Here is a 57,671-nt window from a genome sequence, read left to right as displayed (position 1 = left end):
GCAGTGTAAGTTTGCATTTATCTTGGTTTAAAATGATAAGTATTATCATTACTATTCAAGAAATCATTCTTCCTAGGTATCATTGTGAAAAATAAGCTGAAATTCCTCACACTTTGCGCAACTACTTTTTGGTCATTTAGCTCTTTTGCCGCAACGTATCCAGTTACAGTAACCGATGTTGCCGGGCGCACTATTACGTTTGACCACCAGCCTCAAAATATTGCGTTATCAACGAGCCGTATTTTTCCTTTACTTGAAATTATTTATCAACAAGATGCTGCAAAACACCTTGTTGCTGCACGCGATGATATGCAATTTTCCGCACCCAGCATGTATGCCAACTATGTAAAAGAATACCCTTCGCTCCAACATGTACCCAAAATTGGACTGATAAAATCAGGCGAATTTGATGCTGAACGGTTCATTAATTTAAAACAGAAACCTGATTTATTTATCGTTGATTTATCTAATATTAAATTAGCGCAAGATAACGGTTTATTAAAAAAATTAAACGCAGCAGGCATTAAAGTGATCGCGGTTGATTTTCGTGAAAACCCAATTAAGAACACTGTAAAATCGGTTGAAACGGTGGCTAAAGCCGTCGGTCGAGAAGCTCAAGGACAAGCATTTGCTAACTATTACCTTGATCATATTGCCGATCTTAAACAAACCCTTGCCCAATACCCTAACTTGAAGCCCAAGCGGGTCTTTATTGAACGAGCAGCAGGTTACAGTGATTCATGTTGTCGTACATTTGCTGGCGGTAATATGGGGGCTTATATTCCGTTCTTAAAAGCAATTAATATTGCAGATAAACCATTAAAAGGTGCAGTAACTGGACAAATGTCACCAGAAACCGTAATCACGGCTCGACCTGATGTTTATATTATGCAAACAACAGGTTGGGTTAATGATAAGGGTCAGCCAACACATGGTATACCATTAGGTTATAATCCTAATCCTGCCGCAATCAAAACAGCAACATCAGCATTAATGGATCGTGATTGGCTACAAGCTGTCAGTGCTTATCAAACCAAAGATATCTATTCAATTTATATGCCGTTTTATAATTCACCGTATAACTTAGTCGCAATGGAATACTTTGCTAAATGGATTCATCCCAACGTATTTAAAAATCTACATCCAGAGAAAACCTTTGAAGAAATGAATAAGCAATTTGGTCATCGCACAATCAGTGGCGATTTTGGCCAGAATAACTTTAAGGCTATGCAGTAATGACCTCAATCTTACTTGAGTTAAACACACATAACATTCGTAATCGTAACAAGAAAGTGGCCTTAGCGGCTTTCTTTATACTCAGTATTATTTGTGTTATTGCCGATATTTTCATTGGCTCACAAGGGCTAACTTTTACTCAAGTGATCCACGCACTGATTCATCCTCAAACCAGCGATATTGCCAGTAAAATTATTGTCTGGGATATTCGTATGCCAATGGCATTAATGGCACCATTGATAGGTGGCGCCTTGGCATTGGCGGGCGCACAAATGCAAACCACATTAAATAATCCCCTTGCAGATCCTTATACTTTTGGCGTCTCAGCTGCAGCAGGATTTGGTGCTTCACTGGTAATCACGAACGCTATTGCGATCCCCTTTATTCCACCACAATATCAAATAGCGTTAATGGCATTTATTATGTGCTTATTAACCACCTTTTTAATTGCGGCGATTTCATCAGTAAAGCGGATTTCAATTGAAGGCGTAATGCTATTTGGTATTGCGTTAATGTTTGCTTACGACAGTTTACTGACCATGATGCAATACGTTGCCAGTGAAACCCAATTACAAACATTAGTATTTTGGCAAATGGGATCACTTGATCGCGGCAGTTGGGCCAAAATTACGGTACTTGCGATTGTATTACCGATTGTATTATTAATAATGATGAAAGATGCTTGGCAGTTATCCACCCTTAAAATCGGTCACGAACGTGCTCAAGCAATGGGAGTAAACGTTAAGCGACTGCGCATTAAGACTCTATTATTGGTATCAGTGATCACATCGCTAGCGGTTTCATTTGTAGGGGCAGTTGGTTTTGTCGGACTCGTTGCTCCTCATATTGCACGTATGGTGTTAGGTGAAGATCAACGTTACTTCCTACCCGCATCATTCCTTGTCGGCGCAGTGTTACTAGAACTGGCTTCTATTGCCAGTAAAAGTATTATGCCAGGCATTATTTTACCGCTAACGGTGGTGATGTCGATTATTGGTATTCCTTTCTTTGTTTATTTAATCATTAAAAAAGGGGGGCGTTTTTAATGGCACTCACAATTAGTGATATTTCAGTCGCATTTGACGATAAAACAATTTTAGATAACTTATCGCTACCTACCATTGCGTTAGGCGAAATGGTAGCGATTATTGGTAAAAATGGTGCAGGAAAATCAACCTTACTCCGTCATATTACGCAAAATTTACGCCACCATTCACAGCAAATTTTATTACATGGTAAACCATTAACCTTAGAAAACATTGGTTATTTACCTCAAGATCATCGTATTTCAGCCACCATTACAGTGGTTGAATTATTGATCACCACGTTGAATATGGGATCACATTCTTTATTTGCTAAAGCGAACAGTGCAGAAAAAAGTTTACAATTATTAAAACAAATGGGAATTTTACATTTAGCCAATAAAGTGTGTACTGAATTATCTGGCGGTGAAAGCCAAATGGTGGGGCTTGCGCAAGCCGTTATTAACCAACCGAAAGTGCTAATACTTGATGAACCAACGTCGGCGCTTGATATGCATAACCAAATGAAGCTTCTTGATTTTGTGAAAAAATACAGTCAAGAAAGCCAAGCTTGTGTATTAATGGTGATCCATGATCTTAATTTAGCCATTCAATATTCAACCAAAGTGGCCGCGTTGCACCAAGGCAAATTATTTGCTTATGGCGATCCAATAACGACGATTACACCCCCTTTAATTTGGTCGGTATTTGATGTTGATTCACACGTTGCTATTATCGATGAGCGGCCGATTGTCGTTGTTAAATCATCAAATAGATCACAATGAACCATTTTATTACGCCTCAGTATTCTGAGGCGTAATCGTATGTTAGATCATACATCGACCAAATTAAAAGTTAGCTACTACTTTATAACCATCTTCCATTACAGCCATAATCGTACGTACTGATTGACTATCACCCAAACAAATTAACCCTTGGTTTCCATCACAATCTTCTTCGCCAAAGACATCGCTAAATTATTATCATAATAAGCGGCTTCATTGATAAAATGAGGATAAGCCTCGTAATCACCTTGCCAATGCACTTCTGTGCCATCAAACAAAGTAAAGATTAGATCACCATTACGTAGCGGTTTAAAATCATTATCTTGCACTGAGCGATGTACCATGCCGATACGCTGTCCTTGCTCATCTTCTGGCAATGACAGTGTTTCATGGTAGCGGAATGCTTCATAGCTTGGAATTAAAGGAATAAGTTCATTGGTATTATGCAGATGAACAAAATCAAGAATATGGGTTGTCATCTCATCCATCCAATCAAGAATATCTTGGCGGATCACCGATTGTGGCTGCGGTCCAACTTCAACAATAACGCCCTGTGGTGCAATAGAACTAAGAAAATGGTTTTGTTCAACGGGTGTATGATCTTCAAATACCACCACCGCATCAGGCATCTGCATTTTAACGTATGCCCCCATCTGACGATTAAAGCTATCAGATTGCAATAGAATTAAACAAGGCCCCATATTACTGGTGGTATTGTGTAAATCGATAATAAAATCAACGCGGGCATCGCCTTTAGGACCAATCTGTTGATTAATCACTTTAGCGCGACTCTGCTCATAACTTGCCAAGTCATTATTGGCTAAGTCAATTAAACTAAATTGGCGGTTTAAATCATGGTCAACATAACGTTTATTGTCATCGTGAGCTTTAGGGTTAGCAAAGACAGTTTCAATACTAAAACTATCTCGCACTACTGCTGTTGGTTGCTGCCATTTACGTAATAAGTAAATACCACTAAATTCATTACCATGAGTACCACCTACAACCGCGACTGTTTTTATTTTACTCATCCTTGTGCCTTAATATATACAGTGATTAGTTTCAGTGTACTGACTTTACTCTCTTTGGGAAGTCTGTTTATTAGATGAAAAAGTGATTATATATCACTAAATTGGACGGGTTTGCGCCAATTTCAAATAGGAATGAAGTCGATCATTTTTATATTCGATAGCAGAATGAATATTAACGTAGCGATTAGCATATACGGCACAACGATAACAATTATCACCCTTGATAATTTCAAGCTCGATAACACCATCGACTAATTGCCAATGTCCTTGCGTGTGTAGACGATTAAATAAAGTATATTCATCTAAAGTGCCATCAGCATGTAAACGCAGTTCAGTAATATAACCAGCACTACAGGTCTTAATCCAGTATTGTTGATATATTTCATCACGTTGAAAATTACGCTTAGTCTCTAACCATTGGTTCATCATCGGTTGTAGTTCAACACCTAAAACGGGTAATTGATCAATATCGAGTAAGCGCACACGTTCAGTTTCACGATAAAATAATTGTAGCGTCTTTTTTTCAAACATCCTTGTTCACCAACTTATTAGCCTATGTAATGCTGTTAGTAACGTATATTTTACCAACCGTATAATATTGTAAGATATTAATAGATAGTGACAACAACTACTAACAACAAACGAGATTATGCAGTTAACGTCACATAAAATATGCGGTGTTACGTATAGCAACAATTCAGCCTTACATTTATATTTACATATCGACTTTGCCACGCAATTGTTTGGTTTTACCCCGTTGATTTTTCTTATCCATCCGCCGTACTTTAGACCCTTTAGTTGGCTTCGTCGCTCGACGTGCTTTTTGGATCACCATCGCGCCTAGAATCAATTGCTTTAAACGTGATAACGCTTCTTCGCGGTTCATTTCTTGAGTTCGGTGCTGCTGAGATTTTAAAACAATCACACCATCTTTAGTTATACGGCTATCTGATAATTTCAATAATCGTTCTTTGTAAAATTCAGGCAGAGATGAGCGATTAATATCAAACCGTAAATGAATAGCACTCGAAACTTTATTAACATTTTGTCCACCTGCACCTTGAGCTCGAATAGCAATTAATTCAATCTCCCAATCCGCTAAACTCACAGCATTAGAAATCACTAGCATTGATATTTACCTCTTTTAATGCTGTTTTATATTTACTTAATACTACCACACTCAATACCGTAATCAGCATCAACCAAAACAAACAACGACTTATAATATTATGACTACTTTTTATCTTGTACTCACCAAAATATAGATATAAAAATGCCTGATCTATTTTATAATAGATCAGGCAATTATTATCTTAATAAAACCTAAATATTATGCGTATCAATAGCAATTAGTATTGTGAGTTAACAACAACCTCTTCACCGTAGATACCATTTTTAGCAATCGGACGGTTAGTTGAGTTAGCAGGACGCATAATACGAATACCCACAGCGCCCGCATCACGTGCAGCGGTAATATCACCATCAGAATCACCGTAATATACTTTAATATTTTCAGCTTTTATGTACGGTGTTTTTGTATTGGTTGTTTTACTAGAACCAGCAAAAATAACTTTATTCATATGCTTAATGTTAAACACATCTTTTAAATATTGCGTGGTGATCTCACATTTTGAAGAATCGCGACCAGTAATAAAGTAAATATCATCGCCACGCTTTTGGTGCATAGCAATTAACTCTTTACCAATTTGTTTTGGAATACTGAATTTTTCCCACTCACAATTTATTTTATCCCAGAATTTCTGATCTTTTAAATAGCTAAAATTGTTTGGAGAAAAGACTTGTTTGCCACGATAAAAACCTGGAGAGCTAAATAATACAGTATCATCAACATCAAAACCTACCGCCATCGGTGGTTTGCCTTTTAGTTGTTGAGCAATTTGATCTACAGTTACCCAATCAACACTTTTAGGTTGTCCCATTTGTGTTAATTGAATTGTGCTATATCCTGTTTCAGTACCTGGTACTTTTGGCGTAGCCATTACAGAACTAGAAACAAGACTCAAAGCAAGCAAAGAAGAAATAGTAATCGCAGTAAATGTCTTTTTCATTTTAGAATAAATCATCAAAAAAAGTGAATGGATAATCTAACGATTCACATTTATATATAAAGTGATAGTTATCACATTATATTGCTATTTTATATGAAATATAAGATCCATGATAAATAGACGTAAAAAATAACAGCTATTTATCAAAAACCAATTGGCTATAATATTTATTATTATATTCTAATTATTAAAAACTAACATTGTACTGAAATACTTTGAACTAATTTACTTTATTATTACTCTAATATTATTAACCCCTAATTATTTATAGTGATTGATCACACGATGAAAAAAATACTTCTACCTATTATGCTAGGCGCATTACTTACCGGCTGTAATGAAACAACAGCTAACAGCAATGGGGATTTTACGGCTCAACAAAAAGCAAAAATTGAACAAATTGCGAGCCAATATATTATTAATCATCCCGATGTATTAGTAAAAGCCTCTCAAACATTACAACAACAGCAAATGCAAGCTCAACAAGTTGAAGCTAAAAAAGTCGTCATTGCGAATGCGGCTCAACTTATAAATGACAAAACTACACCATTCATTGGTCCTAAAGACGCAAAAGTGAATGTGATTGAATTCTTTGATTATCAATGCATGTATTGTTCTAAAATTGCCGACACTGTTAAGCAATTAGAAGCAAAAAATCCAGATGTAAAATTCATCTTTAAAGAAACACCTATTTTCGCATCACGCTGGGAAGCATCAAAATATGCGGCTGATATGGGTAATTGGATCTACCAACAAAAAGGCAGTGCAACATACGCTAAATATCATAATGCCGTATTCGCAACAGGTAAAGATGAAGGTAAGTTAACTAAAAAAGATATTAATACTATTGCGACCAGTATTGGTATTGATGTATCTAAATTTAATGTAAATAATACTTTTATGAATAATTTTGAGTTATTTAGTAAATTAGGTTTCCAAGGCACACCTGCATTAATTGTAATGCCAACAAATAACATTACTACAGACAACATTACTATTATTAATGGCTATAATCCTGAAGCACTTAAAAAAGCAATCAGCGATCTACAAGCAAGTACTAAATAATAGTTACATTAAAATAACAAGATAAAACACAACAAGAGTTAATATTATATCTTGTTGTGTTGTTATTTAAATATAACGCTTAGTAATACTGAAACATCTTTTGTACATCTTTATAGTTCTTTGTTTGTGTTAACGATAGCATTAATAATATACGGGCTTTTTGTGGATTAAGTGTACCGGCAGCAACAAAACCATATTTAGCATCATCAATTTCAGCCGCTAATGTCGTAGAGCCTGTCGGAACTCGTGAACTACGCACAACCATCGTTCCTTCTTTACTTGCTTTAGCTAATTCATCAAAAATAGCTTTATACATATTGCCGTTACCCACACCCGCACTGACAATACCATCAAATTTAGCATTCACTAACGCAGTTACAGGTAACGCTGACGCATTAGAGTAATTATAAACAATGCCTACTTTTGGTAAGGTGGTTAGCTTCGATACATCAAAATGTGTTGCTGTTGTATGATGACGCTCAGGCGCACGTTGATAAATAACATCACTATTATGGATATAGCCTAATGAACCAAAGTTAGGTGAACGGAAAGTGTCAACCGCGGTAGTATTGGTTTTTGTTACATCACGCGCATCTAACACGGTATCGTTCATTGCGACCAATACTCCGCGCCCTTTTGAATCTTTATCAACAGCCGTCACAACAGCGTTATATAAATTAACAGGACCATCAGCACTCATCGCCGTTGATGGTCGCATCGAGCCAACAAGGACTACAGGTTTATCACTTTTAATCGTAAGATCAAGGAAATAAGCCGTTTCTTCCATGGTGTCAGTACCATGAGTGACAACAACACCATCAACATCATCTTGGGCTAATAACTCATTAATACGTTTAGATAAAGTAAGCCACACTTGATCATTCATATCTTGCGAGCCAATATTAACCACTTGCTCACCACTGACATCCGCAATTTTTGTCATTGACGGCACAGCTTTAATTAATGATTCAATACCTACTTGACCTGAGGTGTAAGCAGACTCCGTTGCTGACTGGCCCGCCCCTGCAATGGTTCCTCCTGTTGCTAAAATTTTGATATTCGGTAAATCGTCAGCCGCGACAGCTAACGAACTCATACACAAACCAGCAACAAGCATAGCAATACAGACAGGATTTTTATTCATCAGTCACACCATAAGTTAGAATGTTAATATTTATTTATGGTATTAATAATATTATTAATAGAATATTATTTTGCGCTGAGTATCACTATTTATACATAACATTAGTGACCATTGTCACACACATAGACCTCGAACCAGCGAACCAACATGTTATAACTGATTTATTAATAACAAATTTATGCTATAGCTGTCATAGGATCCACACCGTAGCACTCCGTTATGCACTCACTCCCTACTGCTGTATGAATATATTGTTGTACTAATTCTATATTTTTAGCTTCCCAAAAACATTGAAAATAACTGTCTTCTACATAAATAAATGTTGAATGCAGTACCATTTCATTAGGTAATTCAGGACTAAAAAAGGCAATATCATTGATATTTTGTTGTTGGTCAATAAGTTGATGTTGGCTTACATAAAACATAAAACATCCCCTAATAAAAACGATTATTCATTAAGTGTAGACATAAAACATTCAAGTTTTCCATCTAGATCAAATATAGCTATCACATTAGAAACCGATAAATTGATCCAAAAATAAGCTCTTTTTTTATATGATTAATTACTTTATAGCGATTTTTTTAAACAAAATAATCATTTATATGTTAGATATTATTAATAATGGTTTTTAAATTTACAATTTTGGGTTGTTATTTGAGCAATAGTTATTATTATGAACAAATTAACCTCACAAGGATATTGAGAGCTACATTTTATAAAGGGTTAACAAGCATTTTACTGTATCCTAGGGGTCTTTTACGCGCTTGCCGCAATAATGCGACCAGCTGAACAAATGCTCCTTACTTAGATATTTTTATGCATTTCAATCAAAATATACCCGTACGTTTCCCTAAAGGGATTTTTGCAATGTGGAGCGTTTACAGTTTCACAGGCGCCGCTATTCTTGCTTCAATCGTGTTTTCACTGTTGTTGTTTTTATCTATTGATGATGACCCCTTGATGAAATTTCTCTTTGGCGGCTTAGCTGTCATTTTTGAATTGGGAAAATTCTTTGCATGGTACGAAGTTGGGGAACGTAAAGCACGACGTAACTACAGTGGCACATTTACAGCCTTTACGTTTTATGCAGTATTAGCCGCAATTTCGATTGGAGGCTCTGTTGGTGGTATTAATAGCGCAACCAATAAAGCGTACAGTGAAGCTAATGTACAGCAGAGTAAAATCAATGCGTTTAATATGCAAATTCAAGCTATTGAAAAACAAATTGATCTTAATAATGTTGCCGCTAAAAAATACATCCAGATGGAACGAATTGCTTCTGGTGTCACTCGCATTCAAAAAGCAAATGAAAAATTACGCAAGCAACAACAACAAATAGCAATAGAACGCGATACCACACCAATTGTCGGTCAAGGATCTGTACTTGGGCTAATTGATAGCCTTGCAACAACATTTAATGTCAGCAATCAAGCGGCTCAGTTGGGATTAGTTATTTTCCTATCAGTATTGCTCGATTTCTTTGCAGCATTTTTTGTGGGTTTAATTGGTGAAGAAAATCGCTTCCGTTATCAGTTTAAGCGTCAACAATTATTATCAGTTAATGGCTATAGCATCCAAGATCAACCACAGTTATTAACCCATTTTGATCCATCAGCTGTTGGAACATCATCTATTACCGACATCAGTGATGACGAAATTATTGTTGAAGATATTGAGCCAGAGCCGCCAAAAACAGCGTATGAACAAGCTATCGAAGCGCTCACTAAAAATCAAGTTAACTGTAGTAAACGTGCAGTAAGCCAATTACTCAAGCTCACAACAGATGAAGTTGATGCTATTTTTCATCAGCTACTTGATCAAGGTATTGTGAGTAAAAAACCCAATAACCATTATCAATGGCGTGGTGTTAATACAGTAGCAAGTTAAGCGTTCAATTTAGCCTCTTACTAAGCTCAAAATAGTGCTGCTATTTTGGGCTTTTTTACACCCAAAAAGTGTCAACAATGACATCTAGCTGATTAATTTTAATCCATTGGTACGCCTTATGATTAAAATTAATTATTCACTTATTTATCTCAAGCATAAATTTATAAATACAGGTAGAATCGCCACACTTTTTTCAGAAACATGTTTTCTAATGATTACTTTTAGTCGTCTCAAGCAACTCTGCACCCACTCATTTATCGCCGTAAGTACCTTGACGCTGATTGGTTGTGCACAACCGTTATCAACAGTAAAAACAGCAACATATAGCAATGTTGATAACTTCAATACCACTTTGTATCAAAAGGTATTACCGTATACTCAAGCTAATCCTAATAAGACCGCTTTTTACCCTTTAGGTGATGGTCAAGCTGCACTACTTGCACGCTTAGCTATTATTGAAAGCGCCCAAAAAACGGTCGACGTGCAATATTATATCTACCGTGATGACGCAACCAGTAATTTACTGACTTGGTATTTATATCAAGCAGCAGAACGGGGCGTTCGAGTTCGTCTACTGTTAGATGACATGCAAAATCGTGATGATCAAGCATTAGCAGACTTATCCGCACATCCTAACGTAGAAGTCCGTTTATTTAATACTTTTGGTAATCGTAGTTTTAAACCATTTAGTTTTTTAACTGATTTTGATCGTTTAAATCGTCGTATGCACAATAAGTCGATCATTGCTGATGGTGTCTTTGCTATTACTGGTGGCCGCAATATTGGTGATGAATATTTTTCTGCCAATAATAACGTTGAATTTGGTGACTTTGATTTATTAATGATGGGAAAAATCGTTCCTCAGGTTTCACGTCAATTTGACGAATATTGGAACAGTAAACCTGCCATACCGATTGAAATGTTAGTTACTGATGCTCATTTGCCAACTGCCGATCAATTACAGCAATGGAAAAAAGCACAAAAACAGTATTTAACATCAGATTATGCACGTTCACTAAAACAGCATCCATTAGCAAAAAAATTATCCAATCAAACATTACCATTTTATTGGGCTGATGCTGAGCTTATTTATGATACGCCTTATAAAGTAAAAAATAGCAAAGATGATTTATTGCTGCATCATTTATCCGCCATGATCAGCCAAGCTAAAACGGATTTTTTATTAATTTCACCGTATTTTGTACCAACAGAAGTCGGTGTTAAAGAACTCGTAAAAGCAGCTAAACGCGGCTTAAATATTACAATAGTCACCAATTCACTTGCTTCTAATGATGTGTTTGCCGTACATGGATGGTATGCAAAACACCGCAAAGAAATGCTAGAGAATGGGATCAAGCTATATGAAATCAAAACCGATCCTAAAATAAAGAAAAGGCATTCATGGTTAGGTAATTCTCGTTCAAGCTTACATGCTAAAACGTTTATTATTGATCACAGAAAAGTATTTGTAGGCTCTTTTAATTTCGACCCACGCTCAGCCTACCTCAATACTGAATTGGGTGTCATTGTTGATTCGAAACCCTTTTCTGATATTTTTTATGCTGATTTAGATCGTCTTCTAGAAAAAAGCGCTTATCGTTTATCATTAGATAACAATAATGACATTGTTTGGACTGATGATATCAATGGTAAGCAATTTGATTCTGAGCCTGATAGCAGTACGATGCTAAAAATGGGCGCATGGCTTGCAGGTGCGTTACCGATAGAAAAGCACCTATAGAAAATCACTTATAAAAAAAGCCCTTCATGAATATCACCATGAAGGGCTCTATAATACAAAGAACAGTACTTACTTAGCCTTTGCTACGTAGTGCTGTTTTTTTAGATGCGTGCTTTTCAATGTATTCGATAATCATACCGGCAATATCTTTACCCGTTGCTTTCTCGATACCTTCAAGACCTGGTGATGAGTTAACTTCCATCACTAGTGGACCACGCTCTGAACGCAGTAAATCAACACCAGCAACACTTAATCCCATGATTTTCGCAGCAGCAACAGCTGTCTTACGCTCTTCAGGAGTGATCTTAACCAATGCTGCACTGCCGCCGCGGTGGAGATTAGAACGGAATTCACCTTCTGCACCTTGACGTTTCATTGCTGCGATCACTTTATCACCAATCACAAAACAACGAATATCTGCACCACCGGCTTCTTTAATGTATTCCTGCACCATGATATTTGCTTTTAAGCCCATGAATGCTTCAATAACACTTTCAGCAGCTTTGCGAGTTTCAGCAAGAACGACACCAATACCTTGTGTGCCTTCTAATAGCTTAATCACTACTGGTGCGCCACCTACCATATCAAGTAGATCTTTAACATCATCAGGTTTGCTAGCAAAACCAGTCACTGGCATACCGATACATTTACGTGATAACAACTGCATTGAGCGCAATTTATCACGCGAGCGACTAATCGCAACAGATTCGTTAACTGTATAAACACCCATCATTTCAAATTGGCGTAATACTGCTGTGCCGTAAAACGTTACTGATGCACCGATACGAGGGATAATCGCATCAAAATCCACTAAATCTTCACCTTTAAAGTGAATCGATGGTTTTTGCGAGTTAATGTTCATATAGCAACGAAGTGCATCAATCACCTTGATTTCATGGCCACGTTGCTCTGCCGCTTCAATAAGGCGAGACGTTGAATACAATGACTGATTACGAGATAATATACCAATTTTCATTACTATTACTTTTCCTTGCTTTGAATGAGGTAAGAGGCTTCTGGATCAACAATGATACGACCATGCATAGATGTTCGTCCAAGCAACATCCGAAATGCCATGTTGTCACGGCTTGTTAACGATATTTCAATTGGCCATCGTTGACCATTAAAATCAATAGTTGAAACAATAAAGTAACGTAATTGTTCATCGCCACCTGAGTTTCTTACAATACGCTTGTCGGCCACTTTAGCCATACAAACCTGTTCAATATCAGTATTGTTATTAATAGGATGTAACCAAAATTTCACCCATAATTCATCATTTTGAGTAAATTCTTCAATTTTAAAGGTATGAAGACAAGAGCTACGAGCCCCAGTGTCAATTTTGACATGAATATCATCGATACCAAGATCAGGTAAAGTGGCGACTTCGCGCCAACCAACAACAAATTTATTATTTTTATTCACAATTGTTTCTTTATTAATCATTACAATAACCCAACTTCCTAAACAGCTAATTGAGATACTCAAAAATGCAATAACTATAATCGATATCAATGGATCTAATTATAAATAGCTGCCTGCACTTTAATTAAACTGTTATCTATAAATAAGAAAATCATTAACTAACTGTGCACTGAGTAGACTTGAAATAGTGCCAATAACGATGATAAAACCACCATTAAATGATTGTTTTTTAGTATCATTGTTCTTTATATTACCACATCTTCGCCATATAAGATGTTTTATTCATGTTGTTAAGCAATATGTTTCAACCTACTACGATAAGTTAATCCCTTTTTTATCCTGGCAGATGCCATCAACACATCCTTAGAATCCTAATTCTATTTTCTCTTACTACAATAGCAACAAATAATCCGTAAATAAAAAGCCAAATTTGATTATTTTATTTCCAATAAAAACTAGCTAATCGCTCACTCTATTTAATCCTTCAGTTACAATCTCCGAACATGCTACTCTTTCATCATTTATTAATAAGAACTTATGAACATGTCAAAATTAAAACAACAATTATTATTACTTGGCATGGCTGACTTGCCCATCAACACAACAACCACACAACACCTGCATCAATTTATCACATCATCATCAGCGCATTTTGATCATGTTCGTCAACAACGTCCAAATAGTACAATGTCCGATTTATTACTTGGCTTTATGACCTTGCATCATCAACAAGCTCAACAACAATGGTCAGCTCAACACATTGCAGCCATAAAAATGAAAGCTGTTTTTAGTCATACTATTGGTGACAATTATGCAACTAACTTTACTCATCAAGATCAAGAATATCTTTTGGCTTTAACGCACTTATGGTTAATGGTACAAGGCGCATATGGTATTGATTACAGTTACAGCAATGAACAAGCTAAAATTCAAAGTATTGCTCTTATTAGTAATGAAAATACAGCGCCATCAACACAGATTAATACTAACGTAGAATCACTTAGATGCGAGTTTATGCAATCATACTATTTAGGGAAAAACTACAATACCGTTAAATTCAGCACTCGTATCAAGCAACTGTTCAGAAAAGTATAGTCACGCTATATGTTATAACTTAAAAATGACATTAACCGCTGTCTTTACTACACAACTGACTTGTTCTAACTTCATAAATTACCGACAATATGAGTGTATTTATCTTTAATGAAATAAAGTTTGCTTATTGTCGGTCTCATGTATAACACAGTAAATATTCATCGTTTCAGCACAGATAATACTTAAATCAACACAAAGAATTAAATATCGAACAACGAAAAATTGCCATCTTTGTCAACATTACACGTTGTTTATTTGGAGCTCTAGATTGAAAAAGTTATACCTATATTTCTATTTAACCTTTGCCTTACTAACGACGTTATTTGGCATTACCTTTTCATCAATAGCAGCAGCAACACCACAATACAGTACGGGTTGGGTTACCAACCCTCAACATCCTCCTATTGAAGTTAGGCTAATGCTCACCGGTCAACAAGACCTTGCCAAGCATACCGTTCAAGGTTTATTAGAAGTTAAACTTGCGGCTGATTGGAAAACCTACTGGCGATCACCGGGTGAAGGTGGCGTCGCTCCAAGTATCAATTGGGATATGTCATCTAATATCACTAAAGTTGATTGGCAATGGCCATTACCAAAACGTTATGAGTTTTTAGGCGTTGAAACACTGGGCTATAAGCATGATGTTATATTTCCACTTTCTATACATATAAATGACATGAACAAACCAGTATTTCTCTCTGGTAAATTAACCATGTCATCATGTACGAGTATTTGTGTCTTAACCGATTACGAACTTTCATTTGATTTTCTCCCTAGCAAATTACTGCCATCTACAGAAGCCATGTTTCTGTATAATAAAGGCGAAAGCCAAGTACCAAAATCATCACCCACGGTTACTTTAAATACAATTTCTTATAATAAAGCAGAAAAAAAAGTAACCGTTGTTGCAACCAATACCACTGGATGGCAACAACCCGACGTAATTATTGATGGTGATACACAAGCGGCTAAAGATACTTCGTTTTTAAAACCAACCACAACCATTAAAGGTAATACACTTTATGCCACTCTGCCTGTAACTAGTTGGTTTGGAACGCCAAAACTTATAGAACAACCCCTTCATATCACTATTGGTGATCATGATCTTGCAGTTGAAATAACAGCAAAAGCGACTGATACACCCGTTAATATTCCAAATACTAATAGTAATTTACTAAAAATTATTGGATTAGCCTTAATTGGTGGTCTTATTCTTAATATTATGCCTTGTGTTTTACCTGTATTAGGAATGAAATTAAGCAGTATTACTTCAGCTCAAGGACTGGCTCGTCGTCAAATCCGCACCCAATTTTTAGCATCAGCAGCTGGGATCATTGTTTCATTTTGGTTATTAGCTGCTTTTTTAACCGTAATGAAGTTATCAGGTCAAGCTCTTGGGTGGGGAATTCAATTTCAAAATCCATGGTTTATAAGCGCAATGATTGCTATCACGGTGTTATTTGGCGCAAATATGCTGGGATTATTTGAAATTCGTCTTTCAAGTAATACCAATACATGGCTAGCCACTAAAGGTGATAGTTCTCATTTAGGGCATTTTATTCAAGGTATGTTTGCAACATTACTAGCAACACCTTGTAGCGCTCCTTTCTTAGGAACAGCTGTAGCGTTTGCTCTAGGTGCAGATTTGGTGACCTTATTTGCTATCTTCACAGCACTTGCTCTCGGAATGGCAGCACCATGGTTATTAATTGCACTTTTTCCACAATTAGCAACATTAATGCCAAAACCTGGCATCTGGATGGATCGCGTTAAAACGCTATTTGGCTTAATGATGCTAGCAACATCAGTATGGTTACTAAGCTTGATGACCAGCTTCTTTAATGCCACTGTCGTATGGGGGTTAGGTGCCGTTATCTTAGCGGCTATCTTATGGTTATTAGGCCGTAAGAAAGGACGTAAGATCGTTATTATTACGTTAGCAGTAATGTTACTTGGCGCTGGTGCAAGTTTATTTACAGGTAGCTTAACAGCTAATAAATGGGCAACCCCACTACCCGCAGATCACCACTGGATCCCATTAGATACCGCCCAAATTGCTACCGAAGTCGCACAAGGTAAAACGGTTTTTGTTGATGTAACAGCACAATGGTGTATTACTTGTAAAGCCAATAAAATCGGGGTGATTTTACAAGAGCCAGTATATTCAGCACTGGATAATAAAAATATCGTCTTGATGCGAGGTGATTGGACTAAACCATCAGATTACGTCACAGGCTTTCTGCAATCTCATGGCCGTTTTGGTGTGCCTTTTAATATCGTTTACGGTCCTAATGCACCAAAAGGTATTGAGTTACCGGTTATTTTATCAAGTGATAGTGTTCTTGACGCCTTAAAGAAGGCGGGTAAATAAGAATAAATACCCAGCTATACTCTTACACTTTCAACGAGAATATGTGATAGATAGCTGGGTTCTTTTTAGTATTTATCTAAGCGGCGTATTTGCCAAAAATGGCGTTTCCAATATGGATTATCTAATCGAGATATAATAACGCCTTTAGATTGTGATGCGTGTAAGAACTTTAAATTACCTAAATAAATCCCTACATGACGTGAATTACGTCCGGTCCTAAAAAAGACTAAGTCTCCTTCTTTAGCATTATTCCGTTTAACTTGTTTACCTTTTTTAACTAATTCTAAGGTTGTTCGAGGTAGTAATTTTTGATAAACACTAGAATACCCGACCTGAACAAACGCCGAACAATCTATGCCTTTTTTAGACGAACCACCATAACGATATGGTGTACCTTTCCAATTATGGTAAACCCCATCAAATATATTCTTATGGATGGGTAATGTTTGTGCAACATTATGCTTAGGTGTGGATATTAGCGCTTTTACAGTATTTACGGTATTAGTAGCGTCTGCTGGCGGTGATGAACATCCAGCCATTGATAATAAAGCTAATAAAATTAATATCACTTTTTTTGTCATTAATCCATTCTTCACAATTTATCCTGCAATCCTTCAGTGGCGATAAATATATTCAATACAATTAACTAAATATTATAGCTACATTCATCATACTAACGTAAGCAGTAACTAATAACTGTGGCATTGATTCAATTGTTCTATATATTATTATCTATATCCTTCTGATCATACATGAAGAATTATACTATTCAAGAATATAACTAAAACAACATATGACTAAATGACTAAATGACTAAATGACTTATATTCTCAAAGGAGAAACAAAAAAGCTCACACTATCGTGCAAGCTAGAAATAATATAGTAGAAGAAATAAATATAATGAAACGTCATTTTTTATTAATCTAGATATTTTAAGACTAAATGCGAAATTATTATATTTACCATTAATAATGGTTAGAAATAATTTACACTATCCTGTAATTATATTTATTATCAAGAACATAAAAAACCCTATGAAAATAAGAAAAAAATTCATTATTAATCACAGGGTCAGTATTTTATAATATATAAAACAATTATAGGTAAAGTTTAGCCACATCTGAAGGTTCTAATTCAGCACCTTCAAGTGATTCATTCCAGTTTAAACCAACTAAAACACCATCTTCTACTAGCGTGATCATCCAATCTTCAAGAAAAATATCTAATGGTAATTCACTTGGTTGGAACTCAGACCATTCATCAGCACATTGCACTTTAGCATCTGCTTCATTTGACCAAAATGGCATCACTTCAGAGTCTTCAAATTCAGAAGAGGCAACAGATAACCAATCACCCTCTTCGTTACGAAGGCTCCAAACAACGTTGGTTGCTTGTGTTTCTGTTACGAACAAAGCTTTATTTGCTTGGATATCTGCAGTTAATTTAGTCATTATTTTCTCTCAATTAAAGTGCCATAATATGGCTTTATCGGTTAAATATATCAACCTTTATCCTACCTAGATATTTTATCAAAAAAACACCTTTGCAGCATTATTATTTAGTCATTGTTCTTATATAGTATTTAGAAGAAATTAACAGTATTGATCAATATTTTTCTTCACTGCATATGTTGACTTATAAAAATTCAGTGACAAAATGTCAACGAATGTTATCACTTTACACCAGGATGGTATCTTAGGCCTGAGCGCCATTTTGATCATTCATCACTATCGCTTCTCAATATTGCAATGATATTGAGGCAACAACTACTTTTTATTCTTAGGTGTTAACATGCAATCACGTCGTGCAGGTAATATACTAGCGGCATTTTCATTCATTCTTTGGGGAGTATTACCGCTCTATTACCAATACTTGCCTCAAGCTAATACTAATGAATTACTTGCATTAAGGCTTATTTTCTCTGTACCTGTGATGTTAATTGTCATGGTATTACTTCGACAACCTATTCCCGCAATCAAAAATATTCTTGCTGATAAAAAATCATTGGCAATGTGTGGTTTTGCTGGCGTTATAATGAGCGTTTCTTGGTATGCATTTACATGGGCAATCACTCATGGCGAAGTATTAGCCGCAAGTTTAGGCTATTTTATCAACCCATTATTTGCAATCGCATTAGCCATGTTTTTCCTAAAAGAAAGACTCACTAAGGCACAGGTTATTGCTGTTATCCTTGCTATTTTAGGCATTGGATATCAGGTATGGCAATACGGGCAATTGCCATGGCTATCATTAATTATGGGTAGTTTTTTTGCTATCTATGGCTTAACTAAAAAATATATTAAATATGATGCACTCACCTCTGTAACAATTGAAGCTGCCATCCTTACTCCTTTTGCTCTCATTTATATGATATGGCTTTATTTCAGTGGTGATAGTGTTGCGCTAACTTCTGGCACCACCACCTTTTTACTTTATGCAGGGGCCGCACCAGTGACTGTTGCACCATTGATATTCTTTGCTTTAGCACTCAATCGTACCAGTCTTACGATGGTGGGTTTAATGCAATATATTGAGCCGAGCTTACAGTTTTTACTGGCCGTATTTTTATTTGGCGAAATCTTTGATCAAACGAAAGCCATTAGTTTTGGTCTGATTTGGTTAGGTTTAATCTTCTGTACAATTGAAGCACTGCCCGCTATGTTTCGTCGCAAAAAAAATATACTTATAAGTCATTAACCAATAAATAGCCTTTCGATCATATTATTCCGCCATCGTTAGGCTAGTCTTTCTTTCCTTCAATTCTTTAGGGAATACCATGCTAACCACAACAATATCTGTTGAAACCCCGTCAAATGAAATTAAACAACTCCAACAGGCATTAGCAGAATTTGCACATCAGCGTAACTGGGATCAATTTCATACCCCTAAGAACCTTGCTATGGCCTTAAGCGGTGAAGTCGGTGAAGTCGGTGAATTACTAGAGATATTCCAATGGCTAACACCAGAACAAAGCCAACAGTTATCACCAGAAAAGAAACAACATGCCAGTGAAGAGATTGCTGATGTGATGATGTATTTACTTCGATTAGCGGATAAGTGTGATATTAATGTCATGCAGGCTTGCCAAGAAAAGATACAACAAAATGCGGAAAAATACCCGATAAGTAAATGTTATGGCTCTGCTAAAAAATATAATGAATTGAATTAACGTTATTGGATATGAATAAGGCAACAATAAAAAAGCTGACTTAACGTCAGCTTTTTATGAATATTTTATTTTTCACCGACACCGCGGTTTTCTTTCTTCGCAAGTGCTATTTTACCAAAGCCTAACTTACGGAAATAACTATCACGGTATTCTCGTCCCGCTTTACTACACGTTGATACTGCTTCAACCTGTTGTTCCATCTTTAAAAAGGCCGTTAAATCAATACCTTCAGCAGCCGCTACCGCTTCATGAATGTTACGGTGTATATCAAAAGAGAAAATTAGCTGCTTTTCTTCTTCTTTGTAGGTATAAACAATAGTACGTGACATAACGTCCCCAATAGAGCACAAAAGGAGAGCGAATTTACCGTATAAGCGCTCAAGATGGAAGTAGAACCGTCTTTACGATAACGATTTACTTTATAGCGCCTTAATTATCAGCAACTTCACACTGTTTCGACTTTAATAGGCCACGCTGAAATAATTCATTTTCAGCCATAGGCTTATAAAAATAAAAACCTTGAATATAACGCACACCGAGTGAGGCAATAAAATCTAGCTCTTGTTGTTTTTCCACGCCTTCGACAATAATATCCGCTTGCGTTATTTTCCCTAATTGCACTGCGATTTTAAATAATTCTTTTCCGCGTTGACTATCAATATTTAATACTAATGAGCGATCGATCTTAACTTTATCAAACTCAAATCGTGATAAATATGCTAATGATGAATACCCTGTTCCAAAATCATCTAAAGCGATAGAAATACCTAACGTTTGTAATTCTGTCATTATTTTAGCAACTTTATCTTCATCTAAAATCAATAACTCTTCTGTAAACTCTAACTCTACATGATGAAAAGACAACGAACTATTATTAATCCGTTCTATTACAATGCTAGCGAAATTTTTTAACAAAATCGTGTCGGGGGATATGTTAATTGATATTTTGAACTTAGGATTAATAATAATGAATTTTTCAGCGGCTTTTATTGCATTATCCAATACCCACAAATCTAATTCAGGCATTAACCCTAATTGATTAAAATCAGAAATAAATGTTGGTGGTAATATTTCCCCTTGATGATTCCTAAAACGAATTAAAGCTTCACAACCAACAATACAATTATTTTCAATATCAACCTGAGGTTGATAATAAAGAATAAATTCACCATCACCCTGCAATTTTTCAATTTTCTTCTGAGCACGAAGATTATTATGTAACGATGGAATAAAACTAGTTAATCGTGTTTTAGATTCAATTTCATCACTGGTAAATAAACGATTTGAAAATATATCTGAAACTCCAATACCTAAACTACGCTTATCCATCAACTTAAAAAATGGCAAATAAATAACAATACCAATTAACACTAATAATAGTTGCAAAACAGCACCAGAGATTGCACCACCCGTCGCCATATAACCACTTAAAAACGGTGGCATTAACCAACTATGAACCTCACTTAAAGGGGGAACCAGACCTACATACATAGCGCCATAGGCTATAATAAAACTTACGCTCGGCACTAATAAGAAAGGAATAATCATAATCGGATTAAAAATAACGGGAATACCGTATAAAATAGGCTCGTTAACATTAAATAAACACAATATTAATGCCGTCTTAGCTAATAACTTATACCCTTTACTCTTTGCAAAGAACAACATACAGAGAACCAAACTCAGCATGTTTCCGCTACCACCAATACCCGTGAAAAAATCATAAAAATTAGTACTTAAAATATTTAAATTAATACCAAAATTATGCCATTCAGTAATATTTACCAAAGTAATATTATAAAGATCAGTTTTATAGGAATGTAATATATGATGGCCATTAATACCTATTGCCCAAAATAAACCCCGTAACACTTCATAAATTAAGCCATCGATAAATGATGTTGGATCTAAACGTGGAATAAACGACCAAGGAATTAACGATGATAATTGTTCAAATATTTTACGAAAGAAAAAACTTATAGATAACGCTATTGAAATAGTAACAATTGATCCCGCCAACATACTCATCGATATATCGATAAATGACTGATCCGTTTTCCCTTTAAATAGTCTTATTTTTCTTAATTTAGCAATAACTTCACAAGAAATATACGCTGTCAGTAATGACATTGGAAAACTATTAGGAAGAGGAATTAACGGTGAGATTAAATCCCATTGATAAGAAATAATAAAAAATACAGTTAATGACGTAGCAATCACAATACCTTTTGGTATACGTTTTACTGCTGACAAATAAGTAGCAAGGTAAAAGTTAACCAATATAGGGATCATGACTCTTGTCGTTTGGCCGACATAATGAACCGTTTGTCCAAAATCACTAAAATCAAAATAATCACAGAATACCGCTATCAACTCACAAAAGGTTGATATCAATACCAATGGTAACGCCATTAAAAAAACGTTTGAGACTGCGACAAGATACTTATTAACGGATAACTGCGACATCCTTGTAAACATTGGCATTATATTTTCTGCTTTAAAAGCATTATATTCAATTAGTTAAATATAATGCTTTTTTAATCAGGAGCCAATAATTTTCATCTCAAAATCAAGGTTCAACCGTCAAAAATAAAAAATATTCAAGGTTGATTTTTAGCTTCATTTAGCCTTGATCAAAATCCCACCACTATTCAATATGTTTTCCCATAGTTATACACAGAAACAGTGGATAAGTTCATTGAGAAAACATAAAATCATATTATTGCAACAAAAATAAATCAAAAAATGACATTTAAAGTACGATTATTGGAAAATTTATTAGCTGTTTCTAGTTATCAAGATTTAAATAATGAATAATTTGATTTTCACTGCCTTTCCATACCAAAGAAGGATTTCGTTGTTCTTGTTCATATTTACCATCAATCATCACATCAATGATGTCAGCGACCTGCTGCTGTTCAACAGTAAGTTCTGATAATAAATACCCGCTCCATAGCCAGATATCTTTACCTGCACATTCTTGACGTACTCGCTTCACCAATTTCAAAACGGCTGCTACATTTTGAGGATGTAATGGATCACCACCAGATAAAGACAAGCCACGACGTTTAATTCGCGTATCGTTAAGATCGTTAATGAGCTTATCTTCCATCTCTTGCGTAAACGGATGACCCGCATCTAAACGCCATGTGCTTTGGTTATAACAGCCTTTACACTGATGAACACAACCAGCAACAAATAAGCTTACACGCGTGCCTGGGCCATTAACGATATCTACAGGGTAGTAATTATGGTAATTCATAGCGGTTCTTCTTTAATAAAGAAAATAATAAAAGCGCCCGAAAGCGCTTCTAATTTTAAACTTAAGTATATTGTTACAATCTACATATGCTTAACGCGACGCTTAACTTCTTCTTGTTTACCGAAGTTAAACGGACGTGCATCTGGGCTGCCTAAATAACCACATACACGGCGAGTCACAGAAACACGAGAAGGCTCATGGTTACCACATTTAGGACACGTAAAGCCTTTACTAGTACAGTCGAACTCACCAGTAAAGCCACAGTCATAACACTCATCAATCGGTGTGTTAGTCCCGTAATAAGGAACGCGGGTGTAACTGTAATCCCACACGTTTTCTAATGCTTCAAGGTTATGCTGAATATTTGGGTATTCACCGTAACAAATAAAGCCACCATTCGCGATATCAGGGTATGCCATTTCAAAGTCAATTTTATCGTATGGATTAACTTTTTTCTCAACATCCAAATGGAAGCTATTGGTATAGAAACCACGATCTGTTACACCAGCAACAACGCCAAATTCTTTAGTATCAATAGCACAGAAACGGCTACATAAATTTTCACTTGGTGTGCTGTAAAGACTAAAGCCATAACCTGACTCTTCTTTCCATGCATCTGTCGCATCACGTAAACGTTGAACAATAGCAACCGCTTTTTCACGTAAGATTTCACTGTCATAAACGTGAGTCTCATTGCCATATAACGCATTTACTGTTTCATGAATACCAATGTATCCTAATGAAATCGATGCACGACCATTTTTGAAGATTTCAGATACATCATCATCTTCTTTTAAGCGTACGCCACACGCGCCTTCCATATAAAGGATAGGAGCCACACGTGCTTTTACACCATTTAAACGTGTAATACGTGTATCTAACGCACGGCGAGATAATGCTAAACGCTCATCTAAAATCTCAAAGAAACGGGCTTCATCACCTTTCGCTTCTAGCGCAATACGTGGCAAGTTGATACTTACTACACCAAGGTTATTTCGACCTTCATGAATAATTTTACCATTTTCTTCATAAGGAGCAAGGAAGCTACGACAACCCATTGGTGTTTTAAACGAACCCGTCACTTCAACTAACTTGTCATAGTTTAGAATATCAGGGTACATACGTTTAGATGCACACTCTAACGCAAGCTGCTTAATGTCGTAGTTAGCATCATCTTGTTTAAGGTTCAAGCCATCTTTAATCGCAAAAACAAGCTTAGGGAATACCGCTGTTTTATGATTTTTGCCTAAACCTGCAATACGGTTTTTAAGAATAGATTGTTGAATTAAACGCGATTCCCACGATGTACCTAAACCAAAGCCGAATGTTACAAAAGGAGTTTGGCCGTTTGCAGTGTGTAATGTGTTTACTTCATATTCTAATGATTGGAATGCGTCATAACATTCTTTTTCAATACGCGCTTGTGCAAAAGCAATAGGATCAGCAATACCCCATTCTGTTGCAACTTCTAAATGCTTAGAATAACTGACCGTAACATAAGGTGCTAACACTTCATCTATACGGTTAATCGTTGTACCACCATAAATATGGCTCGCAACTTGAGCAATAATTTGAGCCGTTACCGCGGTTGCCGTAGAAATTGATCTAGGCGTATCAATTTCAGCATTACCCATCTTAAAGCCATGCGTTAACATGCCATCAAGATCAATTAGCATACAGTTAAACATTGGGAAAAACGGTGAGTAATCTAAATCATGATAGTGAATTTCACCATTTTCATGTGCTTTAACAATGTCACGAGGTAACAAATGTTGTGTTGCATAATGCTTAGCGACAATACCCGCAAGTAAATCACGTTGGGTTGGAATCACTTTACTGTCTTTATTTGCATTTTCATTTAACAATGAAGCATTGCTTTGCTCAATTAGGCCACGAATTTCATTATTTAGACGGCTTTTCTTTTCGCGAGATATGTCTCGATCATGGCGATATTCGATATAAGCACGGGCAACAACCTTGTGTGGACCTGCCATAAGCTGTGTTTCTACCGCTTCTTGAATAGCGTGAATATCAACATTATCAGTACCGACAAATTGTGCTAATACGGCTTCAGCAACAGATACTGCGTAAGCCGCATCCATAGTCTGAGATTCAGAATCGCTGATAGAATTTGCTGCCCCAATAATGGCATCTTTAATGCGTAAAACATCAAAAGATACACGGCAACCGTCACGCTTAATTACTACAGGCTTCACACCAGGCTCCTAATCTAAGAAAAAATTACAGTGTCACATAACCACAAAATATAGTGTTCTATTTGTGTTCAGCAACAAGATGTGGGGTATTAAGCGCGATCTGGCGCAAAGAAACATTGATCGAGATCAATTTTTATAACGAGCAGTTTGTCTTGTGAACGATGATTATGAGCCGCCCCAAAATTTTGAATGTAAGCTTATTTGTAAAGTTCATTGTCAATAAATTTATTATCACATTCGACAAAAATTTAAAAAAAAACACTTGCCTTTCACGCAATACTTGAGACTATTCGATCCACAATAATTATGGATGTAACACAATGGATTTTTCATCATTCGATACACGCCTTGAGAACACAGTATATAAAAATCTACGCATTGGTTTCATTTGGGCATCTAAAATTTCTTTAATCACACTACTGCTAATAACCATTGTTATTTGGGTTGATTTTATACATACAAAAAATAGTAATTTATTACTAACCACAATAAATTTCGCCATTCAAGGGCTACTTTTCGCATCAAGCTGGCTGTTTTTTGTACATAACAAAACACTGCAACATTATAAAATTATTGCTGCTATTTATGCTTTACTCTTCGGAATAACATGGGGGGGGACTATTATTAACCTCAACAATTTAGGTCATGCTTATGTTATTGTCGAAATTATAGGCAACCTCTTATTTCTAGTTATACTACTTAGTTTTTATACGTATCGAATAGCCGTCTACCTTGCCATACTGCCAATCCTTATTTTTACTACTTGGTACAGCATTGAAGATCCTCGATTCAACTTACTCTTTTCATTTACAAAACTTGCGATTACCCTCATTATTATTGAATCAGGCCGACAACTACTCTTTAAATGGTTTACGACACGAATTACTCAAGAACATGATAATAAGCGCTTACTTAGTGAATTGGCGCAATTATCTTTTACCGATCAATTAACACAAATTAATAATCGTCGTTTTTTTGATTTTGCTATTGATAAACAAATTATTAATGCGAAGCATCACAATACCCCTCTCTCAATTATTTTAATTGATATTGATTATTTTAAACTTTTTAATGATACAAACGGGCATGTTAAAGGCGATATCTGTTTGAAATCTGTTGCGGTAACAATTAAGAATAGCTTATTAAGAAGTAACGACACAGTGTCTCGTTATGGTGGTGAGGAGTTTGTTGTATTATTGCCCAATACTGATATTCATGGAGCATGTCGTGTCGCTAAACGTATTCAACAAAATTTAGCAATACTTGCCATTAATCATTCAGCTTCTGATATTAGTCATTCGGTTACAGTCAGCCAAGGTATCGCTACATGGCAAACTAATCAACGACCCAATCAATTAATTAATAATGCAGATAGCCACCTCTATAACGCTAAAGAATTAGGCCGAAATCAATACTGTAGCGCATAAAAATGAAAAACGTAATGACACAATTACACTCAACTATAACGATGACAACATGATCACATTAATAAATTATAAATAGTCCATTTTTCAGTGAATCTAAGGCACAGTCAGTATTAAGCTAATACTAATAACAAGACTAACTATGCCCTCTTTTTTTACTTGGATTCTACTATTCGTATCATTAACTGTGAGGAATAGCTACGCACAGCCTTTTACTTTGATGAGTTGGAATATGCAATGGTTATCAACAAAGCCCGCATCGCCAATTGCACGATCTACAGCTGATTATCATGTTTTACAGCAACTATTTACGACTTATTCACCTGATATTCTTGCTTTCCAGGAAGTTGATAGTGCAGAGGCTTTATATCGTGTCATTAATAAACAGCAATATAAAATCTATCTTTCAGATCGTATTCATAATACTCAAGATAGCTTCACAAAAAACAATCAATATACTGGATTTGCCATTAGACGAAATATTATTGTCGATGATATTGCTGATTTATCACAATTGAGCTCACCAGCCATAGCTACGGGTATAACAATGCCATTTAGAAATAAATTGCGTTATGGAAGTGTTATTAAAGTCACAATGAATAAACAACCTATTCTATTACTCAATTTACATCTTAAATCAGGTTGTTTTACGGCTAAACAGCTATCAAAACATAAAAGTAAAGCCTGTAAAACATTAGCCCAACAACTAACCTTAGTTAAACAGTGGATTAATACTCAGCACCAAAAATCACGATCTTTTATTATTGTAGGTGATTTTAATCACCGGATTATTGATAAACAATCTTTCGTCAACAAAATCACAGATAATCCAACAATGATAAATCAATTATCATCGTCTATTAATGCTAATTGCACAGTTAAACTAACAACTAAAATTCCCCGCTATCGCACCTATAAAAAACTCATTGATCACCTTTTTGCTACAACAAATATCAATGCTCTCAGCCAACATCAAATTAAATATGATAAACAACAACTTTCACAATTTACACTCAGCGATCACTGCCCGTTATTGTTTACACTGTCGATTGATCTGACAAAAAACATTTAATTACTCAGCAACATAACCACCATTATAATAACGTACATCAGGGATAATATTATGTTTATTAAGGAGACGATACATAGTTGCACGTGACACACCAAGATCTTTCGCAGCCGACGCAACTTGCCCTTTATGTGTTTCAAGCATTGTCACTAAAACACCTTTTTCAGCTTCATCTTTTATCGTTCGTAAACTTTGTTTATTACTACTTTTTTGGGGTAAATCAAAATGATCAAGACTAACTTCATTACAGTCATTTAATAGTGAAACTCGTTTTACTTGATTAATAAGTTCACGAACATTACCTGGCCAGTTATATCGCAGTAATAATTGCTTTGCATCTTCACTATAATGCATCACTCGCGAGCTATACTCTTTAGAAAATTGTTGTAAATAATATTCTGCTAATAAAATTATATCTGCTCCACGTTCTCTTAACGTAGGCACTGCAACATGAAATACATTTAATCGATAATAAAGCTCTTTATTAAATGTTTCTTTTTTTACAGCTTGCTCTAAATCGACACTTGATGATGCAATAACACGCACATCAAAATATTCTTGATCATTTAATTTTTCATTTTCTGGTTGTTGTAAATAATTAAGTAGCTTTAACTGTAATGGCTTAGATAGCTCTTCTACACTATTTAATAATACGGTGCCATTTTTGATAATATTATTATCATTTGTATCTTGAGAGGGATCTAAAAAACTTGCACGCTGATCGTCTTCAGCTAATGAAGAGCAATTAATAATAGTCATATCATCACTTCGACGTTTACTAAGATTATGAATTGTCTTAGCAATAAGTTCTTTTCCAACACCGTGTTCGCCACTCACTAAAACGTTAACATCCGTCATCGAAACGCGTTTCACCATATCTCTCAAATGCTTTATCGATTTAGATTCCCCATATAATCCAATTTCACATTGATGATTGGCATCAACTGAAGATGTCGATTCAATTTCCAACATTCCTAATTGATGACCAGCGGTATCTAATAATTGATTTGATGGTATCGGCGTAGAAAAGAAATCAACACAAAAATTATTTATAAATTGACAAATAGAATCAATTTTCAATTGTTCTTTTTTAATAATAGCGATCCATTTAACATGCTTGGTTTTATTTGCTCGTTGGGAAATACTATTTAAACTAAAATCATTATTACTTAAATCAACAATGCAGACACATGGGCTATATTCTTCTAGAATTGCATCCACCGTTCGTAAATCATAGCAACAATGTGTTTTCCAACCGGCTTGTTCTAATAGTGCAATCCAAGGTTCATAAGTACACCCAATGGCAACAAGACGTCCATTACTCTTCTTTTTATCATTTATAGCTACCATTAGAGTCACCTTTTAAGAAAATAGCCATGTTCGATTTATATTAAAAAATATAGGTAACATCTGCCTATTTTGCATTGTATAAATATTAAGAATTACCATAAAAATATACTATTTTAAAATAATTAATAATATAACTTCTCATATATTTGTTATATTTCATTATATTAAAAAAATATAGAGCAAAAAAAATCATATTATTTATTTGTCTTTTTTAAAAATAAATAAATAATTTTTTATCGTTTACTCTTTTTTTGTACACTTAAGCATTCATTAAAATACAATTATTTAGACATTTTTTTATAAACTAAAATCATCTCAGCACAGAAAAAATCATGGATAACACAAGACGTTACCTTACTTTTGTTTTATCCTTGCCTAAAATAACAATACGTAAAAAATAGGACTACAGTATGTCTACTCCATTAGATGCCACGATGATTGAAACAATTCAGAGTTTTGACGCTGAAAAGCGCTACAAACACTTAGTAAAAGAAGTGGTTGCTAACCGTGAAATATGGATTCTTATCGATGAGCATGGGTGTGTTATGCTCAATACTGACGATGAAGATTGCGTTCCTGTTTGGCCGAATAAAGAATTTGCAGAGGCATGGGCAACAGGTGAATGGGAAACATGTAAAGCTGAAGCTATTTCATTAAATAAATGGCATAGCCGTTGGACTCATGGTTTAGAAGATGACGAACTAGCACTCGTTGTATTCCCTATTCCTGAACAAGAAGGTCTGGTTATTTATCCTGACGAACTTGATTATGAATTAAAGACATTAGCGAATAAACACCGCTAATTAAGTATTTTTCTATAGGCTAGCATTCATTTTGCTAGCCTTATTTCTATATCTGACAAGGAATATTATGGATACAATGATTAAACAAATTAAACACACCCCAAATAATATTAAATTTAACGATATTATTACCATTATTAATAACTGTTATCACTATCAGCCCACCCGTTTTACTAACGGTATCGCGCATAACACGATTATTAATCTTGCGGGCACTAACGAAGGATCATGTAAAATATTTGCATTTTCGCAACTACATCAGTTATCAAAAATGGAAACGTTAGCTTGTTTTGGTACTTTTTATCGTAATGATGTATTTCAACACCCACAGAATAATGATCATCAAAATATTCGCCAATTTATAAAATCAGGCTTGGTTGGTATTCACTTTGACCACTTCCCACTCACTCGTAAGAAAGAAGAATAAAAACCACCGTATGATCTTATAATTTCAGTGATTTTTACTCTATTGTCGTATAACTCTACAACGGCTTTTTACAATGACTACACACTTGTGGCGGCTTCATAAAAAAAGGCGAGCGACTCGCCTGACCACAACTATCACAAAATTTTGTTGAGCGGATAGTTAGTAACGTTACAGGAATTAATAAAATCAATATTGAAATCATCCATGCGGTAGGTGGTTGCATAAAAATAATAAAACCACCAATGACAACATTACTAAACACCGTATAAATTGGCCATAAACGACGTTTTTTAGCCACATCATTACCGCGTTGGAATAACATCACACTGCCTACAGTTAAACCTAACCAAATAACAACGAAACCAATTAATAGATTTTCCTGCATCTTTTTTCCTTAAAAACATTTCTTATAGTATTCATAATAACCTCATTACTATGCCGCATTCTACGTCTATTTAGTATGGTCATTGATAATAAAGCCTGCATACAACATAAAAACTAATCTCATGATTGTCCGCTAATATGACTATATTTATAAATAATGTAAATAAACTGTAATAAATAATTCAAAAATATGAATATCAGCACAGTATTCAAGTCCCGTTCAAGGTAAAGTTACTAACATGTAAACAGATAGCACATTACAGCCAACATACGCTCTTTTTGGTTATACCCGTTTTAGTATGTCTCGATATTGTAACTGCAATATCTTTAGGAGTTGTTTAATGAACATAAAATCTGTTTTACGTACAAGTTTTGTTCTTTTTTGTATGCTCAGCCGCACCGTTGTAGCAGCACCAGCGATCGCTCCCGCTTTTAATACCCATGACCAATCACAAACTCGTCAGACACAAGCTAGCCGTAAAGCTTTTCAACGTGACTTGAGTGGCTTATACAGCATTCAATCGTGGAGAGATGATAATCTACGCCAACCCTTTAATAATTTTGATGCGCTGTATTTGGCATCAACTACCGCCCAAATCGAGTTACAAACATTACTACAAAGTGTTAGCTTGGCATCCGCCACAAATATTGTTATTCCAAAGATTAAATCAGCACAGCGTTCACAACAAAAAATCGCAACCGAATTGCAAGGCGAAACAGATAAGATCACTGATATAGCTCGAGGCTCAATTATTGCTAACGATATTCCAACGCTAGTTCAAGCTTATGAATTACTAGCAAAAGAAGCGACTATCGTTAGCGTAAAAAATCGCTTTAAAAATCCAACTCCATCAGGCTATCGTGATTTAAACGTATTAGTACGTTTACCTCATAGCCAAATTATTACTGAAGTTCAACTTCATTTAAATGAAATATCAACCATTAAAAATGGTCCAGAACATGATCTTTACGAAAAAATTCAACACATTGAACGTTTAGCGCAGCAACAACAACGTTCATTATCAGAATTTGAAGCAGCACAAATTAAGCAACTACGCCAACAATCACACCAGTTATACCAAACAGCATGGTTAGGTTACCTACAACCACAAGCGGCATAGCAATAAACGCCAATAAATAATAAAGCTCGTGACGATATTAATCAGTCGCGGGCTTGTTTTTATATTTAATCACAACTCACAACCATGCTATCTTCTGCTCAAAAAAAAAGCGAATCGTACAAAACGACTCGCTTTTAGTATAAATAACAACAGTAATAATATGATTATTAACGAATAAACTTATTATAAACAAACAATAAGATGAATGCGCCTAATGTAGCAGTAATAATGCTGCCTAGGTTTACACCGTCTGCATGACCTAGACCAATAAACTTACCGACAAAACCACCTACAAAAGCACCACCAATACCCAGTCCCATTGTTACAACCCAACCGCCGCCATCTTCACCAGGCATTAACCATTTAGCTAATGCACCAGCAATTAAACCCAAAATAATCCAAGATAAAATACCCATGTTTTTTCCCCAATTGACTAATTTTTCACTATTAAAAGAGATAATATGATTATGGTATAAGTAGACATATATCACACTATTAAGTTCAATAAAAATTATCTATCCATAGATATAACTCATAGGTCGTAGTAATTAATCGTGATTCTCTAGCTTGTACATCCTAACTTCAAGTAAACTACAATCTGCTCAGCAAGAGTGAATAAAATATAATCTCCACCCTATAAAAGAGAGTTACGTTTAATGAAGTACCAATGGATTTTATTTGATGCAGATGAAACCTTATTTCACTTTGATGCCTTTCGCGGCCTTCAACTGATGTTTTCTCGGCATAATGTTACCTTCACCAATACTGATTTCGAACAATATGAAGCCATTAATAGACCATTATGGGTTGATTATCAAAATGGGGGAATTTCAGCAACGGAATTGCAGAATATTCGTTTTGAATCATGGGCAGCAACTCTTTCATTATCGACAGAACAACTAAATCATGATTTCTTAATGGCAATGGCTGATATTTGTACCCCACTAAAAGGGGCAAAAGCATTGTTAGAAGCATTAAAGCCACAAACAAAACTAGGTATTATTACCAATGGCTTTACTGCACTTCAGGAAATGCGATTACAGCGTACCGGATTTAAAGATTTTTTTGATGTGCTTATCATTTCAGAACAAATAGGTGTCGCAAAACCTGATACTCGTATTTTTGATTATGCTTGCCAAAAAATGAACATAACTCAACGTCAGAATATTCTTATGGTTGGTGATAATCCTCAGTCTGATATTTTAGGTGGTATTAATGCAGGAATGGACACGTGTTGGCTTAATGTCGAACAAAAACCACAACCAGAAGGTATTAATCCTACTTATACCGTCTCTTCATTAGCTGAATTACAAGCACTGTTACTTAGCGAGTAATATTTACCTCTTTTATAAACAACTGGGTGCTGTTATATAATGACTATAATTCAGTTGTTTATATAGTATTCAGTTAATCAGTATTAAAAAAATAGTGTTTATTTCCTCATCATGCTTTACAAGCACCTCAATTCCGATTAAGTTTAAACCTCATTTTTATGTAGAGCGTATAAGTTATGTCTCAAAACATTAACAACAATCAGGATGCTACAACTACAGCAACCTTATCGATTGCTTGTACGCTAAACTCTGTCGTCGTCGTCATTCTCTGACGCTGACGGTTAACTTATTCGTCAGTAACGCTGGCGGATATGAATTTCACTTCTAAATTATCTCTTCCAGCATACTGACTCAGATTGTTTTATTTGAATTAAGGTATGTCATTTGAAAAGAAAAGAACTTGCAGCCATTGGTTTTATGACCTTTGCATTATTTCTTGGTGCTGGTAACTTAATATTCCCCCCTCTAATGGCACAACAAGCAGGTGAAAACTGGCTTATCGCTATTGCTGGATTTTTACTCACAGCCGTTGGTTTGCCAGCATTAACGTTAGTTGTTCTGGGCCGTTTATCTTCTGCTGATAAATTAACAGCCGCATTACCAAAATGGATGGATCGCTCTTTTTGGTTCTTAGTACTCACCACACTTGGTCCTGCTTTTGTTTTACCCCGTGCTGTTACAGTTGCCTATGAGATGGGGATCAAACCTTTTTATTCAGGTAACGGATTAATGATCTTCTCCGCTGTTTTCTGTGCTCTTACATTAGTACTGGCTTTAAAACCGGGTAAGCTTGTTGATTATATTGGTAAAGTAATGACACCAGCATTGATTGCAATGTTAGCATTACTGGCTATTTCAGCTGTTATTAATCCATTAGGTACACCAACAGCAGCCATTGAAACCTACCGTCAAGCTCCGACTGTTAATGGTCTAATTCAAGGCTACATGACATTAGATGCTATTGCAGCTGTCGCTTTTGGTTGGGTTATTATTCAAACTATTCGTAATACCGGTGTGAAATGCAATAAAGCCATTTCTTACTACACTCTTCGTATCGCACTGATTTACGCATTTCTTATGTCACTTTGTTACCTTGCTATGGGATATTTAGGCGCTACATCTTCTGATATTGCACCACAAGCAACCAATGGTGGTGAAATTTTAACTCGTTATGCTGCAGGTGAGTTTGGAACATTAGGCCAACTATTATTAGCAACAATTACCTTAATGGCTTGTTTAACCACCACTGTAGGTCTAACCAATGCTAATGGTGAATATTATAAAAACACCTACGGCGTAAAATTTAAAATCAGTGCTACTGTCATTATGGTATTGACTGCAATTATTTCTAACGTTGGCTTGGAAACGATTATTCAAGTAAGCCTACCTGCTATTTTAATTTTATGTCCTATTTCAATATCATTAATTATTTCAACCTTTTTCATCCGTACTCACTCAACAGCAGAACAACGCCATATCTCTATCAGTCAGACTACGGTAGTGATTGTAGCTACATTATTTGGCAGTATTGATGCGCTAAATATTCTCGGGAAGCTACCAACAACAGTGATTCCTTTTGCTGAGCACTGGTTACCATTATTTAGTTCTCACGCATCTTGGTTAGTCCCTGTCGCCATCACTATTTTTATCAGTAAATTGTGTTCTCGTGAATATAAAAATCACGATAGCGTTGTAATAAGTTAATTTAAAATGACAAGGCTAGATAATTTCTAGCCTTGTCATTATTCTTTTATTACCCAACAATAAATAAATAACTAACAACACAATCAATTGGTATTACCATCACCGCTAACAATAAACAGCCGAATAACGCTAACCAATTAATATTAAACGATTTAATCATATTATTTTCACAGCCATTAAAAATAAGTTGAAGAAAGTTATTTACAACACTAACTTTTCTTTATATTTTTAACCTGTAATTCACGTATTCATTTATAGAAGTTGTTAAATTATGCATTCAACACAGTTTGAACATAGAGCACAAAAACATTTAGCATCGACGATAGCGACTAACGCTTGGGTTGATGTGACTTCTATGACGACAAAAAAAACATCTCGAATTATTTCCGCTTTTATCCTAGTGATTATTCGCTAGGCTGGCGGACAAGCTTCCGTCAGCCATGCTGATGGAAGATAGTTTCAACTCTTCATATCTTCCTTTCAGCAATCCTGCGGAACCATTATTAAACGAAGAAACAGCAAAATAACACTTACACCGTTAAGTTATTAATTACTGTTCAATATTCACCACAATGCAGGTATAACATTTGAAAACACAAGACTTACTCGCTATTGGTCTAATGACCTTCGCCCTATTTCTAGGTGCTGGTAATCTGATCTTTCCCCCAGCAATGGGCTTAGATGCAGGTACATCATTAACTTCGGCTATGAGTGGCTTTTTAGTCACGGCTGTTGGCCTGCCTGCTTTCACTATTATTGTCCTTGGACGTATTGGCAGTACCAATAACCTTACAAAAGCACTGCCAAAATGGTTAGCTACAACTTTTTGGGTGCTATTGTTCACTGCAATTGGCCCTGCGTTTGGTATGCCTCGAGCAGTTACCGTTGCTTATGAAATGGGATTAAAACCTTTTTTCAAAGCCGATCATCTGGTTGCTTTTTCTATTATCTTCTCAGCTTTAACGCTACTTTTAGCCTTTAAACCAGGCAACTTAGTCAGTTTCATCGGTAAAGTAATGACGCCTGCACTGATTTTACTTTTAGCAGGTTTAGGACTAGCCGCATTCTTTTCACCGCTTGGCTTACCAGCAGCCCCTTATGGTGACTATCAGCATAGCGCCGTGACCAGTGGTTTAATTCAAGGCTATATGACTATGGATGCTATCGCAGCCGTCGGTTTTGGTTGGGTTATTATTCAAGCGATTAAAGCTAAAGGTGTAATTTCACAAAAAGGCATTGCTAGTGTTTCATTTAAAGTCGCAATGATCTATTTTGTACTAATGGGCGGTTGTTATATTGCAATGGGATATGTTGGCGCAACATCAACCTCTATTGCAACCCATGGTATGAATGGCAGTGTGATCTTAACGCGTTATGTTGCGGGTGAATTTGGTGCTTATGGCCAATGGTTATTAGCCGCGATTATTATCATGGCATGTTTAACGACCACGGTAGGTTTAACCAATGCTTGTGCTGAATATTATCAGCAAACTTTCAAAGCTTCGTTTGGATTTACAGCAACAATTATTGTGGTATTAACCGGTATTATTGCTAATTTCGGCCTTAATGATATTTTAAAAGTTAGTCTACCTGCAATCTTGGTCTTATGCCCAGTCGCAATTGCATTAGTCTTTGCCTCATTAACAGCTTCGGCTACTCATGTTTCGACCTTGACTCATACATCAGTATTAGTAACCGCAATGGTATTTGGTACTATTGATGCCGTTAGTATTCTAGGTAAAATGCCGACAGATCTTAATCAGTTCTTTAATGATGCATTACCGCTATATCAAGCGCATGCAAGTTGGTTATTGCCTACATTATTGATCTTATTTATGACAACAATAATGGGTCGTTTACCTATTGTTGCACGTAAATTCAACGTTGTTGATTACCGCCTTGATTCAGTAACAAACAATTAGTTCAACAAAGCATAGTAATAATTGGGGTTATTCCTACGAACGTTGAAGTGACTATTAATAAGACATAAAAAAAGCCTCTTACTGCTTCAATAAATGAAGAGCAGTAAGAGGCTTTTTATTACGCAAAGATCACATGATCTTATTCAGGTAAACGCTCACCTGTCATGAATGCGTGTAAAATTTCAGGGGTTAATTCACCCGCAGCTTCTAAACGCTTAAGCTCTGCCACAATTTTCTTTTGATCATCAATAGATGGAATCGGTAATTCTGGCTCTTTTTCATAATCATCAGGTAACGATATATTAAGATCGTGCATGGTAAACCCTTGGTTATCTAAAACAAATTAAAACTGCGGCGATTATACACTGAAAATCAACCAGAGGTCAGCTTTACCACATTGTCACGATTTGAATCACAACGATGCTTGATGCTGAGCAATTAATCGATCCATCATTTCCTGTGCACGAAGTTGAGCATGTTCAAATGTCTCTTCTTGGCTCATCGGCTCGACAACTTCATAATAACATTTCAATTTAGGTTCAGTACCTGAAGGACGCACCACAACACGTGCACCATCTTCTAAATGATAGATCAATACATCACTGATCGGTAAGTCAATCGCTTCCACAGAACCATCAGCAAACGTACGTAATGATGTTTTAAAATCTTCAGTACTACAAATAGCTAATCCTGCAATAGCGCGTGGTGGCATTGCACGTAATGAATCACCAATAGGAGCCGCGGTTGGATCAAGAGCAATACTGCGTTGAGCATTAATATATAAACCATATTCACGATAAATAGCTTCTAGCTGATCCCAAACTGTTTGCCCTTTCGCAGTAAGTTCTGCGGTTAATTGTGCAAAAGCCACTAATGCAGAGAGACCGTCTTTGTCCCATACCGTCGAACCAATGGTGTAACCTAAGGCTTCTTCGTAAGCAAATAGGAATTGATGATCATCAGTTTGGCGCTCCATGGCAACATTGGTTAACCATTTAAAACCTGTTAGCGTTTGATAATATTGTGCTCCAAGCGCTGTTGCAATTTTACCTAACAAGGTGGATGAAACAATCGTATTACCGACTAAACTAGCAGATGCTTGCGCATGATTAAGTAGATAATAACCAAATAATGTGCCGACTTGATCACCGGTTAACATTTGAAACTCACCGTCAGCACAACGTGCAGCAACAGCAAAACGATCAGCATCGGGATCATTTGCGCACGCTAAAATAGCCCCATGTTGTTTGGCTTCTGCAATCACAAGATCCATCGCACCCGGCTCTTCAGGATTAGGGAACTTAACAGTCGGAAAAGCACCATCAGGCTCTCGTTGCGCAGCAACACTATAAACATGAGTAAAACCCGCATCAGCAAGTAATGTTTCAGCCATCTCAGCACCCACACCATGCATCGCAGTATAAGCAAGGCTAATCGCTTGTGGATTATGATGATTATTTAATAATGGTGTCGAATTGATCGCTTGTCGGTAATCTTGATAATACGCATCATCTAACCAAACCAATAAACCGTTCGTTTCAGCTTCAGCTAAATCCATAAGATGTAATTCAGATTGGGTCGCTTTATCAATTTCAGCCGCAATACCAGCATCATGAGGCGGAATAATCTGCGCACCATTATTCCAATACACTTTAAAGCCATTATAGGCTGGCGGATTATGGCTAGCGGTAACAACAACAGCGGCAGCAGTATGTAAATGTTTAACGCCAAAAGCCACAATCGGGGTTGCAGCAACTTTGGTAGTGAGGTAAACCTTAATACCTTGAGCCGTTAACGCTGCCGCTGTGTCATGAGCAAACTGACGTGAATCTGGACGGCCATCATAACCAATGACGACGCCTTTATGAGCAGCATTGCTATCTGTTCGAAGAAGATATTGACCAAGCCCTGTCGCTGTTTCTTGAATCACAAGTCGATTCATACGGTTCGGTCCAGCACCAACGATGCCACGTAAACCCGCGGTACCAAATGCTAATCGTCCATTAAAGCGATCGGCTAATTCTACAATCGCATTATCAGCAATTAGCTGTTGTAATTCTTGGCATGATTTAGGATCAGGGTCACGTTGCAACCAACGTGTTATTTCATTATTCATTATTATCATCCTGGTATGTTTATCATCATCACAACCCAATAGTAATGACTGAACTATTCTGATATCGACAGACACTACTATCGTCCGTTTATTTATCATTACCATTACCGCAGTAATGCAAATGATAAATACTCTCATTAAAATATTCCCTATTGGATTAAATTACAACTCTCTTAACGTCGAATTTAATAAGCAAACGATCACTTTTATCCGTATGTATTACTATTTTTATACCTATCTTTAAAACAGTAATACCAAAAACATCCTCTCGCCAAATATTTTAGACAAAAAAAAAGCCTCAAAAGAGACTTTTCAATGTTACGTTATATTTACCACATCAAATCATCTGGAATAACAAAGTCTGCATATGGATCATCTTCATCAGCAATACTGTCATCAACCACATTATTAAGTACAATTGATTCTTGATCACGCATTGCAATTTTATCAGCAACGGCGGCTGGAATAACTTCATAACCATCAAGGTAGCGTGCAATCGCAAGACGACCATTAACAAGCTGCTTTTGCATTAACTTATCAACATAAATTTTCTTAACGGTAGTACCGTCAGTAAAGTTATAACCAATGTCGCCGTTATTACGATCTAAACGGTTCATTTCAATTAATTGTTTTACTTGTGAAATGAATGCTTTTTGCAGTGCTTCTTCATCACGCTGACGGTTAAGAGCTTTATCTTTTTCAAGTTGAGAAACACGATTTTCCTCAACAGCAGCCTTTGCTTCTTTAGCTTGTGTGCGTGATTTTTTTGTTGTTTTGCCCGCTTTTTTTAGCTTTTTCTTATCAATAAGACCCGCTTTTAGCATTTGTTCTTGTAGGCTTAGCTTTGCCATTGAAACTCCATCAATTCTTCGTTGCTATAAGTGATTATGTCACTCATTGATTTATAACTGTCATTATCTCTGTTTGCTCTAAAACAGGTCAAGCGTTGTCATAATAATTCTTATCGATAATAATCAATAAACCACCATCATACACAATAGACTAGCTCTATATTACATCCGTTGAAAATCATAAACTGAGCCTAATTTTAAAATACGAGTAAGCTCATCTAATGCCGTCTGAGACTGTAATAATAATGATGGATCAGCAAAATCAGCGTCTACCAACTGATCTCTATAATGTAAATGAATCCATGCTTGTAGCTGTTTGAATAAGGAATCAGTCAATAATACTGCAGGATTAACCGCTTGTTGTTCTTGAGCCGTTAATACTACTCTCAAACGTAAGCATGCTGGCCCACCACCATTTTTCATACTCTGACTTAGGTCAAATAAATCAACTCGGTTAATACCAACTCGCATTTGCAATAATTGTTGTACATAGTGCCATACCCGTGGGTTATCTCTGCACTGGTGCGGTAAAATTAAGCTAACATCACCATTTGGCAACGTCACTAGTTGTGAATTAAATAAATAACTACTTACTGCGTCATCAACACTGACCACATCATCAGGTACTTCTATAATCGAAAAATCCGTTCCCATTTTTTGTTGGAGCTGTTGGTAAACATCGGTTTGATTTAAAAAAGCATATTGATGACAAAATAACGTTTGCTGATTTCCAACCGCAATCACATCATTATGAAACACACCTTGATCAATTAATAATGGATTCTGTTGAGTCATTACAACCTGTTGCGGATCTAATTGATGTAATCGTGCAATAGCAGCACTCGCTTCATAGGTTTGTCGAGCTGAATATTGCATTGGAGCCTGTTGATGTTGATCAAAACCATAACGGCCAAAAACAAACATTTCGACACCTTGATGCCCATATTGATCACAAAAACGAGTATGGTTAGCCGCCCCCTCATCACCTAACTGTTCAGATGCTGGTAATGGCTGATGATGACAAAAACGATTATCATCATTAAACATCGCCGCCAAAATACGTGCAGTTGTTTGATGCTCAATAGAACGATGGAAATGACTCACTAAATTAGCTGGCGTAAAATGTATTCGTCGATCATTAGTGTCTGCCGATGGTGACACTGTTGCAGCATTAGCAGCCCACATACTTGATGCTGAATAACAACAGGTTAATAGCTGAGGCGCGTATTTTGATGCTTGTTGTAACACTCGGTTATCATTACCACTAAAGCCTAATCGACGTAACATTTTTATATCAGGCCGCATTTGAGGGGCAATGACGCCTTGAATCAACCCTAAATTAGCGAGGGCACGCATTTTATCTAAACCTTGTAATGCCGCCTGTTTAGGATTTGAAATTTGGTGTTTATAGGTTAAAGAAGCAATATTACCCGTAGATAAACCACTGTAATTATGTGTAGGCCCAACTAAGCCATCAAAATTAGCTTCATATGCCATTATTCCCGCCCTCCATGACTTATCTAAAGTATGTACTATTATTATAGCTCGCAATAATTAAATTAATTTCAGTCGCCATTAAGACCCCATGGTTTATCATAATTCTAGATAATATTTAGCGACACTTTCACTATAAAGTGTTGCACTTTATAAAAATCACAAAAAACACTATTTAATTATTGCGTAATAGCATCAACATCCTTTAAAATTAACTCATCCGATGAGTTTCATAAGTATTTGTTATAAAAAATACCCGTTGTACTACTGTGAATAATAGCTACAATGCCCTGCCCCAAACCAAAGCATGGCATTTCAAACTAAGGTTTTGCTCTATGAAAGTAAAAGTAGTCGATTTTATCAAACGTAAGCGTGACGTGTTATCACATCACCAGTTTGAATTTAAAGACTGGCTATCACCATCAATTCGTGATTATTGGATCGAATTTCTCAATAAGGCTAACAGTAGCCACTTTGCAACTTGGGTAAAAGATCATAACCTTGTATCGATATCTAATGGTGAAGTCGTCTCTGAACCGATTGGAATAGAAATACATCCAGAAGCAACTAAAGTCATGGATGAAATTACGGCATCATTGGGTGAAGAAATTCATGTTGGCGAATGGTTGGCCGTCGATCAATTACGTATCAATAATTTTGCGAATGTCACTGATGATCATCAATGGATCCATACTGATCCAGAAAAAGCGGCAGCAGAATCACCTTTTAAAACAACCATTGCACATGGCTTTTTAACGCTTTCACTCCTATCAGTACTCACTGACAGTGTTGATCCTGCTAACCCTAAATTTCCATCAGCAAAAATGACAGTTAATTATGGTTTAAACCAAGTTCGATTCCCTTACCCAGTTAAAGCTGGTGTTAACATTCGTGCAAGAACAAAAATTCAATCTGTAACACCGATCAAACGCGGTTTAGAAATAGTCCAAGAAATTACCGTTGAAATCGAAGGCTGCCGTCGTCCTGCCTGTGTTGCTGAGTCAGTCATGCGCCTTTATTTTTAATTGACTGTTAATCGATACCCCTTATTTCAAAAAAAGCCAATACGTTGGCTTTTTTTATTCATAGCCGTAAAATATAAGAGCATAAAGCAACATTTAATTCATTAGGTTAACTCAGTCGCTTATCGCGACCATTGGTAATGTAAACCTAACTTTTCATTAATGGTTCTTTACCTACAGAGGAAGACTGGTATGGTAGCCGAACATTTTTTGGCTGGGTATCATTATGAACAAGTGGATAAAATTTATTCCCCTCATTTTATTGATTGGCTACTTCATCACTTATGATGTCTTTAACCAAACAAGTCAATCGACACCAACAGAACAAACAACGAACAATCAGTAACTAATCTAGTTCAACATAATATTTTTATATCATATATAGATTAGAGGTAGCATGGTAATCAATCCATGCTCTTACTGATTTATTACTTACCTTTCAGCGCAAACCTTCTCTTTGTTACAGACCTTTCTATCATCATCCTTACGCATATACTTTACCTTTTACAATATTTACTCATTCATTACATTATGTCCGCTTACCAATAACAAAAAGTAACCTTACCTTGCAATTATCGTTATTTGCATCCTAAATTTGTGATGCTATTCTTATAATATAGTCTTGAAAAAACAAAATTCTCTAGACAGCCATAATTAAAAACATGTTACCAAATCACATTTGTTCCAGTTTATAGGATGTGATTTGGTTTTTTTTATTTAGAATCCTCAAATAAAATTTCCTCTACTTGCTTTACCTCTTTCGAATCACAGGGTAAATTCATTGCATCCACATTTAGGCAGGTATGAATAATGTCTTCAAAAATTAGAGTGCTTATTTCAGACTCAACTAATCCATGGTTCAACCTTGCTGTTGAAGATGCTATTTTCCGGACAATGTCCCCCCAACAAAGGGTGCTATTCTTATGGCGCAATGACAATACAGTTGTTATTGGACGAGCACAAAATCCATGGAAAGAATGTAATACATTAAAAATGGAGCAAGATGGTATTACCCTTGCACGTCGTCAAAGTGGTGGCGGTGCCGTATTTCATGATCTTGGTAATACTAATTTTACTTTTATGGCTGGCAAACCTGATTACAATAAAACGGTATCAACCGAGATTGTACTTACAGCGCTAAAAAAACTGGGTATTAATGGTAAGGCAACAGGCCGTAATGACTTAGTTGTTGAAGATAAAATGGGCGAGCGTAAATTTTCAGGATCAGCATACCGTGAAACAATGGATCGTGGTTTCCATCATGGCACGTTACTGCTTAGTGCAGATTTAACACAGCTCGCGCATTACCTTAACCCCGATAAAAAGAAACTCGCCGCGAAGGGAATTACGTCTGTTCGTTCACGCGTAACAAATCTTAATCAAATCGTCGAAAATATTGATCATAAAATGGTCTGTGATGCCATTATTGAAACGTTTTGTAATTATTATAATGAGCATGTTGAAACTGAACATATTTCGCCACAAGCACTACCTGAATTAACTGGATTTAATGAAACCTTTGCAAAGTTTAGTCGTTGGGACTGGAATTTTGGTAATACACCGCAATTCACACATAGCTTAGATGAGCGTTTTATTTGGGGAGGAATAGAGCTACACCTTGATGTTAATAAAGGTGTGATAACTGAAGTAAAACTATTTACGGATAGTCTTGATCCCGCACCATTAGAATTATTAGAACAGCGATTACTTAATCTGCCTTATAATACAGCCGCTATCACAACGGCTATCAATAATTTATCCATTGAATATCCATTCCATAATGATGTATTGATGGATATTGATAAGTGGTTACAAAATACGATTAATTAATCTTATTAGAATTACAATAAAAGAACAGTTGTAATAACAAGACCGCTTTCATCATCGGTCTTGTTATTAAAAAACCTATTTTATTATTCTTTTTTATCACCACAATCATCGCAACATGGATTTAGCATTCGCTCTTCACAATTATATGGCTCAATATGAATAATAATATCCACAACTTCATCTAATTTATCTAATAAATGTATTTTGAAATTCTCAGTAATATTATGAGCACGCTCAACACTCATTTCAGGATCAACCAGCAAATGAAAATCTAATAAAATAGTACTGCCTGTACGACGGCTTCGTATTTCATGTACTTCTTTAATATCTTTATATTCAGCGGCATATGCTTGAATTTGTTTTTCAATATCAGAATCCGCTTTTGCTTCAGTCAATTCTAAAATAGCTGGCCATAAAATTTCAAACGACGCTTTTAGAATCATCGCAGTAACAATTAATGCTGCAATTTGATCTAAATAATGAAAGGTTGGAAAAAAGTAATTTGCTATCACTGCAATAGCAACGGGCAGTGAACTTAATGCATCAGAACGATGGTGCCAAGCATTAGCATACAATGCTCGACTATTAATAGTTTTGGCTTGAATGGCGGTCCAACGATACAATGCTTCTTTAACAACAACAGACACCACAGCTGCGCTAAATGCTAACATACCAGGTTCTGAGTGTGATTCGCTACTGATTGAATATAATGAATCCCAACCAATACCAATACCCACAATGGCTAAAATAAAACCAATAAAAATATTAGTTAACGTTTCAAAACGACCATGCCCATAAGGATGTTCCTTATCAGCAGGTGCTGTCCAATAACGCGATCCTATTAGAATAGCAGTATCTGTTACCAAGTCAGAAAAACTGTGGACACCATCGGCAATAAGCGCCTGACTACCCGTAAGTTTACCTATGGTAATTTTTATAAATGCTAAAGCAATATTTGCAATAGACCCAACCCAGGTAACCTTCTGAATTAACTTAACGGCCTTTTTAGACATAACGCCCCATAAAATAGAAAAAATGGCAGCGATTATAATAACGAATTTAACTCACAAAATGTGATCTTTTTTACCTGTATCGCTACTTTCCTTTGTTGTTTGCAATTGCATGATAACAATGACAATTAATCGTATGATCATTCACCATACCAACTGCTTGCATAAAAGCATAACAGGTTATATTGCCAATAAATTTAAACCCATGCTGCTTTAAAAATTGACTTAAAGCCAATGATTCGGCAGTAGTAACGGGGACTTGATCCTTTGAAGGCCAATGGTTTACTTGAGGTTTATAGTTAACAAATTGCCATAATGAGGTCGCTAAATCACCATATTGGCACTGTAAGGTTTGTGCCGCTCGTGCATTAGTAAACACAGACCGCAATTTACTACGGTGCCTAACTACATCATATGTTGCTATAATTTCAGTTATTCGAATTTCAATATCTTGATCACTATAAGACGCAAGTGTATCAATATCATACCCCTCAAAGGCTTCTTTATAACTCGCTCTCTTTTTTAGAATGGTATACCAATTAAGCCCTGCTTGAGCGCCTTCTAATGTTAAAAATTCGAATAAATAACCATCATCTTTATTCGGTTTACCCCATTCATTATCATGATATTGATGCTCTAAATCTGAATGAGCAGCCCAAAAACACAGTGTCTTAGAATCAATCATACTAACCTTAAATAATTATTATTGAGATTAAAAAGAGTATTTTTATAAAATGAAACAATACAATCAATAAGTATATCTAGGACTATTCCCCTTTAATATTAAAATATTTTAATACTAGTTATTCGTAAGCATCATTATTACCTAAAAATACTTATCAATATCACATTATCAAAATTAACTATCAATATGTGGTTTTAGTTTGGTTGCTTTACGTCATACTAATGATGTCTATAGCATAGATTGATTCATTAAGGGATTATATATGAAAAACATTGCGGAATTTATCGCACAAATAGAAAACAAAAAGTGTTCATACAATGCTTGGGTATATGCAAAGGAAGGATGCTATAAACAATTAAATAGTGGCAATGCTATAAATTGCTATTCATACCTTAGAGAAATGACTGAATACCATCTACAAATTGTAGTTGAACTCGATAATAATAAATTAGAAAATTATTTATTATTATCTGAAATAAATGTTGCCACTCATATTGCATTTAATGATCAAAAAGTAACTGCAATTGCGGCATAAAAACATATGAAAAAAATTAACAATACAAACTTAGGCTAGTTTGACCTTTATAAAAAACAGATCTCATGATCTGTTTTTTTATATTTCTATTTTTTAGGTATATCTAATAACTAAAGGTAATTAAAACCAAGACCTACATATGCCCTTTGTTGGCTATAATAATCATTCTTTAATTATAAAACAAACCTTAATTTATAAAATAGTGACATGTATCGAAAACCTTATGGTGTTTTCGATAAATTATATAGCATGACTTCTTTTCCCGCTTCACAAGCCGAATAACCTTGTCGCCAACCATCTGTAAACTGTATTGATCGATTCTCTAACGTTATATCTTGGTTATAGCTATACCCTGCTACTTTTGCTTTTGCCAGTGCAGATTCACATCCTTGATTATAGCCATAATGATAAAGACTATCGTGTTCAACATTATTAATATATTGATCAGGTAAAAAACGAATATCACCGTCATTGGTATGAGTACAACCAACGATGAATAATACAGTACTACACATTAAGATTATTTTTTGTTGCATGCTATCTCCTTTCACCATGCTTTGTTTCACTTACATTAGTCTAGCAATAAATCTTATTATGTCCGAAAAATAAGCTCAGATTTTGACGTTACAGCAAAAAAAAACCGTTAACATTACTGTTAACGGTTTATTATTTGTTGTTACCACTTAATAACTAACGATTAAGGATCTTTTGACTCAGGTTTTGGTAAGTAGTGTTCAGGTTTTAAGCCTAAGAATTCAGGAAGTAGAGTACCTACTGAAATCGATGACCATGTACCTGTTAATACGCCAATAAACATCGCAATAGAGAAACCGTGCAATGACGAGCCACCTAATAACCATAATGAACTGATCGTCATTAATGTCGTACCCGATGTCACCATCGTACGTGAGAACGTCGCAATAATTGCTTCATTATTAGTTGCTTCAATATCTTGCTTTGGTTTTGCAATCAGAAGTTCACGAATACGGTCGGCAATAACAATCGAGTCATTCAATGAGTAACCCAAGATAGCAAGGATCGCCGCAAGTACCGTTAAATTAAATTCCATTTGCGTCATAGCAAAGAAACCAACAGCTAAAATAACATCGTGCATTAGGGCAAGTAATGCACCTGCAGCAAGACGCCATTCAAAACGGTAACTTAGATAACCAAGAATACAAAGCATAGTAACAAGTAATGCCAAGCCACCCTGTGATGCCATTTCAGCACCCACTTGTGGTCCAACAATACTGGTATTTAATACTTGTACTTGCGCATGTAGCGGATCCAGTACCTGAATGATCGCTGGGTAAGTCTCACCTTTTGCTGGAACAGCATAGCGTAGAATCCAACGACCAGGTTCATCTGCTGCAATAACAATAACATCTTGTTTAAAACCAGCATCCATCAGTGGTTCAATTTCACTGCTAGTGATTTGACTGTTCATCTGAATTTCACTAACAACACCGCCAGTAAAATCAAGACCCCAGTTTAAACCACGAATACAAATGAAGCTGATCGAGATAACCATTAACGCAATTGACACAAGAGCTGTCATATAACGCAATTTAGTTAAGTGTGAAATAATCCAATTTTTCATTGCGTTAAACCCTTACATCTCGTCGAGAATCACGACCCCAAACCAAGTTAATAATGGCGCGGGAAGTAAATATACCAGTGAACATACTGGTTAGAAGACCTAGACCTAACGTCAATGCAAAGCCTTGAATTGGACCATTACCGATTGAGTAAAGAACCACTGCGGTAATCATAGTTGTAAAGTTGGCATCGAAAATAGTACCAAATGCGCTACTGAAACCACGATCAATTGCTTGAGCAAAACTGCGCCCATCTCGAACCATATCGCGGATACGTTCAAAAATAAGCACGTTAGTATCAACTGCCATACCTACGGTCAATACCAGACCAGCAATACCCGGCAAGGTTAATACCGCCCCTGGAATCAAGGCGATTAAACCGAAAAGCATGATCATATTAGTAATCAATGCAATGTTTGCAACCCAACCTAAGCGACGGTACCACAGTGCCATAAAGACAAGTGTTACGCCTAAACCTAATGCTAGAGCAGCAAAACCATTTTTAATGTTTTCAGCACCTAATGTTGGACCAATTGTGCGCTCTGCAACGATAGTAACTGGCGCAGTTAATGAACCTGCACGTAGTAATAACGCCAATTGTTGCGCATCAGCAAGTGAACCTGCACCCGTAATACGGAAACGGCTACCGAGCTGAGTTTGAATTGTCGCAACACTGATGATCTTGTTAGTTTGTACTGTTTGACCTTTCGCGTTACGAGTATATTCGCTGAACGAAGTCGCCATTGGCTGACCCACGTTATTACGTGAGAAATCTGACATCATGCTGCCACCAGCACTGTCTAAGGTAATATTAACCTCAGGAGAACCCATCTCACCCATGCTCGCACGTGCATCGATAATATGATCACCGGTTAATACTGGCTTACGGCTAACACGTACAGGACGACCATTTTTGTCGTCAATAATCATTGTGCTACCAGTGCCTTCTTGCTTAACAGCGTAGAAAGCCAAACTTGCCGTTGCACCAATAACGTTTTTCGCTGCTGCTGGATCTTGTACACCAGGAAGCTCGATACGAATACGGTTTTCACCTTGGCGTTGTACAGATGCTTCTGTAATACCAAGTTGCTCAATACGACCACGCATAGTTTGCAAGTTCTGCTGTACGGTTAGGTTACGCAGATTGGTTTGCTCATCTTCACGCATAGACAATACTAAGTTATTGCCTTCGCCATTCTTCGCTTGCCATAGTGGGTATTGAGTACGAAGGTATGTACGAATTTTATCATTCGCTTCTTCACTTGGCAGACGCACAATAACTTGGTTGTTCTTGGTCATTTCTGAACGTGCAGCACGAATATCTTGCTTACGGAAATCACCACGAAGATCATCAGTCAGCTGCTGGGCATGCTGCTTATAAACTTCTTTCATATCGACATCAAGTAAGAACTGCACACCACCACGTAAATCAAGACCTAACTTAATAGGCTCAAAACCTAGACCTAGCAACCATTTCGGTGCGGCAGGTTCTAATGCTAACGTTAAGCGGTCTTCATTATGAATAATGCTGTTTAACGCTTCTTTCGTATTAGTTTGTTCTTTGGTTGAATTAACCACCACAATAGTACGAGTTGGCTGCTGTTCAATAGTTTTGGCTTCAATGCCATTTTCTTTTAGAACACGTTGAATCTCAAAAGGTGTTGGCATCGCGCCGCCTTTCGCACTAATTTGTACTGCTGCATTTTCGCCATACCACGTTGGAATAGCACTAAGCAACATAATCGAAACCGTCACAATTAACACAACATATTTCCATGCTGAGTAATGATTCAGAATCTGTTTATTATTCTTTTTTCTCATTATTTTAAGCCATATCTCTAGCAACAAATCATATTGTTGCGACCGATAACACATCAGTAATTATTGTTAATTTTATTCTTAATAAATAAGAATGTCCGCTAATTATCGTATTCACAACAGATAACCTTGGTATTAATAATAACTATTGATAGATTTAATACATAAATTGATAAAACGCTTTATGTGTCGATGAAAGCAACATCACTAAGTAAAGCACACCATGCCATAAATGACACAAGCACCAGTAATGTCTTATGCCGTAACGAACGAATGCCCGTACTGTGAATAGAGTAAATTAGATTCTTTCCAACCAGAGACACGAGATGATGAAGATTTTATCGTTAAAATCCAATCATTTTGCGGGCTGAGGGGTTCTGCATACCCAATGGCAAGCATAGGTATAGGGAGTAAGGGGAGTTCAAACACTACTTCGAATGTTGGCGCTATTTCATCGGCGCTATGGTAGAAACTATTCAAAGATCGCGTAGAGATATTAATCATATTACTTAAATTAATAACGTCAGCACGATGATGCTTACCACTGTGGAGTGGTATCTTAATATTAGCTGGAGATGGGAAATTCCAAACTAATCTAGTGCTATAAAAAGAAACAGGTAAACCATTATTACTTACATAGCGATCTGTTGGATGTTTTTGGATTGGCGATTGATCGCTCTTATGTTGAAGAGTAAGAGACTGATCAGTACGGCTGACCATATCAGGAGCCACAGCGATAGTATTAACAACATGGGTGCTAAATACTGGCGCTTCAATAACATCAGTATAAACAGGACTGGTCGAGGTGAAATGCATAATATTTGCTTGTGGCGATGCGGAAGCAAATGAACTTGCTCCTAGACATAACACCAATAACATAATGCGTAACACGATTGACATCATTAAATGTGACTAAACCAATCTGTAAAATAAAAGTGAGTGTTATGATAATTGCCAACACAGTTTGTTACAAGCGATTAATCTCGAATAATTAATCCTATTGATAAACCTCACTCATTTGCATAAAACACATACAACTGATACCCATTTACGCAATAATATAGTTTGTTATGATGTTAAAAATTGCTCACAATTAAAATCAAGGAAGTATTAATAATGACAGCAAATGTTGCTTTTTTAGGGCTAGGAACGATGGGTTATCCCATGGCAGGCCACCTCGCCAAAGCAGGTTACCATGTAACAATTTATAATCGAACCCAGGCAAAAGCAGATAATTGGGTTCAAGAATATAATGGCACAATTGCCCTTACTCCTTGTGATGCGGTAAAAGAAGCCGACATTATTTTTACCTGCGTGGGTAATGATGATGACGTACGTGAAATCTATAAGGGTCAACAAGGAATTTTAGTCACCGCTAAACCGGGGGCTATTTTAGTTGATCACACGACAGCATCAGCAGATGTTGCACGCGAAATTGCCGATGCCGCTCATGCCATTGGTTGTGACTTTTTAGACGCCCCCGTATCAGGCGGTGAAGCTGGCGCGATTAATGGTTGCTTAACGGTTATGGTTGGCGGTAATGAAGCGGTATTTAATAAAGCCAAACACGCTATTGCACAATATGCAAAAGCAACAACGTTAATGGGTGAAACGGGTTATGGTCAAATAACAAAAATGGCCAACCAGTTATGTATTGCGGGTGTATTACAAGGGTTATCTGAAGCCGTAACACTCGCTAAAGCGGCTGGTCTTGATATTCACACCATGACCGAAGTGTTAAAGCATGGTGCGGCAGGATCATGGCAATTAGAAAATCGCGCCCAAACCATGGCTGTAGATTCATTTGATTTTGGCTTTGCCATTGATTGGATGCGTAAAGATCTTGCGATTTGCTTTGATGCTGCCGAGAAACTTAATGTTGAACTTCCATTAGCAAAACAAGTTGATGCTGAATATGAAAAATTACAACAACGTGGGTTTAACCGCGCAGACACATCAATCTTAATCAAGCAATTTGATAAATAGTGACTTAAAACACTTAGCAACAAAGCCGTAGCAATAACCATTACTACGGCTTAATTGTTTTTTATCTCTAGATTATTTATCTAGTAACAATATTCATTATAGCGCGACGAAAATACCCGCTAGCGTTGCACTCATTAAGTTAGCTAACGTTGCCGCCATTACTGCTTTAAAACCCAATTTTGCCACATCACTGCGACGTTCAGGTGCCATCACACCAATTGAACCAATCTGAATCGCAATCGAACCAATGTTAGCAAAACCACATAACGCAAAGGTAATAATGACTTGAGTATGTTGTGATAATGTCTCTTTGATTGATGCAAAATCCATGAAGGCAACAAATTCATTTAGAATCAGTTTTTCACCAATAAATGTACCCGCAGCCATCATTTCATTAGCAGGAACACCAATTACAAATGCTAATGGAGAAAAGATATAACCTAGAATAAGTTGCATGCTAAGAGGCGTTGTTGCAAACCAATGCGATACGGTATCTAAACCAACCACAGAAGTTAAACTTGCTAAGCCATAACCCACTTGTTCTAAGCCTGCATTCGCCATTGCAATCACACTAACAAAGGCAATTAACATCGTACCAATCGCAACCGATACTTTCATACCGTTCATTGCGCCCGCAGCCAATGCATCAATTGCATTACTGTGCTCACTGGTCGCCATTTCGATTTCAACTTGTTCTTCTGGCACTTGTTGTTCTGGCACTAAAATTTTCGCCATTAACAAACCACCAGGAGCGGCCATAAAACTAGCTGCAATCAAAAACTTAAGATCAACACCTAAACCTGCATAACCACCCAACACCGAACCTGCAACAGATGCCATGCCACATGTCATTACGACAAAAAGCTCAGAACGGGTCATTTTGGCTAAGAATGGACGCACCAATAATGGTGATTCACCTTGTGATAAAAAGATATTACCCGTTGCCACTAATGATTCAGCGCGACTAGTACCCAATAGTTTTTGAATCCCACCACCTAATACTCTAATTACCCACTGCATAATACCGAAGTAGTACAACAATGAAATTAATGCACTAATAAAGATCACTAATGGTAATACACGGATCGCAAATACAAAGCCACTTTTTTTAATATTCGATAAGTCACCAAAAACAAAATGAATACCAACATCAGCAAAGCTTAATAAGCCAGCAATACCATGACTCATTGCGCCAAGCATTTTTTGACCGAGGGGAACATACAAGACCAATGCAGCAAAACTTGCTTGCAGTACTAAAGCGCCAATAACAGTACGCCAATTGATCGCTTTGCGGTTATCTGAAAGTAAAATTGCGAATAAAACCAGTATGATAATACCGGCCAAACTAATTAACAACTGCATTATTTCGTCCTATTGTGTTCATAAGTGGGTGTCGAATAATGTAGGTATTGATTGTATTGTGACATCGGAAAAACATTTGCTGAGGGATCAACAAAAGATGGATATTACGCCAATATGCGTAAATAGCTAAAGGGGTGTTCGTCCAATGGTACAACATACAAGTCACCTAAATTAACAAGCTACAGTTAACGCCGGTCCAACTCCGTGGGTCGTTCACATATCCTAGTGACAGCTTGTAATAAGGTGGCTGAACGTAATTGTTCTGGCCGAGGCGGGAGTATATAGAGATCTTGGTCACATTAAAAATTTAGTATAGTGTTTTTTTACATTTATACGTAATTCGCATAAATAATAGCCTGAATACTACTTTTTTGACTGTTACATTGAAAAAAACGCACAAAAAAGCCCAGTTATTTTTACATAACGAGGCTTTAAGAATTCAATATACCACCAGCAAATATAACCACCAGATAAAACAGACCACTAACTGTTATTTTGTTAGTGCGTTATTTAGCCATTCATTAAACGCTGTTTTAGGCATTGCACCATTTAACATATCAACCATCTTACCGCCTTTAAAGACCATAATGGTTGGAATGCTACGAATACGGTATTGGCCTGCCAATGCTTGTTGTGCTTCAGTATCGATTTTAACGAAACGAGCAGCACCATCACGTTCACTAGCCACATCAGCAAAGACTGGCGCAAAACCTACACAAGGACTACACCAAGGGGCCCAAAAATCAACAACAACAGGTTTGTCACCATTAATTAAATTTGCAAAGTTATCAGCAGTACCTTCAATTGGCATGCCATCAAGTAGTTTTTCTTTACAAGTACCACATGTCGCTTCATCGTTCACACGATCAAGGGGTAAACGGTTTAATGCTTTACAATGTGGGCAGCGAGTTGTCATGGTTGTCATAATGAATTTCCGAATCTAATTCTAAACTATTGTTATTAAATTTATCCCTATCATTCTAAAAACAAAAGCTGTTTTTACTGATTAAACTGATAGGAAAAACCTATGAGTCTCAATTGTGCTATCTGCATCACTATCTGAACTTACTAATAACTAAAACGAAACGGATTAAAAATTCACCTTTTTAAATCTGTTTAATACCGCTTATTCACTCAATGGCTGTGTTGCTACGGCATTATTTACCTTTGAGCAAGCTAAACCCAATGTATCTAGTTTGGCAATAAAGGCTTGAGCTTTACTTTCGCAGTAACCGACCTCATGGTTTGCACTCCATAACACTTGGCTACCGCTTGCTTTGGTGTATTTAACATCACAAGGTACTTTGTTACCCGGTTGACTATAAACCACCTCAACAGTGCGCTCTGCGCTGCCATCTTTACACACATACATATCTTGTGCCGATGCTTGAAAAGACAAAATAGACAACATCAGCAATAACATTACTTTCATAACAACCTCAGGATAAAAGCTTTAGTATTAAGTTTAGTCGGCTTGAGAACCAACACCTTTATCTATTGCATTCTAAACACTAACATTTGTATGATGTATACACCATTAACATAAGCAATAGAATTCATCCAATGACACACTCTACCTCTGTTCCTATTAAACGTATTCGCCGTATGCGTCGCACTGCCAATATGCGTGATCTTGTACGTGAACATGACTTTAAATTAGCCGATCTTATTCATCCTATCTTCATTGAAGAAACCTTAACCGAAGCTGTGCCAATTAGCACCATGCCGGGTATTTCACGTATTCCAGAAACCATGCTGGCAGATGAAATACACACACTTTATAAGTTGGGTGTGCGTTATGTGATGCCCTTTGGTATTTCGCATACTAAAGATGAAATCGGCAGTGACACATGGAACGATAATGGCTTATTGGCTCGCATGGTCAAAACCATCAAAGCCGCTTGCCCAGATATGATGGTGATCCCCGATATTTGTTTTTGTGAATACACCACTCACGGGCATTGCGGTGTCTACCATGATGAACATGTCCTTAATGACGAAACATTAGAACTACTGGTTAAGCAAAGCGTTACTGCGGCTAAAGCGGGTGCAGATATGTTAGCCCCATCAGCAATGATGGACGGTCAGGTAAAGGCCATTCGTGAAGGATTAGATGCGGCAGGTTTTGAGCATGTAGCTATTCTTGCTCATGCAGTAAAATTTGCGTCGGCTTTCTATGGCCCATTCCGCACCGCGGTTGACTGTGAATTAAGCGGTGATCGCAAAACCTACCAAATGGATTGTGCTAATGGTCGTCAAGCCTTAGTTGAGGCCTTACTTGATGAAGAAGAAGGTGCAGATATTCTGATGGTGAAACCAGGCACACCCTACCTTGATGTGGTTGCCAATCTTCGCCGTAAAACCAACCTACCCTTGGCGGTCTATCAAGTCGGTGGCGAATACGCGGGGATCAAGTTTGCAGCATTAGCGGGCGCATTAGATGAAAAGCGTGTGGTCTATGAAACATTAACTGGCTTTAAACGTGCCGGTGCTGATCTTATTGTGAGCTATTACACCAAGCAAGTAGCTGAGTGGTTAGCACAAGATAAAGCATAATCGGCTCAATACCCTGTTTTTAAGCATCATTGTTATAATAGCAGTGATGCTTAAAGTGGATTCACTGTTAGATCTGTGATGTTTTGTACCATATTAAAAAATCGTTCATCTTCACTCGCAATCGAACTGACTCCGTAACCGCTTAAGCGCCAATACCTTGATTTTGATACTGAGAACTAACCTGAAGATCCCGCAAATAGCACTCATCATTATCCCATGCTAAGCGAATAGCACCAATGACGTCACCATCAGACAAAATATCCCAGTTATCGAGCCCTGTTATCTGTTCTACTATTGTTGGCAACGCCCAATCAACAGCATAATACTCATAATACGTACGCATATTGTTATACGTTAACTGCGCTGATGCCGATACATCACGGATGGGTTGATATACAATCATTTGCTCTCATCCTTAAAGATCATAATTCTATTCAAGCTAACTTAATCAATATGATCAAAAGCCATCATTCCCTACAGTGAGATTACGAACAAGAGAGAGGATCTACTCACCTCGCGTTGTATAATGTAGTTTTCATTGCTGTCTTTCTGGCAAACTTGATAACGACACATAATATATAAATAACCACATCGAGAACTACTGGACCGAGAACTACTGGACAGCCAAATATTTTTGTTCTTAAATAACGCCCTTAAAAAATAAACCATTCCACCAGCAATAAACCCTCAAAGCTAAAATTTACAGCCCATTCTTGATAATTATTTGTTAAATCAACCCTATTCCCATATTTCAGGATCAACAACGCCTACAGCCCTGACGGTTATTGCAGTATTTTTATCTGATTATAAGAAACTATGTCTATTTAGGGTGTAACTGGTGACTCGCCAACTTTCCTTTGCACCAATGCCCACCCGCATGTTGTTTGAATGCACACATTTGAGACCATCTACCGCTTACATTGGCATAATGTTCCATAAATTGTTCACTGTGCTCAAGCCAAGCATCTGGTGTTATTCCCATTTGCTGTAAAATCTTGGGCTGATTAGGAACAATAAAACCTTTTTTATCATTTCGAATACATCGACCGGTCCAGTCAATCAGTTCAAGATAATCGGCAAAAGCAAAGTTTATACCTGCTTTTTTAGCTTGATGTTCAGCACCAACAAAGGGTAATAATTGGAAATGACTTTTATTTGATGAGGATGGTTTAGAGGGAGTTTTCGTTTGATTATATTCACGAATACGCTGCTGAATTGAGGTAAAATCTGATTGCTCTAATGACGGTGTAATACCAGCCCTAATCGGATTTAAATCAACATACATCATGCAAGAGAGTAACGCTTGTTCATCAAGCAGAGCTTGTGACTTAAACCGTCCTTCCCAAAAAGACCCTTTACATTGATCTTCTTTATTGGCTTTACGGGCTATTTCTTCATTAAGACAACGCATAAACCAGCTAATACTGCCTAATCGTTGCTGCCATTCAGCCACTAATGTTGATAGCGCTTGTTGTTTATCTGTGGCTATTTGACCCTCTTTTAAAAAATCGACCACGATAGGATGACCACTAAATAACTGTAACCAGCGTGATATCACCTCTTCAGGGGTTAGCTTTTTCTGCTGCTCGGTATCTATTTTAAGCACTAAATGATAATGGTTACTCATCACCGCATAAGCACAAACATCAATACAAAATACAGCGGCTAATTGTTTGATTTTATTTACTATCCAACCACGACGATGTTGATAGTTTTTGCCATTATACGGATCATCGCCACACAAATAGGCA

55 protein-coding genes (1 of these 55 cut by a window edge) are annotated in these 57,671 nt (G+C 36.5%); 23 read left to right on the top strand and 32 right to left on the bottom strand.

Annotation, left to right across the window (positions count from 1 at the left end):
* Positions 1-84 precede the first annotated feature (84 nt).
* From CIK00_RS05910 to CIK00_RS05900, 3 genes are read left to right on the top strand one after another with little or no spacing between them, the layout of a single operon-like run.
* Positions 85-1,236: an ABC transporter substrate-binding protein gene (locus CIK00_RS05910; protein ID WP_101767988.1), complete on the top strand. Its 1,152-nt coding sequence runs from the start codon at positions 85-87 to the stop codon at positions 1,234-1,236.
* Positions 1,236-2,282, top strand: a complete 1,047-nt coding sequence (locus CIK00_RS05905; RefSeq protein WP_101767987.1) for a FecCD family ABC transporter permease — start codon at positions 1,236-1,238, stop codon at positions 2,280-2,282. Before CIK00_RS05910 ends, CIK00_RS05905 begins: the two co-directional genes overlap by 1 nt.
* On the top strand, positions 2,282-3,043 hold the full coding sequence (locus tag CIK00_RS05900) for an ABC transporter ATP-binding protein (RefSeq protein ID WP_101767986.1): 762 nt from the start codon (positions 2,282-2,284) through the stop codon (positions 3,041-3,043). The genes CIK00_RS05905 and CIK00_RS05900 overlap by 1 nt, the downstream gene beginning before the upstream one ends.
* 143 nt (positions 3,044-3,186) lie before the next feature.
* On the opposite strand, the gene CIK00_RS05895 is transcribed toward CIK00_RS05900, so the two are convergent.
* The 4 genes from CIK00_RS05895 to aphA form a co-directional block, all read right to left on the bottom strand.
* Positions 3,187-4,074 carry an aspartoacylase gene (locus tag CIK00_RS05895; protein WP_101767985.1) on the bottom strand — a complete coding sequence of 296 codons (888 nt, stop codon included), beginning with the start codon at positions 4,072-4,074 and terminating at the stop codon, positions 3,187-3,189.
* Positions 4,075-4,170: 96 nt separating this feature from the next.
* Positions 4,171-4,605 carry a hypothetical protein gene (locus CIK00_RS05890; RefSeq protein WP_101767984.1) on the bottom strand — a complete coding sequence of 145 codons (435 nt, stop codon included), beginning with the start codon at positions 4,603-4,605 and terminating at the stop codon, positions 4,171-4,173.
* Positions 4,606-4,789: 184 nt separating this feature from the next.
* On the bottom strand, positions 4,790-5,203 hold the full coding sequence (gene arfB, locus CIK00_RS05885) for an alternative ribosome rescue aminoacyl-tRNA hydrolase ArfB (protein WP_101767983.1): 414 nt from the start codon (positions 5,201-5,203) through the stop codon (positions 4,790-4,792).
* A 220-nt stretch (positions 5,204-5,423) separates the two neighbouring features.
* Positions 5,424-6,143, bottom strand: a complete 720-nt coding sequence (gene aphA / locus CIK00_RS05880; RefSeq protein WP_101768020.1) for an acid phosphatase AphA — start codon at positions 6,141-6,143, stop codon at positions 5,424-5,426.
* 285 nt (positions 6,144-6,428) lie between these two features.
* On the opposite strand from aphA, the gene CIK00_RS05875 reads away from it, so the two are divergent.
* The gene (locus CIK00_RS05875; RefSeq protein ID WP_101767982.1) at positions 6,429-7,208 is read left to right on the top strand and encodes a thioredoxin domain-containing protein; all 780 of its coding nucleotides are present in this window, start codon (positions 6,429-6,431) and stop codon (positions 7,206-7,208) included.
* Positions 7,209-7,287: 79 nt separating this feature from the next.
* Here CIK00_RS05875 and ansB read toward each other — a convergent pair whose 3' ends face one another.
* Positions 7,288-8,352, bottom strand: a complete 1,065-nt coding sequence (gene ansB / locus CIK00_RS05870) for an L-asparaginase 2 (RefSeq protein WP_101767981.1) — start codon at positions 8,350-8,352, stop codon at positions 7,288-7,290.
* A 176-nt stretch (positions 8,353-8,528) separates the two neighbouring features.
* On the bottom strand, positions 8,529-8,777 hold the full coding sequence (locus CIK00_RS05865) for a hypothetical protein (protein ID WP_101767980.1): 249 nt from the start codon (positions 8,775-8,777) through the stop codon (positions 8,529-8,531).
* Positions 8,778-9,169: 392 nt separating this feature from the next.
* Here CIK00_RS05865 and CIK00_RS05860 point away from each other — a divergent pair, with 392 nt between their 5' ends.
* Positions 9,170-10,240: a Preprotein translocase subunit SecY gene (locus CIK00_RS05860; RefSeq protein ID WP_101767979.1), complete on the top strand. Its 1,071-nt coding sequence runs from the start codon at positions 9,170-9,172 to the stop codon at positions 10,238-10,240.
* A gap of 211 nt (positions 10,241-10,451) precedes the next feature.
* Positions 10,452-11,981 (top strand): phospholipase D family protein, encoded by a 1,530-nt coding sequence (locus tag CIK00_RS05855; RefSeq protein ID WP_101768019.1) that lies wholly within the window; start codon positions 10,452-10,454, stop codon positions 11,979-11,981.
* 73 nt (positions 11,982-12,054) lie between these two features.
* Here the strand turns inward: CIK00_RS05855 and rimK are convergent, their stop codons facing one another.
* The gene (rimK, locus tag CIK00_RS05850) at positions 12,055-12,957 is read right to left on the bottom strand and encodes a 30S ribosomal protein S6--L-glutamate ligase (RefSeq protein WP_101767978.1); all 903 of its coding nucleotides are present in this window, start codon (positions 12,955-12,957) and stop codon (positions 12,055-12,057) included.
* 5 nt (positions 12,958-12,962) lie between these two features.
* A complete protein-coding gene (locus tag CIK00_RS05845; protein WP_101767977.1) occupies positions 12,963-13,427 on the bottom strand; it encodes an ATP-dependent zinc protease family protein in 465 nt (154 codons plus the stop codon).
* Positions 13,428-13,949: 522 nt separating this feature from the next.
* Between CIK00_RS05845 and CIK00_RS05840 the strand changes: the two genes are divergently transcribed.
* Together CIK00_RS05840 and CIK00_RS05835 are read left to right on the top strand one after the other, a co-directional pair.
* The gene (locus CIK00_RS05840) at positions 13,950-14,501 is read left to right on the top strand and encodes a hypothetical protein (RefSeq protein WP_101767976.1); all 552 of its coding nucleotides are present in this window, start codon (positions 13,950-13,952) and stop codon (positions 14,499-14,501) included.
* A 268-nt stretch (positions 14,502-14,769) separates the two neighbouring features.
* The gene (locus CIK00_RS05835; RefSeq protein WP_101767975.1) at positions 14,770-16,872 is read left to right on the top strand and encodes a protein-disulfide reductase DsbD family protein; all 2,103 of its coding nucleotides are present in this window, start codon (positions 14,770-14,772) and stop codon (positions 16,870-16,872) included.
* 65 nt (positions 16,873-16,937) lie between these two features.
* Here CIK00_RS05835 and CIK00_RS05830 read toward each other — a convergent pair whose 3' ends face one another.
* Both CIK00_RS05830 and CIK00_RS05825 read right to left on the bottom strand, forming a co-directional pair.
* Positions 16,938-17,453, bottom strand: coding sequence for an NlpC/P60 family protein (locus tag CIK00_RS05830; protein WP_233426539.1), 516 nt, complete (start codon positions 17,451-17,453; stop codon positions 16,938-16,940).
* A 516-nt stretch (positions 17,454-17,969) separates the two neighbouring features.
* Positions 17,970-18,323, bottom strand: coding sequence for a DUF2750 domain-containing protein (locus CIK00_RS05825; protein ID WP_101767974.1), 354 nt, complete (start codon positions 18,321-18,323; stop codon positions 17,970-17,972).
* Between the two features lie 340 nt (positions 18,324-18,663).
* On the opposite strand from CIK00_RS05825, the gene rarD reads away from it, so the two are divergent.
* The gene (gene rarD, locus CIK00_RS05820; RefSeq protein WP_101767973.1) at positions 18,664-19,569 is read left to right on the top strand and encodes an EamA family transporter RarD; all 906 of its coding nucleotides are present in this window, start codon (positions 18,664-18,666) and stop codon (positions 19,567-19,569) included.
* Positions 19,570-19,648: 79 nt separating this feature from the next.
* On the top strand, positions 19,649-20,041 hold the full coding sequence (locus tag CIK00_RS05815) for a nucleotide pyrophosphohydrolase (RefSeq protein WP_101767972.1): 393 nt from the start codon (positions 19,649-19,651) through the stop codon (positions 20,039-20,041).
* Positions 20,042-20,106: 65 nt separating this feature from the next.
* Here CIK00_RS05815 and CIK00_RS05810 read toward each other — a convergent pair whose 3' ends face one another.
* From CIK00_RS05810 to nrdD, 4 genes are all read right to left on the bottom strand, one after another.
* Positions 20,107-20,370 carry a DUF2960 family protein gene (locus CIK00_RS05810; RefSeq protein WP_045028813.1) on the bottom strand — a complete coding sequence of 88 codons (264 nt, stop codon included), beginning with the start codon at positions 20,368-20,370 and terminating at the stop codon, positions 20,107-20,109.
* A gap of 100 nt (positions 20,371-20,470) precedes the next feature.
* Positions 20,471-22,507: an EAL domain-containing protein gene (locus tag CIK00_RS05805; RefSeq protein WP_233426538.1), complete on the bottom strand. Its 2,037-nt coding sequence runs from the start codon at positions 22,505-22,507 to the stop codon at positions 20,471-20,473.
* A 322-nt stretch (positions 22,508-22,829) separates the two neighbouring features.
* Positions 22,830-23,303: an anaerobic ribonucleoside-triphosphate reductase-activating protein gene (nrdG, locus tag CIK00_RS05800; protein WP_101767970.1), complete on the bottom strand. Its 474-nt coding sequence runs from the start codon at positions 23,301-23,303 to the stop codon at positions 22,830-22,832.
* 80 nt (positions 23,304-23,383) lie between these two features.
* Positions 23,384-25,519, bottom strand: coding sequence for an anaerobic ribonucleoside-triphosphate reductase (gene nrdD / locus CIK00_RS05795; protein ID WP_101767969.1), 2,136 nt, complete (start codon positions 25,517-25,519; stop codon positions 23,384-23,386).
* Positions 25,520-25,839: 320 nt separating this feature from the next.
* Between nrdD and CIK00_RS05790 the strand changes: the two genes are divergently transcribed.
* A complete protein-coding gene (locus tag CIK00_RS05790) occupies positions 25,840-26,946 on the top strand; it encodes a GGDEF domain-containing protein (RefSeq protein WP_101767968.1) in 1,107 nt (368 codons plus the stop codon).
* A gap of 229 nt (positions 26,947-27,175) precedes the next feature.
* Positions 27,176-28,015 carry an endonuclease/exonuclease/phosphatase family protein gene (locus CIK00_RS05785; protein WP_167388521.1) on the top strand — a complete coding sequence of 280 codons (840 nt, stop codon included), beginning with the start codon at positions 27,176-27,178 and terminating at the stop codon, positions 28,013-28,015.
* Here CIK00_RS05785 and CIK00_RS05780 read toward each other — a convergent pair whose 3' ends face one another.
* Positions 28,016-29,362, bottom strand: coding sequence for a sigma-54-dependent transcriptional regulator (locus CIK00_RS05780; protein ID WP_101767966.1), 1,347 nt, complete (start codon positions 29,360-29,362; stop codon positions 28,016-28,018). It abuts the gene before it with no gap.
* A 410-nt stretch (positions 29,363-29,772) separates the two neighbouring features.
* Between CIK00_RS05780 and CIK00_RS05775 the strand changes: the two genes are divergently transcribed.
* Positions 29,773-30,165 (top strand): DUF2750 domain-containing protein, encoded by a 393-nt coding sequence (locus CIK00_RS05775; protein WP_101767965.1) that lies wholly within the window; start codon positions 29,773-29,775, stop codon positions 30,163-30,165.
* Between the two features lie 67 nt (positions 30,166-30,232).
* Positions 30,233-30,592 carry a HopJ type III effector protein gene (locus tag CIK00_RS05770; RefSeq protein WP_101767964.1) on the top strand — a complete coding sequence of 120 codons (360 nt, stop codon included), beginning with the start codon at positions 30,233-30,235 and terminating at the stop codon, positions 30,590-30,592.
* Between the two features lie 55 nt (positions 30,593-30,647).
* On the opposite strand, the gene CIK00_RS05765 is transcribed toward CIK00_RS05770, so the two are convergent.
* Positions 30,648-30,977, bottom strand: coding sequence for a hypothetical protein (locus tag CIK00_RS05765; RefSeq protein WP_101767963.1), 330 nt, complete (start codon positions 30,975-30,977; stop codon positions 30,648-30,650).
* 340 nt (positions 30,978-31,317) lie between these two features.
* Between CIK00_RS05765 and CIK00_RS05760 the strand changes: the two genes are divergently transcribed.
* Positions 31,318-32,097: a RelA/SpoT domain-containing protein gene (locus tag CIK00_RS05760; protein WP_101767962.1), complete on the top strand. Its 780-nt coding sequence runs from the start codon at positions 31,318-31,320 to the stop codon at positions 32,095-32,097.
* A gap of 167 nt (positions 32,098-32,264) precedes the next feature.
* Here the strand turns inward: CIK00_RS05760 and CIK00_RS05755 are convergent, their stop codons facing one another.
* Positions 32,265-32,513 carry a GlsB/YeaQ/YmgE family stress response membrane protein gene (locus CIK00_RS05755; protein ID WP_101767961.1) on the bottom strand — a complete coding sequence of 83 codons (249 nt, stop codon included), beginning with the start codon at positions 32,511-32,513 and terminating at the stop codon, positions 32,265-32,267.
* Between the two features lie 240 nt (positions 32,514-32,753).
* Between CIK00_RS05755 and yjjG the strand changes: the two genes are divergently transcribed.
* The 3 genes from yjjG (at position 32,754) to brnQ (CIK00_RS05740) (ending at position 37,057) form a co-directional block, all read left to right on the top strand.
* Complete coding sequence (yjjG, locus tag CIK00_RS05750; protein WP_101767960.1) at positions 32,754-33,431, top strand: pyrimidine 5'-nucleotidase; 678 nt, start codon at positions 32,754-32,756, stop codon at positions 33,429-33,431.
* A gap of 384 nt (positions 33,432-33,815) precedes the next feature.
* Positions 33,816-35,135 carry a branched-chain amino acid transport system II carrier protein gene (brnQ, locus tag CIK00_RS05745; protein ID WP_101767959.1) on the top strand — a complete coding sequence of 440 codons (1,320 nt, stop codon included), beginning with the start codon at positions 33,816-33,818 and terminating at the stop codon, positions 35,133-35,135.
* Between the two features lie 587 nt (positions 35,136-35,722).
* A complete protein-coding gene (gene brnQ / locus CIK00_RS05740) occupies positions 35,723-37,057 on the top strand; it encodes a branched-chain amino acid transport system II carrier protein (RefSeq protein ID WP_101767958.1) in 1,335 nt (444 codons plus the stop codon).
* Positions 37,058-37,196: 139 nt separating this feature from the next.
* Here brnQ (CIK00_RS05740) and CIK00_RS05735 read toward each other — a convergent pair whose 3' ends face one another.
* The 4 genes from CIK00_RS05735 to astB all read right to left on the bottom strand — a co-directional run bounded on the left by CIK00_RS05735 (position 37,197) and on the right by astB (position 41,524).
* Positions 37,197-37,373, bottom strand: a complete 177-nt coding sequence (locus CIK00_RS05735) for an ATPase (protein WP_045040131.1) — start codon at positions 37,371-37,373, stop codon at positions 37,197-37,199.
* Between the two features lie 96 nt (positions 37,374-37,469).
* A complete protein-coding gene (locus CIK00_RS05730; RefSeq protein WP_101767957.1) occupies positions 37,470-39,173 on the bottom strand; it encodes a phospho-sugar mutase in 1,704 nt (567 codons plus the stop codon).
* A 329-nt stretch (positions 39,174-39,502) separates the two neighbouring features.
* A complete protein-coding gene (locus CIK00_RS05725; RefSeq protein WP_101767956.1) occupies positions 39,503-40,024 on the bottom strand; it encodes a DUF2058 domain-containing protein in 522 nt (173 codons plus the stop codon).
* A gap of 162 nt (positions 40,025-40,186) precedes the next feature.
* Positions 40,187-41,524, bottom strand: coding sequence for an N-succinylarginine dihydrolase (gene astB, locus CIK00_RS05720; protein WP_101768017.1), 1,338 nt, complete (start codon positions 41,522-41,524; stop codon positions 40,187-40,189).
* A gap of 329 nt (positions 41,525-41,853) precedes the next feature.
* Between astB and CIK00_RS05715 the strand changes: the two genes are divergently transcribed.
* Both CIK00_RS05715 and CIK00_RS05710 read left to right on the top strand, forming a co-directional pair.
* The gene (locus tag CIK00_RS05715) at positions 41,854-42,543 is read left to right on the top strand and encodes a MaoC family dehydratase (RefSeq protein ID WP_101767955.1); all 690 of its coding nucleotides are present in this window, start codon (positions 41,854-41,856) and stop codon (positions 42,541-42,543) included.
* A gap of 807 nt (positions 42,544-43,350) precedes the next feature.
* Complete coding sequence (locus CIK00_RS05710) at positions 43,351-44,370, top strand: lipoate--protein ligase (RefSeq protein ID WP_101767954.1); 1,020 nt, start codon at positions 43,351-43,353, stop codon at positions 44,368-44,370.
* A gap of 83 nt (positions 44,371-44,453) precedes the next feature.
* Here CIK00_RS05710 and CIK00_RS05705 read toward each other — a convergent pair whose 3' ends face one another.
* Together CIK00_RS05705 and CIK00_RS05700 are read right to left on the bottom strand one after the other, a co-directional pair.
* Positions 44,454-45,383 (bottom strand): cation diffusion facilitator family transporter, encoded by a 930-nt coding sequence (locus CIK00_RS05705; protein ID WP_101767953.1) that lies wholly within the window; start codon positions 45,381-45,383, stop codon positions 44,454-44,456.
* A gap of 82 nt (positions 45,384-45,465) precedes the next feature.
* Positions 45,466-46,065, bottom strand: a complete 600-nt coding sequence (locus CIK00_RS05700; protein WP_101767952.1) for a DNA-3-methyladenine glycosylase I — start codon at positions 46,063-46,065, stop codon at positions 45,466-45,468.
* A 262-nt stretch (positions 46,066-46,327) separates the two neighbouring features.
* On the opposite strand from CIK00_RS05700, the gene CIK00_RS05695 reads away from it, so the two are divergent.
* Positions 46,328-46,600, top strand: coding sequence for a hypothetical protein (locus tag CIK00_RS05695; RefSeq protein ID WP_101767951.1), 273 nt, complete (start codon positions 46,328-46,330; stop codon positions 46,598-46,600).
* A gap of 221 nt (positions 46,601-46,821) precedes the next feature.
* On the opposite strand, the gene CIK00_RS05690 is transcribed toward CIK00_RS05695, so the two are convergent.
* The 4 genes from CIK00_RS05690 to CIK00_RS05675 form a co-directional block, all read right to left on the bottom strand.
* Positions 46,822-47,136: a hypothetical protein gene (locus CIK00_RS05690; protein WP_101767950.1), complete on the bottom strand. Its 315-nt coding sequence runs from the start codon at positions 47,134-47,136 to the stop codon at positions 46,822-46,824.
* Between the two features lie 161 nt (positions 47,137-47,297).
* The gene (gene secF, locus CIK00_RS05685) at positions 47,298-48,200 is read right to left on the bottom strand and encodes a protein translocase subunit SecF (RefSeq protein ID WP_101767949.1); all 903 of its coding nucleotides are present in this window, start codon (positions 48,198-48,200) and stop codon (positions 47,298-47,300) included.
* 4 nt (positions 48,201-48,204) lie between these two features.
* Positions 48,205-50,019 (bottom strand): protein translocase subunit SecD, encoded by a 1,815-nt coding sequence (secD, locus tag CIK00_RS05680; RefSeq protein WP_101767948.1) that lies wholly within the window; start codon positions 50,017-50,019, stop codon positions 48,205-48,207.
* A gap of 252 nt (positions 50,020-50,271) precedes the next feature.
* Complete coding sequence (locus tag CIK00_RS05675) at positions 50,272-50,919, bottom strand: hypothetical protein (protein ID WP_101767947.1); 648 nt, start codon at positions 50,917-50,919, stop codon at positions 50,272-50,274.
* Between the two features lie 210 nt (positions 50,920-51,129).
* Between CIK00_RS05675 and CIK00_RS05670 the strand changes: the two genes are divergently transcribed.
* On the top strand, positions 51,130-52,002 hold the full coding sequence (locus CIK00_RS05670) for an NAD(P)-dependent oxidoreductase (protein WP_167388526.1): 873 nt from the start codon (positions 51,130-51,132) through the stop codon (positions 52,000-52,002).
* Positions 52,003-52,098: 96 nt separating this feature from the next.
* Here the strand turns inward: CIK00_RS05670 and CIK00_RS05665 are convergent, their stop codons facing one another.
* The 3 genes from CIK00_RS05665 to CIK00_RS05655 all read right to left on the bottom strand — a co-directional run bounded on the left by CIK00_RS05665 (position 52,099) and on the right by CIK00_RS05655 (position 54,796).
* The gene (locus CIK00_RS05665; protein WP_101767945.1) at positions 52,099-53,364 is read right to left on the bottom strand and encodes a NupC/NupG family nucleoside CNT transporter; all 1,266 of its coding nucleotides are present in this window, start codon (positions 53,362-53,364) and stop codon (positions 52,099-52,101) included.
* Positions 53,365-53,854: 490 nt separating this feature from the next.
* Positions 53,855-54,289, bottom strand: a complete 435-nt coding sequence (gene trxC / locus CIK00_RS05660; RefSeq protein ID WP_101767944.1) for a thioredoxin TrxC — start codon at positions 54,287-54,289, stop codon at positions 53,855-53,857.
* A 201-nt stretch (positions 54,290-54,490) separates the two neighbouring features.
* Complete coding sequence (locus CIK00_RS05655) at positions 54,491-54,796, bottom strand: hypothetical protein (protein WP_101767943.1); 306 nt, start codon at positions 54,794-54,796, stop codon at positions 54,491-54,493.
* Between the two features lie 131 nt (positions 54,797-54,927).
* Here CIK00_RS05655 and hemB point away from each other — a divergent pair, with 131 nt between their 5' ends.
* Positions 54,928-55,920, top strand: a complete 993-nt coding sequence (hemB, locus tag CIK00_RS05650) for a porphobilinogen synthase (protein ID WP_101767942.1) — start codon at positions 54,928-54,930, stop codon at positions 55,918-55,920.
* A gap of 142 nt (positions 55,921-56,062) precedes the next feature.
* On the opposite strand, the gene CIK00_RS05645 is transcribed toward hemB, so the two are convergent.
* Positions 56,063-56,323, bottom strand: coding sequence for a GNAT family N-acetyltransferase (locus CIK00_RS05645; RefSeq protein ID WP_101767941.1), 261 nt, complete (start codon positions 56,321-56,323; stop codon positions 56,063-56,065).
* Positions 56,324-56,740: 417 nt separating this feature from the next.
* On the bottom strand, positions 56,741-57,671 hold the 3' portion of the coding sequence (locus CIK00_RS05640; protein ID WP_101767940.1) for a transposase. 77 nt of this gene lie beyond the right edge of the window; the window shows 931 of its 1,008 coding nt (coding positions 78-1,008); its start codon lies off the right edge, out of view — the gene reads right to left on this strand; the stop codon is at positions 56,741-56,743.

Origin of the sequence: Photobacterium carnosum, from assembly GCF_002849605.1 — a bacterium.
Lineage (GTDB): Bacteria > Pseudomonadota > Gammaproteobacteria > Enterobacterales > Vibrionaceae > Photobacterium > Photobacterium carnosum.
Note: the sequence above shows the minus strand (reverse complement) of the source record. Positions and strands in the feature narration are given on the sequence as shown.

Bases quoted from the DNA above. Each gene is read 5' to 3' on its own strand.
- CIK00_RS05785 (WP_167388521.1), top strand. From the start codon at position 27,176: ATGCAATGGTTATCAACAAAGCCCGCATCGCCAATTGCACGATCTACA.
- CIK00_RS05875 (WP_101767982.1), top strand. From the start codon at position 6,429: ATGAAAAAAATACTTCTACCTATTATGCTAGGCGCATTACTTACCGGC.
- CIK00_RS05700 (WP_101767952.1), bottom strand. From the start codon at position 46,065: ATGATTGATTCTAAGACACTGTGTTTTTGGGCTGCTCATTCAGATTTA.
- CIK00_RS05760 (WP_101767962.1), top strand. From the start codon at position 31,318: ATGAACATAAAATCTGTTTTACGTACAAGTTTTGTTCTTTTTTGTATG.
- yjjG (WP_101767960.1), top strand. From the start codon at position 32,754: ATGAAGTACCAATGGATTTTATTTGATGCAGATGAAACCTTATTTCAC.
- CIK00_RS05905 (WP_101767987.1), top strand. From the start codon at position 1,236: ATGACCTCAATCTTACTTGAGTTAAACACACATAACATTCGTAATCGT.
- hemB (WP_101767942.1), top strand. From the start codon at position 54,928: ATGACACACTCTACCTCTGTTCCTATTAAACGTATTCGCCGTATGCGT.
- CIK00_RS05895 (WP_101767985.1), bottom strand. From the start codon at position 4,074: ATGAGTAAAATAAAAACAGTCGCGGTTGTAGGTGGTACTCATGGTAAT.
- rimK (WP_101767978.1), bottom strand. From the start codon at position 12,957: ATGAAAATTGGTATATTATCTCGTAATCAGTCATTGTATTCAACGTCT.
- CIK00_RS05765 (WP_101767963.1), bottom strand. From the start codon at position 30,977: ATGCAGGAAAATCTATTAATTGGTTTCGTTGTTATTTGGTTAGGTTTA.
- CIK00_RS05865 (WP_101767980.1), bottom strand. From the start codon at position 8,777: ATGTTTTATGTAAGCCAACATCAACTTATTGACCAACAACAAAATATC.
- CIK00_RS05705 (WP_101767953.1), bottom strand. From the start codon at position 45,383: ATGTCTAAAAAGGCCGTTAAGTTAATTCAGAAGGTTACCTGGGTTGGG.
- CIK00_RS05840 (WP_101767976.1), top strand. From the start codon at position 13,950: ATGTCAAAATTAAAACAACAATTATTATTACTTGGCATGGCTGACTTG.
- CIK00_RS05810 (WP_045028813.1), bottom strand. From the start codon at position 20,370: ATGTCACGTACTATTGTTTATACCTACAAAGAAGAAGAAAAGCAGCTA.
- CIK00_RS05710 (WP_101767954.1), top strand. From the start codon at position 43,351: ATGTCTTCAAAAATTAGAGTGCTTATTTCAGACTCAACTAATCCATGG.
- CIK00_RS05845 (WP_101767977.1), bottom strand. From the start codon at position 13,427: ATGATTAATAAAGAAACAATTGTGAATAAAAATAATAAATTTGTTGTT.
- CIK00_RS05755 (WP_101767961.1), bottom strand. From the start codon at position 32,513: ATGGGTATTTTATCTTGGATTATTTTGGGTTTAATTGCTGGTGCATTA.
- CIK00_RS05805 (WP_233426538.1), bottom strand. From the start codon at position 22,507: ATGTCGCAGTTATCCGTTAATAAGTATCTTGTCGCAGTCTCAAACGTT.
- CIK00_RS05770 (WP_101767964.1), top strand. From the start codon at position 30,233: ATGGATACAATGATTAAACAAATTAAACACACCCCAAATAATATTAAA.
- CIK00_RS05780 (WP_101767966.1), bottom strand. From the start codon at position 29,362: ATGGTAGCTATAAATGATAAAAAGAAGAGTAATGGACGTCTTGTTGCC.
- secD (WP_101767948.1), bottom strand. From the start codon at position 50,019: ATGAGAAAAAAGAATAATAAACAGATTCTGAATCATTACTCAGCATGG.
- CIK00_RS05815 (WP_101767972.1), top strand. From the start codon at position 19,649: ATGCTAACCACAACAATATCTGTTGAAACCCCGTCAAATGAAATTAAA.
- CIK00_RS05695 (WP_101767951.1), top strand. From the start codon at position 46,328: ATGAAAAACATTGCGGAATTTATCGCACAAATAGAAAACAAAAAGTGT.
- rarD (WP_101767973.1), top strand. From the start codon at position 18,664: ATGCAATCACGTCGTGCAGGTAATATACTAGCGGCATTTTCATTCATT.
- secF (WP_101767949.1), bottom strand. From the start codon at position 48,200: ATGAAAAATTGGATTATTTCACACTTAACTAAATTGCGTTATATGACA.
- CIK00_RS05730 (WP_101767957.1), bottom strand. From the start codon at position 39,173: ATGAATAATGAAATAACACGTTGGTTGCAACGTGACCCTGATCCTAAA.
- CIK00_RS05855 (WP_101768019.1), top strand. From the start codon at position 10,452: ATGATTACTTTTAGTCGTCTCAAGCAACTCTGCACCCACTCATTTATC.
- CIK00_RS05690 (WP_101767950.1), bottom strand. From the start codon at position 47,136: ATGCAACAAAAAATAATCTTAATGTGTAGTACTGTATTATTCATCGTT.
- CIK00_RS05860 (WP_101767979.1), top strand. From the start codon at position 9,170: ATGCATTTCAATCAAAATATACCCGTACGTTTCCCTAAAGGGATTTTT.
- CIK00_RS05675 (WP_101767947.1), bottom strand. From the start codon at position 50,919: ATGATGTCAATCGTGTTACGCATTATGTTATTGGTGTTATGTCTAGGA.
- ansB (WP_101767981.1), bottom strand. From the start codon at position 8,352: ATGAATAAAAATCCTGTCTGTATTGCTATGCTTGTTGCTGGTTTGTGT.
- CIK00_RS05825 (WP_101767974.1), bottom strand. From the start codon at position 18,323: ATGACTAAATTAACTGCAGATATCCAAGCAAATAAAGCTTTGTTCGTA.
- CIK00_RS05725 (WP_101767956.1), bottom strand. From the start codon at position 40,024: ATGGCAAAGCTAAGCCTACAAGAACAAATGCTAAAAGCGGGTCTTATT.
- CIK00_RS05715 (WP_101767955.1), top strand. From the start codon at position 41,854: ATGAAAGTAAAAGTAGTCGATTTTATCAAACGTAAGCGTGACGTGTTA.
- CIK00_RS05900 (WP_101767986.1), top strand. From the start codon at position 2,282: ATGGCACTCACAATTAGTGATATTTCAGTCGCATTTGACGATAAAACA.
- arfB (WP_101767983.1), bottom strand. From the start codon at position 5,203: ATGCTAGTGATTTCTAATGCTGTGAGTTTAGCGGATTGGGAGATTGAA.
- CIK00_RS05655 (WP_101767943.1), bottom strand. From the start codon at position 54,796: ATGAAAGTAATGTTATTGCTGATGTTGTCTATTTTGTCTTTTCAAGCA.
- CIK00_RS05645 (WP_101767941.1), bottom strand. From the start codon at position 56,323: ATGATTGTATATCAACCCATCCGTGATGTATCGGCATCAGCGCAGTTA.
- aphA (WP_101768020.1), bottom strand. From the start codon at position 6,143: ATGAAAAAGACATTTACTGCGATTACTATTTCTTCTTTGCTTGCTTTG.
- CIK00_RS05830 (WP_233426539.1), bottom strand. From the start codon at position 17,453: ATGACAAAAAAAGTGATATTAATTTTATTAGCTTTATTATCAATGGCT.
- CIK00_RS05790 (WP_101767968.1), top strand. From the start codon at position 25,840: ATGGATTTTTCATCATTCGATACACGCCTTGAGAACACAGTATATAAA.
- CIK00_RS05775 (WP_101767965.1), top strand. From the start codon at position 29,773: ATGTCTACTCCATTAGATGCCACGATGATTGAAACAATTCAGAGTTTT.
- CIK00_RS05665 (WP_101767945.1), bottom strand. From the start codon at position 53,364: ATGCAGTTGTTAATTAGTTTGGCCGGTATTATCATACTGGTTTTATTC.
- CIK00_RS05890 (WP_101767984.1), bottom strand. From the start codon at position 4,605: ATGTTTGAAAAAAAGACGCTACAATTATTTTATCGTGAAACTGAACGT.
- nrdG (WP_101767970.1), bottom strand. From the start codon at position 23,303: ATGAATTACCATAATTACTACCCTGTAGATATCGTTAATGGCCCAGGC.
- CIK00_RS05735 (WP_045040131.1), bottom strand. From the start codon at position 37,373: ATGCACGATCTTAATATATCGTTACCTGATGATTATGAAAAAGAGCCA.
- trxC (WP_101767944.1), bottom strand. From the start codon at position 54,289: ATGACAACCATGACAACTCGCTGCCCACATTGTAAAGCATTAAACCGT.